Annotated in this window: 62 protein-coding genes and 1 riboswitch (2 of these 63 cut by a window edge); of the genes, 18 read left to right on the forward strand and 44 right to left on the reverse strand. The window is 66.8% G+C overall.

Annotated elements, in window-relative coordinates; all coding sequences use genetic code 11:
- A protein-coding gene (locus QQ25_RS27885; RefSeq protein WP_039325629.1) for a GTP-binding protein crosses the window boundary here: on the forward strand, window positions 1-953 show its 3' portion. Its footprint begins 178 nt before the window's first position; the window shows 953 of its 1,131 coding nt (coding positions 179-1,131); the start codon falls outside the window, past its left edge; the stop codon is at window positions 951-953.
- Here QQ25_RS27885 and aztD read toward each other — a convergent pair whose 3' ends face one another.
- Together aztD and QQ25_RS27895 are read right to left on the reverse strand one after the other, a co-directional pair.
- On the reverse strand, window positions 954-2,114 hold the full coding sequence (aztD, locus tag QQ25_RS27890; protein ID WP_039382298.1) for a zinc metallochaperone AztD: 1,161 nt from the start codon (window positions 2,112-2,114) through the stop codon (window positions 954-956).
- A gap of 28 nt (window positions 2,115-2,142) precedes the next feature.
- Window positions 2,143-3,258 carry a hypothetical protein gene (locus QQ25_RS27895; RefSeq protein ID WP_052236118.1) on the reverse strand — a complete coding sequence of 372 codons (1,116 nt, stop codon included), beginning with the start codon at window positions 3,256-3,258 and terminating at the stop codon, window positions 2,143-2,145.
- An 83-nt stretch (window positions 3,259-3,341) separates the two neighbouring features.
- Between QQ25_RS27895 and bluB the strand changes: the two genes are divergently transcribed.
- Together bluB and QQ25_RS27905 are read left to right on the forward strand one after the other, a co-directional pair.
- Window positions 3,342-4,001, forward strand: coding sequence for a 5,6-dimethylbenzimidazole synthase (gene bluB, locus QQ25_RS27900; RefSeq protein WP_039382300.1), 660 nt, complete (start codon window positions 3,342-3,344; stop codon window positions 3,999-4,001).
- 9 nt (window positions 4,002-4,010) lie between these two features.
- Window positions 4,011-4,772, forward strand: coding sequence for a LamB/YcsF family protein (locus QQ25_RS27905; protein ID WP_039382302.1), 762 nt, complete (start codon window positions 4,011-4,013; stop codon window positions 4,770-4,772).
- Between the two features lie 188 nt (window positions 4,773-4,960).
- On the opposite strand, the gene QQ25_RS27915 is transcribed toward QQ25_RS27905, so the two are convergent.
- From QQ25_RS27915 to QQ25_RS28015, 21 genes are read right to left on the reverse strand one after another with little or no spacing between them, the layout of a single operon-like run.
- Window positions 4,961-6,172 carry an MlaD family protein gene (locus QQ25_RS27915; RefSeq protein ID WP_039382306.1) on the reverse strand — a complete coding sequence of 404 codons (1,212 nt, stop codon included), beginning with the start codon at window positions 6,170-6,172 and terminating at the stop codon, window positions 4,961-4,963.
- Entirely contained in the window at window positions 6,169-7,293 is a 1,125-nt protein-coding gene (locus QQ25_RS27920; RefSeq protein ID WP_052236119.1) for an MlaD family protein, read from the reverse strand. Before QQ25_RS27920 ends, QQ25_RS27915 begins: the two co-directional genes overlap by 4 nt.
- Entirely contained in the window at window positions 7,290-8,405 is a 1,116-nt protein-coding gene (locus QQ25_RS27925; protein ID WP_039382307.1) for an MCE family protein, read from the reverse strand. The genes QQ25_RS27920 and QQ25_RS27925 overlap by 4 nt, the downstream gene beginning before the upstream one ends.
- A complete protein-coding gene (locus QQ25_RS27930) occupies window positions 8,402-9,412 on the reverse strand; it encodes an MlaD family protein (protein ID WP_039382310.1) in 1,011 nt (336 codons plus the stop codon). The genes QQ25_RS27925 and QQ25_RS27930 overlap by 4 nt, the downstream gene beginning before the upstream one ends.
- Entirely contained in the window at window positions 9,405-10,490 is a 1,086-nt protein-coding gene (locus QQ25_RS27935; protein ID WP_101906438.1) for an MlaD family protein, read from the reverse strand. Before QQ25_RS27935 ends, QQ25_RS27930 begins: the two co-directional genes overlap by 8 nt.
- 12 nt (window positions 10,491-10,502) lie before the next feature.
- A complete protein-coding gene (locus QQ25_RS27940; protein WP_082017740.1) occupies window positions 10,503-11,969 on the reverse strand; it encodes an MlaD family protein in 1,467 nt (488 codons plus the stop codon).
- An 11-nt stretch (window positions 11,970-11,980) separates the two neighbouring features.
- Window positions 11,981-12,793, reverse strand: a complete 813-nt coding sequence (locus tag QQ25_RS27945; RefSeq protein WP_039382313.1) for an MlaE family ABC transporter permease — start codon at window positions 12,791-12,793, stop codon at window positions 11,981-11,983.
- 1 nt (window position 12,794) lies between these two features.
- The gene (locus tag QQ25_RS27950) at window positions 12,795-13,631 is read right to left on the reverse strand and encodes an MlaE family ABC transporter permease (RefSeq protein ID WP_039382315.1); all 837 of its coding nucleotides are present in this window, start codon (window positions 13,629-13,631) and stop codon (window positions 12,795-12,797) included.
- Window positions 13,628-15,256 carry a fatty acyl-AMP ligase gene (locus tag QQ25_RS27955; RefSeq protein ID WP_039382317.1) on the reverse strand — a complete coding sequence of 543 codons (1,629 nt, stop codon included), beginning with the start codon at window positions 15,254-15,256 and terminating at the stop codon, window positions 13,628-13,630. Before QQ25_RS27955 ends, QQ25_RS27950 begins: the two co-directional genes overlap by 4 nt.
- Window positions 15,253-15,537 (reverse strand): acyl carrier protein, encoded by a 285-nt coding sequence (locus QQ25_RS27960; RefSeq protein WP_039382318.1) that lies wholly within the window; start codon window positions 15,535-15,537, stop codon window positions 15,253-15,255. Before QQ25_RS27960 ends, QQ25_RS27955 begins: the two co-directional genes overlap by 4 nt.
- 7 nt (window positions 15,538-15,544) lie before the next feature.
- Window positions 15,545-16,315: an ABC transporter permease gene (locus QQ25_RS27965; RefSeq protein WP_039382320.1), complete on the reverse strand. Its 771-nt coding sequence runs from the start codon at window positions 16,313-16,315 to the stop codon at window positions 15,545-15,547.
- Complete coding sequence (locus QQ25_RS27970) at window positions 16,312-17,259, reverse strand: ABC transporter ATP-binding protein (RefSeq protein WP_039382321.1); 948 nt, start codon at window positions 17,257-17,259, stop codon at window positions 16,312-16,314. Before QQ25_RS27970 ends, QQ25_RS27965 begins: the two co-directional genes overlap by 4 nt.
- A gap of 7 nt (window positions 17,260-17,266) precedes the next feature.
- Complete coding sequence (locus tag QQ25_RS27975; RefSeq protein WP_039382323.1) at window positions 17,267-18,019, reverse strand: hypothetical protein; 753 nt, start codon at window positions 18,017-18,019, stop codon at window positions 17,267-17,269.
- Complete coding sequence (locus QQ25_RS27980; protein WP_039382325.1) at window positions 18,016-18,522, reverse strand: Rv1443c family protein; 507 nt, start codon at window positions 18,520-18,522, stop codon at window positions 18,016-18,018. Before QQ25_RS27980 ends, QQ25_RS27975 begins: the two co-directional genes overlap by 4 nt.
- 12 nt (window positions 18,523-18,534) lie before the next feature.
- A complete protein-coding gene (locus QQ25_RS27985; protein ID WP_039382326.1) occupies window positions 18,535-19,194 on the reverse strand; it encodes a hypothetical protein in 660 nt (219 codons plus the stop codon).
- The gene (locus QQ25_RS27990; protein WP_039382328.1) at window positions 19,191-20,690 is read right to left on the reverse strand and encodes a pyridoxal phosphate-dependent decarboxylase family protein; all 1,500 of its coding nucleotides are present in this window, start codon (window positions 20,688-20,690) and stop codon (window positions 19,191-19,193) included. The genes QQ25_RS27985 and QQ25_RS27990 overlap by 4 nt, the downstream gene beginning before the upstream one ends.
- Entirely contained in the window at window positions 20,687-22,012 is a 1,326-nt protein-coding gene (locus QQ25_RS27995; RefSeq protein ID WP_039382330.1) for an aminotransferase class III-fold pyridoxal phosphate-dependent enzyme, read from the reverse strand. The genes QQ25_RS27990 and QQ25_RS27995 overlap by 4 nt, the downstream gene beginning before the upstream one ends.
- Window positions 22,012-23,073, reverse strand: a complete 1,062-nt coding sequence (locus tag QQ25_RS28000) for a fatty acid desaturase family protein (RefSeq protein ID WP_039382332.1) — start codon at window positions 23,071-23,073, stop codon at window positions 22,012-22,014. The genes QQ25_RS27995 and QQ25_RS28000 overlap by 1 nt, the downstream gene beginning before the upstream one ends.
- Window positions 23,070-24,050: an NAD-dependent epimerase/dehydratase family protein gene (locus QQ25_RS28005; protein WP_039382334.1), complete on the reverse strand. Its 981-nt coding sequence runs from the start codon at window positions 24,048-24,050 to the stop codon at window positions 23,070-23,072. The genes QQ25_RS28000 and QQ25_RS28005 overlap by 4 nt, the downstream gene beginning before the upstream one ends.
- Window positions 24,050-25,171, reverse strand: coding sequence for an N-acetyltransferase (locus tag QQ25_RS28010; RefSeq protein ID WP_409370983.1), 1,122 nt, complete (start codon window positions 25,169-25,171; stop codon window positions 24,050-24,052). The genes QQ25_RS28005 and QQ25_RS28010 overlap by 1 nt, the downstream gene beginning before the upstream one ends.
- Window positions 25,172-25,184: 13 nt before the next feature.
- Complete coding sequence (locus tag QQ25_RS28015; protein WP_039382338.1) at window positions 25,185-26,291, reverse strand: hypothetical protein; 1,107 nt, start codon at window positions 26,289-26,291, stop codon at window positions 25,185-25,187.
- A gap of 183 nt (window positions 26,292-26,474) precedes the next feature.
- Between QQ25_RS28015 and QQ25_RS28020 the strand changes: the two genes are divergently transcribed.
- Window positions 26,475-27,038, forward strand: a complete 564-nt coding sequence (locus tag QQ25_RS28020; protein ID WP_039382340.1) for an Rv1363c family protein — start codon at window positions 26,475-26,477, stop codon at window positions 27,036-27,038.
- Window positions 27,039-27,056: 18 nt separating this feature from the next.
- Window positions 27,057-27,578 carry an Rv1363c family protein gene (locus QQ25_RS28025; protein ID WP_082017714.1) on the forward strand — a complete coding sequence of 174 codons (522 nt, stop codon included), beginning with the start codon at window positions 27,057-27,059 and terminating at the stop codon, window positions 27,576-27,578.
- Window positions 27,579-27,919: 341 nt separating this feature from the next.
- Here the strand turns inward: QQ25_RS28025 and QQ25_RS28030 are convergent, their stop codons facing one another.
- Together QQ25_RS28030 and QQ25_RS28035 are read right to left on the reverse strand one after the other, a co-directional pair.
- Window positions 27,920-30,067 (reverse strand): heavy metal translocating P-type ATPase, encoded by a 2,148-nt coding sequence (locus QQ25_RS28030; RefSeq protein ID WP_052236122.1) that lies wholly within the window; start codon window positions 30,065-30,067, stop codon window positions 27,920-27,922.
- A 44-nt stretch (window positions 30,068-30,111) separates the two neighbouring features.
- Window positions 30,112-30,396, reverse strand: coding sequence for a DUF1490 family protein (locus QQ25_RS28035; protein ID WP_039382761.1), 285 nt, complete (start codon window positions 30,394-30,396; stop codon window positions 30,112-30,114).
- 79 nt (window positions 30,397-30,475) lie between these two features.
- On the opposite strand from QQ25_RS28035, the gene QQ25_RS28040 reads away from it, so the two are divergent.
- Both QQ25_RS28040 and QQ25_RS28045 read left to right on the forward strand, forming a co-directional pair.
- Window positions 30,476-31,486: a permease gene (locus QQ25_RS28040; protein WP_039382763.1), complete on the forward strand. Its 1,011-nt coding sequence runs from the start codon at window positions 30,476-30,478 to the stop codon at window positions 31,484-31,486.
- Window positions 31,483-32,211 (forward strand): TIGR03943 family putative permease subunit, encoded by a 729-nt coding sequence (locus tag QQ25_RS28045; RefSeq protein ID WP_039382341.1) that lies wholly within the window; start codon window positions 31,483-31,485, stop codon window positions 32,209-32,211. Before QQ25_RS28040 ends, QQ25_RS28045 begins: the two co-directional genes overlap by 4 nt.
- Window positions 32,212-32,214: 3 nt before the next feature.
- Here QQ25_RS28045 and QQ25_RS28050 read toward each other — a convergent pair whose 3' ends face one another.
- From QQ25_RS28050 to rpmB, 8 genes are all read right to left on the reverse strand, one after another.
- Window positions 32,215-32,874, reverse strand: coding sequence for a (2Fe-2S)-binding protein (locus QQ25_RS28050; RefSeq protein ID WP_039325636.1), 660 nt, complete (start codon window positions 32,872-32,874; stop codon window positions 32,215-32,217).
- Window positions 32,871-33,656, reverse strand: a complete 786-nt coding sequence (locus QQ25_RS28055; protein ID WP_039382343.1) for an ABC transporter ATP-binding protein — start codon at window positions 33,654-33,656, stop codon at window positions 32,871-32,873. The genes QQ25_RS28050 and QQ25_RS28055 overlap by 4 nt, the downstream gene beginning before the upstream one ends.
- A complete protein-coding gene (locus QQ25_RS28060; protein WP_039382344.1) occupies window positions 33,653-34,669 on the reverse strand; it encodes a FecCD family ABC transporter permease in 1,017 nt (338 codons plus the stop codon). The genes QQ25_RS28055 and QQ25_RS28060 overlap by 4 nt, the downstream gene beginning before the upstream one ends.
- Window positions 34,669-35,640, reverse strand: a complete 972-nt coding sequence (locus tag QQ25_RS28065; protein ID WP_039382765.1) for an ABC transporter substrate-binding protein — start codon at window positions 35,638-35,640, stop codon at window positions 34,669-34,671. The genes QQ25_RS28060 and QQ25_RS28065 overlap by 1 nt, the downstream gene beginning before the upstream one ends.
- A 43-nt stretch (window positions 35,641-35,683) precedes the next feature.
- Window positions 35,684-35,817: riboswitch (cobalamin riboswitch) on the reverse strand.
- Window positions 35,818-36,081: a 30S ribosomal protein S18 gene (rpsR, locus tag QQ25_RS28070; RefSeq protein WP_039382345.1), complete on the reverse strand. Its 264-nt coding sequence runs from the start codon at window positions 36,079-36,081 to the stop codon at window positions 35,818-35,820. It lies immediately after the preceding riboswitch.
- Entirely contained in the window at window positions 36,081-36,386 is a 306-nt protein-coding gene (rpsN, locus tag QQ25_RS28075; protein WP_039325641.1) for a 30S ribosomal protein S14, read from the reverse strand. The genes rpsR and rpsN overlap by 1 nt, the downstream gene beginning before the upstream one ends.
- Window positions 36,386-36,550, reverse strand: coding sequence for a 50S ribosomal protein L33 (rpmG, locus tag QQ25_RS28080; protein WP_029108302.1), 165 nt, complete (start codon window positions 36,548-36,550; stop codon window positions 36,386-36,388). Before rpmG ends, rpsN begins: the two co-directional genes overlap by 1 nt.
- A complete protein-coding gene (gene rpmB, locus QQ25_RS28085; RefSeq protein WP_039382346.1) occupies window positions 36,550-36,786 on the reverse strand; it encodes a 50S ribosomal protein L28 in 237 nt (78 codons plus the stop codon). Before rpmB ends, rpmG begins: the two co-directional genes overlap by 1 nt.
- A gap of 72 nt (window positions 36,787-36,858) precedes the next feature.
- On the opposite strand from rpmB, the gene mrf reads away from it, so the two are divergent.
- Genes mrf through QQ25_RS28100 form a run of 3 tightly spaced genes read left to right on the forward strand, consistent with a single transcriptional unit; the run spans window position 36,859 to window position 39,228 of the window.
- Entirely contained in the window at window positions 36,859-38,037 is a 1,179-nt protein-coding gene (mrf, locus tag QQ25_RS28090) for a ribosome hibernation factor-recruiting GTPase MRF (protein WP_039382767.1), read from the forward strand.
- On the forward strand, window positions 38,034-38,282 hold the full coding sequence (locus QQ25_RS28095; RefSeq protein WP_039382347.1) for a type B 50S ribosomal protein L31: 249 nt from the start codon (window positions 38,034-38,036) through the stop codon (window positions 38,280-38,282). Before mrf ends, QQ25_RS28095 begins: the two co-directional genes overlap by 4 nt.
- A 22-nt stretch (window positions 38,283-38,304) precedes the next feature.
- A complete protein-coding gene (locus QQ25_RS28100) occupies window positions 38,305-39,228 on the forward strand; it encodes an MBL fold metallo-hydrolase (RefSeq protein ID WP_039382350.1) in 924 nt (307 codons plus the stop codon).
- Here QQ25_RS28100 and QQ25_RS28105 read toward each other — a convergent pair.
- Window positions 39,221-40,195, reverse strand: coding sequence for a glycerophosphodiester phosphodiesterase family protein (locus QQ25_RS28105; RefSeq protein WP_039382351.1), 975 nt, complete (start codon window positions 40,193-40,195; stop codon window positions 39,221-39,223). The two genes, QQ25_RS28100 and QQ25_RS28105, sit on opposite strands and share 8 nt — an antisense overlap.
- Window positions 40,196-40,295: 100 nt before the next feature.
- Here QQ25_RS28105 and QQ25_RS28110 point away from each other — a divergent pair, with 100 nt between their 5' ends.
- Window positions 40,296-41,543: an SLC13 family permease gene (locus QQ25_RS28110; RefSeq protein ID WP_039382353.1), complete on the forward strand. Its 1,248-nt coding sequence runs from the start codon at window positions 40,296-40,298 to the stop codon at window positions 41,541-41,543.
- Here the strand turns inward: QQ25_RS28110 and QQ25_RS28115 are convergent.
- From QQ25_RS28115 to carD, 6 genes are read right to left on the reverse strand one after another with little or no spacing between them, the layout of a single operon-like run.
- On the reverse strand, window positions 41,530-42,150 hold the full coding sequence (locus QQ25_RS28115) for a GIY-YIG nuclease family protein (protein WP_039325653.1): 621 nt from the start codon (window positions 42,148-42,150) through the stop codon (window positions 41,530-41,532). The genes QQ25_RS28110 and QQ25_RS28115 overlap by 14 nt on opposite strands.
- Before the next feature lie 3 nt (window positions 42,151-42,153).
- Complete coding sequence (gene rlmB / locus QQ25_RS28120) at window positions 42,154-43,098, reverse strand: 23S rRNA (guanosine(2251)-2'-O)-methyltransferase RlmB (RefSeq protein WP_039325655.1); 945 nt, start codon at window positions 43,096-43,098, stop codon at window positions 42,154-42,156.
- Window positions 43,099-44,535: a cysteine--tRNA ligase gene (gene cysS / locus QQ25_RS28125; RefSeq protein WP_101906437.1), complete on the reverse strand. Its 1,437-nt coding sequence runs from the start codon at window positions 44,533-44,535 to the stop codon at window positions 43,099-43,101.
- 19 nt (window positions 44,536-44,554) lie between these two features.
- The gene (gene ispF, locus QQ25_RS28130) at window positions 44,555-45,031 is read right to left on the reverse strand and encodes a 2-C-methyl-D-erythritol 2,4-cyclodiphosphate synthase (RefSeq protein ID WP_039382355.1); all 477 of its coding nucleotides are present in this window, start codon (window positions 45,029-45,031) and stop codon (window positions 44,555-44,557) included.
- Window positions 45,028-45,696, reverse strand: coding sequence for a 2-C-methyl-D-erythritol 4-phosphate cytidylyltransferase (gene ispD / locus QQ25_RS28135; protein ID WP_039325659.1), 669 nt, complete (start codon window positions 45,694-45,696; stop codon window positions 45,028-45,030). Before ispD ends, ispF begins: the two co-directional genes overlap by 4 nt.
- A gap of 6 nt (window positions 45,697-45,702) precedes the next feature.
- Entirely contained in the window at window positions 45,703-46,191 is a 489-nt protein-coding gene (gene carD, locus QQ25_RS28140; RefSeq protein ID WP_003882506.1) for an RNA polymerase-binding transcription factor CarD, read from the reverse strand.
- A 297-nt stretch (window positions 46,192-46,488) separates the two neighbouring features.
- Here carD and QQ25_RS28145 point away from each other — a divergent pair, with 297 nt between their 5' ends.
- The 4 genes from QQ25_RS28145 (at window position 46,489) to disA (ending at window position 50,882) form a co-directional block, all read left to right on the forward strand.
- Window positions 46,489-47,076 carry a copper chaperone PCu(A)C domain-containing protein gene (locus QQ25_RS28145; protein WP_039325660.1) on the forward strand — a complete coding sequence of 196 codons (588 nt, stop codon included), beginning with the start codon at window positions 46,489-46,491 and terminating at the stop codon, window positions 47,074-47,076.
- Window positions 47,077-47,266: 190 nt separating this feature from the next.
- Window positions 47,267-48,184: an MBL fold metallo-hydrolase gene (locus QQ25_RS28150; protein ID WP_039325662.1), complete on the forward strand. Its 918-nt coding sequence runs from the start codon at window positions 47,267-47,269 to the stop codon at window positions 48,182-48,184.
- Window positions 48,185-48,323: 139 nt separating this feature from the next.
- Complete coding sequence (gene radA / locus QQ25_RS28155) at window positions 48,324-49,724, forward strand: DNA repair protein RadA (protein ID WP_039325663.1); 1,401 nt, start codon at window positions 48,324-48,326, stop codon at window positions 49,722-49,724.
- 39 nt (window positions 49,725-49,763) lie between these two features.
- Entirely contained in the window at window positions 49,764-50,882 is a 1,119-nt protein-coding gene (disA, locus tag QQ25_RS28160; protein WP_039382356.1) for a DNA integrity scanning diadenylate cyclase DisA, read from the forward strand.
- A gap of 3 nt (window positions 50,883-50,885) precedes the next feature.
- On the opposite strand, the gene QQ25_RS28165 is transcribed toward disA, so the two are convergent.
- Together QQ25_RS28165 and QQ25_RS28170 are read right to left on the reverse strand one after the other, a co-directional pair.
- A complete protein-coding gene (locus QQ25_RS28165) occupies window positions 50,886-51,656 on the reverse strand; it encodes a hypothetical protein (RefSeq protein ID WP_198530883.1) in 771 nt (256 codons plus the stop codon).
- A 75-nt stretch (window positions 51,657-51,731) separates the two neighbouring features.
- On the reverse strand, window positions 51,732-52,352 hold the full coding sequence (locus QQ25_RS28170) for a carbonic anhydrase (RefSeq protein WP_039325666.1): 621 nt from the start codon (window positions 52,350-52,352) through the stop codon (window positions 51,732-51,734).
- 25 nt (window positions 52,353-52,377) lie between these two features.
- Between QQ25_RS28170 and QQ25_RS28175 the strand changes: the two genes are divergently transcribed.
- Both QQ25_RS28175 and QQ25_RS28180 read left to right on the forward strand, forming a co-directional pair.
- The gene (locus tag QQ25_RS28175) at window positions 52,378-53,250 is read left to right on the forward strand and encodes an HhH-GPD family protein (RefSeq protein WP_039326943.1); all 873 of its coding nucleotides are present in this window, start codon (window positions 52,378-52,380) and stop codon (window positions 53,248-53,250) included.
- Between the two features lie 61 nt (window positions 53,251-53,311).
- Window positions 53,312-53,617 carry a hypothetical protein gene (locus QQ25_RS28180; RefSeq protein ID WP_234711995.1) on the forward strand — a complete coding sequence of 102 codons (306 nt, stop codon included), beginning with the start codon at window positions 53,312-53,314 and terminating at the stop codon, window positions 53,615-53,617.
- Between the two features lie 4 nt (window positions 53,618-53,621).
- On the opposite strand, the gene QQ25_RS28185 is transcribed toward QQ25_RS28180, so the two are convergent.
- Window positions 53,622-54,593, reverse strand: a complete 972-nt coding sequence (locus tag QQ25_RS28185; protein WP_039382358.1) for a GlxA family transcriptional regulator — start codon at window positions 54,591-54,593, stop codon at window positions 53,622-53,624.
- A 71-nt stretch (window positions 54,594-54,664) separates the two neighbouring features.
- Between QQ25_RS28185 and QQ25_RS28190 the strand changes: the two genes are divergently transcribed.
- Window positions 54,665-54,907, forward strand: coding sequence for a hypothetical protein (locus tag QQ25_RS28190; protein ID WP_039382359.1), 243 nt, complete (start codon window positions 54,665-54,667; stop codon window positions 54,905-54,907).
- Here the strand turns inward: QQ25_RS28190 and QQ25_RS28195 are convergent.
- On the reverse strand, window positions 54,890-55,612 hold the 3' portion of the coding sequence (locus tag QQ25_RS28195; protein ID WP_039382772.1) for an alpha/beta fold hydrolase. 39 nt of this gene lie beyond the right edge of the window; 723 of the gene's 762 nt are visible here — the last part of the coding sequence; its start codon lies off the right edge, out of view; it ends in the stop codon at window positions 54,890-54,892. The two genes, QQ25_RS28190 and QQ25_RS28195, sit on opposite strands and share 18 nt — an antisense overlap.

Here is a 55,612-nt window from a genome sequence, read left to right on the forward strand (position 1 = left end):
CCGAAGAGAAGCTCGTCGAGCTGACCAACGGCTGCATCTGCTGCACGCTTCGCGAGGACCTGGTGGAGGCGGTCGGCGCGCTGGCCCGGCAGAACCGGTTCGACCAGTTGGTGATCGAGTCGACGGGCATCTCCGAGCCCATGCCGGTCGCAGCCACCTTCAGCTGGGAATTCGAGGACGGCTTCAGCCTCGGCGCGCTGGCCCGGCTGGACACCCTGGTGACCGTCGTCGACGCGTCGACGTTCCTGGCCGAGTTGGCCAAGGGTGAGGCGCTGGCCGAGCGGGAGATGACGGCGGGTCCGGGTGATGCGCGCAGCGTGGCCGATCTCCTGGTGGACCAGGTGGAGTTCGCCGACGTCATCTTGCTCAACAAGACCGACCTGGTGACCCCGCAGCACCTCGGTGCTGTCGAGGCCGTCGTGCGTCGGCTCAACCCCTCTGCGCAACTGCTGCACACCACGCAGGGCGTGGTCGACCTCGGCGAGGTGCTGGGCACCGGCTTGTTCGATCCGGTCGCCGCGGCCGAAGCTCCGGGTTGGGACGAGGAGCTCGCGATGGGCCACACGCCCGAGACCGAGGAGTACGGCATCGGCTCGATGACGTTTCGCGCCGACCGGCCGTTTCACCCCCAACGCCTCGCCGAGGTGCTCGAGGATGTTCGAGGCCTGTTGCGCAGCAAGGGTTTCTGCTGGATCGCCAGCCGGCCGTCGATCGCGGCGATCTGGTCGCAGGCCGGCCCGAACCTGGTGTTCGAGCCGGCCCAGTTCTGGTCGGCCACCGAGATCCAGCCCGGTCAGGAAATCGTGTTCATCGGGATTCGCATCGACCGCGAGGCCGTCGACACCCTCCTGCGCAGTGCCCTGCTGACCGACGCCGAACTGGCCGAGGGCGAGCAGGCCTGGCAGCGGTATCCCGATCCACTACCGGCCTGGAGCGTCACCCACGCGCACTGACTAGTGCGCGTGACCCATCACGCCGCTCAGCTCGTTCGGGGCCTGATCCAGCGTCACCGATGCGCCCACCTCGCCGGATTCGACGTCAACCGTGTGAATCCGCTTGGTGGCGGGGTCAGTGACGAACACGTCGTGGCCGCGGGCGAACACACTCGGACGGGGCTGCTGCCAGTCGTCGGGTTCGGTCCACGGCTCGACCACGGCGATCGTCTTGATGGAGCGCCCGGACGCCGGATCGATGACATGGAGGTTGCCGTCGGTGCCCAGGACGAGCCCTTCGGCGTGTGGCCCACGCGCCAGTGATCGGAACGAGTAGCTGACCGACTGCGGGAGTGGCACCAGGCGCAGCTGATCGGTCGCGGTGTCGACGAGGGCGATCCGGTTGGGTCGTTCCAGCTCGGCGTCGGGATCGACCTTGTAGTCGCCCAGCGCCACCGGCGAGTCTTCGTGTCCGCGAACCGTTCCCACCCGGCCGTACGCGTCCGGCGCGGCGATCTTGGTGAAGGCACCGTCGGAGAAGGCCAATGCGCCGTTCTCGCAGCCGAATACGAGGGTGGATGAATCGACGACCGTTTCGCCGTGAATGCCGGGGCACTCGGTGTTGCGGGCAACCTCCCGGTCGGAGGCATCGAAGGCGACGGCACCACTGCGCTCGTCGGCATTGCCCTCGCTACGCACCCAACTGCCGTCGTCGAGCACCACTGCGACGCCGTGATGCGGCTGCGGCGCTTTCATGCCCCGGGTCCGGGGCACGGAGGCGGTGAGATTGTGCGGATCGAGCACGGTGATCTCGCCCGACCCGTCGGCGAACAGCACGGTGTGTTCGCCGTGGGCCACAACGTGACCCGGCTCATCGGCCATGAAGGTGGTATCGGTCAGCTTCCCGGCCGACGCGTCGAGCAACCGGAAACCCTCGCCGGTGGACACCAGGACGTGCGAATCGTCACCGGCCGGGTTGACCCGCAGGAAGCCGTCCAGCGGCACGTCGGTCTTGACCTGAAGGCTCTTGCCGTCCAGCACATACAGCCCGCCGTCGTAGGTGACCACCAGCGGATCGGGTATCGGCTCGCGCGCCGCCGGAGGCGTTTCACCACCGCCGCAACCGGTCAGTGCCGCCGCGAGCGCACCGACCAGGACGAGGACCTTCGATGGATTCGGCATTCTTCTCCTTCTTGCTTGTTGTGTGGAATCACCAGCCCGAGGCCGCCAAGAAATCCGGGATGACGTTCGTCTGGTGCGAGCGCTCGACCCGTAGGCCGTTCGAATAGTCGATTTCGTGTACGGCCTTCGCCGTCGCGTCGTTGACGTAGGCCCGCCCGGCGCCGACCTCGATCACCGGAGTGCCGACCGGGTCGGCCAGCAGCTCGAGGCGACCGACGCTCACGCCCGCCGCCATATCGAGCGCGTGCAGGACACCGTCGTGAGTCACGGCCAGCACAGTGTCGGCAGCGGCGGTGTTGGCGGCGACCACACCGGGCAGGCGCATCGACGCCCAACGGCGGCCGTTGAGCAACCACACCTCGTCACCGGCCACGGCCACCAGCGATTTGCCCTGCCTGCGATAAGAGAACGCCCCCAACGAGTCCCGGGGCCGAACCGCCCCGAAAGGGATGTTCTCGACCACCGGCTCCCCGCCACGCACGGAGACCTTCAATGCGCCGTCACGGCACCCGAGCACGACCGCCCGGCGCAGCGCCACAGCGTCGGTGATCGCCGGGCAGTCTCCGAGCACCGCGGTCTGTTCGGCAACGCTGCTGACCAGTCCCCGCTCGGCGACCGTCAACGTCTCCTCGCCCAACGGAACTGCAGCTGTTGCCTTTTCAGGCACCAGCGCGGCGGTGAGGGGTGTAACCTCACCGCGCGCGAAGGCGTCGCGATCCAGTGTTGCGACCGTGCCGTCGGCGTGGCGCGCAACAGTCACCGCGCCGTGGCCGCGCACCGCGGTGATCTGCCCGTCGATCCGGCCCACCACCGCAGGTGGCGACTCGTAGTAATGCGCGTGATCCCCGTGATCGAACGTCCAGGTCCCGCCATCGAGGATCGTCAGGCCCGCATCGCCGTGCAGGTAGGCATATCGACCGTCACCGCTCACGGCCTGCACGGGGCCGTACTGCCCCAGCGGGGTCTCGGCAGAGGTCGCGACATCGAGCACCGCGCCGGCACCGGCCTGTCGCTCCACCAGGACCAGTCGCGTCACCGGTCGCTCGGCCTCCCGGGGAGTGGCCACCTGCCGGGCATCCGGAGTGTCAGAGCACCCGGCGATCAGCAGGGCGACGAGCGCAATCACCAAGCCCCTGTTCAGCACCCCCAAACTCTTATCATTAATGACATTCATTTTCAATAAGATGGCGCGCCCGATACACCCGACGGCCCACCTAAGCTCGACCCGTGTCTGAGCACGCCTTCAACCCGGACGAGCGCCGCGCCGTCTACCGGGCCATCGCCGAACGTCGGGACATGCGCCGGTTCGTCCCCGGCAGCACGTTGCCACCCGAAGTCCTCGGCCGGCTGCTGCAGGCCGCCCACGCGGCGCCGAGCGTCGGCCTGATGCAGCCGTGGCGGTTCATCCGGATCACCGACGACGCGTTGCGCGGCAAGATCCACGCCCTGGTCGACCAGGAACGCATCCACACCGCCGACGCGCTCGGTGTCCGCGGTGGCGAATTCCTGGCCTTGAAAGTGGAGGGCGTCCTCGACTGCGCCGAACTGTTCGTCGTCGCCCTCGGCGAGAACCGCGACCGGCACATCTTCGGCCGACGCACCCTGCCCCAGATGGACCTGGCCTCGGTCTCGTGCGCCATCCAGAACATGTGGTTGGCCGCGCGCGCCGAAGGTCTCGGCATGGGCTGGGTGTCGATCTTCGAGCCGCTGCCGCTGGCCCGGTTGTTGGGCATGCCCGCCGACGCCGAGCCCGTGGCGATCTTGTGCCTGGGCCCGGTACCCGAGTTCCCGGACCGGCCGGTGCTGGAGATCGAGCACTGGACGGTCGGGCGCCCGCTGCCCGAATTCGTGGCGGAGAACGGCTGGCCGGCCGAGGCTTCGACTTAGGCTGGATGGATGGCTGCCTCCGTCGATCTCAATGCCGACCTCGGTGAGAGCTTCGGGGCGTGGAAACTCGGGGACGACGAGGCCATGCTTTCCCTCGTCACCAGCGCCAATGTGGCCTGCGGTTTTCACGCCGGGGACCCGGCACTGCTGCTGCGCACGTGCCGCGAGGCCGCGGCACGGGGCGTCCGGGTCGGCGCCCAGGTCAGTTACCGGGACCTGGCCGGGTTCGGCAGGCGCTTCATCGATGTCACCCCTGAGGATCTGACCGCCGAGGTGATCTATCAGATCGGCGCGCTCCAGGCCATCGCCCACGCCGCGGGCACCACGGTGACCTATGTGAAACCCCATGGGGCGCTGTACAACACGATCGTCAGCCACCCCGAGCAGGCCGCTGCCGTCGCAGCCGCAGTGGCAGCAGTGGACGCCGGCCTGCCGGTGCTCGGCCTGTCCGGTTCGGCGTTCTTCGAGGAGGCCGGAGCACTCGGGCTGCGCACCGTGGCCGAGGCCTTCGCCGACCGCGCCTACCAACCCAACGGCACCTTGGTGTCCCGGCGCGAACCCGGCGCGGTATTGCACGATGCCGCCGAGATCGCCGAACGAGTGGCGGGCATGGTATTGACGGGTCAGGTGACCGCCGTGGACGGATCCGTCATTCCCGTGACGGTGGAATCGGTTTGCGTACATGGTGATTCGCCGGGCGCTGTCGAGATCGCAGCGGCCGTCCGTGAGCGCCTGCTCGCCGAAGGGGTTCAGCTGTCACCCTTCAGCTAGCCTGACGTCACATATGTTATTGGTAATGATTACCATTTCCATATGCTTCGGGTCTCCCGCCTCCGCGACCGGCTGCAAGTCGCCGCGATGATCTGGTACGTCCGGCTCCTGCGGTCGATCGTGGTCGTCGCGGAGTGGTGGCCCAGCAACTGGCCGACCCGCTCCTCCCGGTCAAACCTCACGAGCGATCAGCGGGGCGGCTCGATCGGCAGAGTGGGCCCCCCGTAGGGGGTCGGGATCGTGTAGCGACCCACCGGCGTCGGATCAGCCGTGGTGGCCAAGTCAGCTCCGGCCGGAGGGCCTGCGGTGTCGTCGCCGGCCGGCCGCGGAGCATTGCGGGCACCGCGAACCAGCAGGCTCGGGTCGTCGTCGTGGCAGTACGTGTACAGGAACGGTTCGGGATAGTCGGCGGCCGAGGGTGGGCGGCGAGGTGTGCCGTAATCGCAGGCATACCGCGGATAGATGTCGGCGGTCACCCACAGTCCGTGCTCGTGCATCGTGCTGATGAAGGCCTCAAGCGCCGAACCGCGGTAGTCGGGGAAGAGCGCATTGAGCGCGGGCACCCGGACGTAGGACAGCCGCGCGACGGTGGCCAGATTTCCCAGCAGCTGCACCATGGTGTCCGAGTTGTCCGTGAACAGATTGTCGATCGCACCCAGCGTCGCCGGGGACTGGCCGAGGAGTTCCCGGTAGCCGTCCTGCATTCCGGCCACCCCTGCCAGCGTGTGACGCAGATTGGTTGCCGTGGCGGCGATTCCATTGTTGACATCCACTGCCGAGGACAGCACGATCCGGCTGTTCTTGATGATGCTCACCGTTTCGGGCAGCACCGAATCCAACGTCGACAGCAGGAACGTCCCGCCGTCGACGATCGCGGAGAGCTTCTCCGGCCCGGCCCCGGTCAGGCTCAGCTCCTCCTTGAGCCGCTCCAGCTTCTGCGGGTCCACTTGCGCCAGCACCCCATCGGCGTTCGCGAGCAGTTCGGCCATCGTGACCGGCACTCCGGTCCGGTCGCGGGCGATCACATCGCCGTCCGCCAGATATGGTCCGCCGTCGGATGCCGAGGCGAAGTCGACGTATTGTTCGCCGGCCGCCGACAGCGCAGAGACGCGGACCGTGCTGGACGCCGGAATGCGCACATCGTCCGATACCCGCAGGACTGCCTCGACACCACGCGGCGTGAACGCGAGCTCTTCGACCTTGCCCACCCGCACCCCGCGCATGGTCACATCCTGATTCGGCAGCAGCCCACCGGATTCCGAAAGCTGCACTGTCACTCGGTATGTCGCCGACAGCGGCCTGACGTGCAGCACGCCGACCATCAGGTAATAGACCGACACGACCAGCGTGAGTGCCAGAGCCGACAGGGCAGCCCACGCGCTGCGCCGGGTGCCGCTCACGGTTGGGGTCCTCTGCCGACCACCCGTTCCTGCAACCGCCAGAGCACGAACTTGATCGATCCGACGAGCTGGTGCCAATCGGCGCGTTTGGGACCGTGCAATCCGGGGTCCCCCGAGAATCCGGCGTCGGGAATGGATCCGAGGACGAGCCGGTCGATCCCGGCCGCCCCTGCCATCGATGTGCCCGCGGTCATCTTGATGAACGGCGCGTACAGCCGGTTCAGCGAGGCCAGGCTGGTCTGTGGATCCACCACGACGTCGTTGAACGCCCGCGCGATCGCGTCCGCGTCGGCGATCACGCTGCGGCCGCTGGAATCGGTTCCGGCGATGGACGGGAACTTGGCGAGGTTCTGCGAGATGTCACCCAGTGTGAGGACGAGGTCGGTCACCTGACCGGTGTTGTCGGCGAGCGTCTCGGTGGCCGGTGCCGCGGCGCCCAGGATCTCACCGACCTCTTGATTCTTGGTTTCCAGCAGCTCGGCCAGCCGCGTCGTCTCGGCCATCGCGGAATCAAGTTGTGCCGACCGGGCATTCACCGTGCCGAGCAGCCGATTCGACTTGGCAACCAGGTCACCGAAGGCTCGGCCATCGGGCCCGGCCGCCTTGCCCATGCCGTTGACGATGTTGGTCAGGTTGTGGACGGCTCCTCCGTTGACGAGGACCGCCGCCGAACTCAGCACCGACTCGACCGTTGCCGCCGCAGTCGTGGAGTCGAGTCCGATGCTGTCTCCGTCCCCGAGCTGACGCGTACCGGACCGCTCGGTGCGGGGTGCGACGATCGAAACGAACACATCGCCCAGCGGTGTGGCCGAACGGAGTTCAGCCGTGCTGCCCACCGGAAGCCGGACGTCGTCTCTGATACGCAACGTGGTGACCGCGGTGAAGTCACGCGCCTGCATATCCTCGACTTGTCCGATGTCGGCCCCACCGAGCTTGACCTTGGCGTGCTCGGGCAGGTTGAGCGCATTCGTGAACATCACGGTAAGCCGGTAACCACCCGAGCCGAGGCCCGCGGCGGGCAACGGCAGGTCGGCCAGCCCGTTCGTGGCACAGCCCGCGGTCAGCAGAACCGCCGACAGTGCGGCCAGCGTCCGGCGCAGACAACCCTGTGCCGCAATCATTTCTGCCCCATTGCGGCGAGACCGTCCAGCATGTTGGTCAGGCCGAAGTCGGGCCCGTAATCCTGCAGAGTGCCGGTGCTGCATCCGAGCTGGCGCAGACCCATCATGTTGCAGACCTCCTTGGCCATCTGGCTGTCGAACACCATGCGGTCGGCCAGGAAATGCGCACGGATGGCTCCGTTCCGTTGATCGATCGCGTTGTAGAGGTTGTCGGCCATCAGCGGGAGTACGTCGAAAAACTCCGCGAGCTCGCGTTGCCGATCGTGCAGAGTCTGCATGCTGGTGTCGCCATTGGCGATTCCCTGCTTGATCAGGTCCCGGTTCGCCAACAGGATCTCACCGGTCTTTGCGACGACCTCGTTGAGTTGCCTACCGGTGGTCCCCGACCCGAAGTCCTCCTGCGCCAGAACCTGGCTGAGTTGCCGCACGGTAGAGCCGAATTCGCGCAGTTCCGCGTCGTTGCCGGCCGCGGCGTCCAGCAGTGAACCGAGGTTGGTGATGATGGTGGTCACCTGTTGGCGAGTCCGGGCGCCGCCGTCGGAACTCAACCGCAGCGCACGCGACAGCTCGTCGAGGGCACCCCTGATCTGCTCGCCGTGCCCGGCGACCACGCCGTCCCCTGCGTTCTGCAGATCGGCGACGGGCCCACCGCCGGTCCCGTCACCCCGCAGCGACGTCGCCAGCTTGTCGAGCATCCCGAGGACCCGGTCGAACTCGACCGGGGTCTTCGTGCGATGCAGGCCGATGGTGTCGCCGTCGCGCAGCGTCGGTCCGCCGCGGTACGGGGGTGACAGCTCGATCTGGCGGTCGGTGAGGATCGAGGTGGACAGCGTCACCGCCTCGACGTCCGCGGGTATCGCGACAGCCTCATCGACAGTGAAGTCGACCTCGGCATAGCTGCCCTTCGGTGTCACCTTGGTGACCTGGCCCACCGGAATTCCCAGTACCGCCACCACATTTCCGACGTACAGGCCAGCCGCGCTGTCGAACTGGGCGGTGGCGGTGATGCTGCGGTCGGGGTGGGTGACCAGGTGCCGGGCCAGTCCGGCGACCGTCGTCACCGCGATGATCAGCACGGCGGCAATCATCAGGCGCTTGTGTCGGAAGATCATTTGCAGTCCTTGAGATACGGGATCATCCCGAACTGCTCGGCGCGCCCGCTGATGGCGCACATCCAGGAATCGATCAGGGCTCCCGCCGGCGCGTTGCCCTCGATCGCGTTGCCGAAGCCGGTGGCATTCGCGATCTGGCGGATCGGGACGGGCGCGATCTGCAACAGGTTCCGGAAGAGCGCATCCTGCTCCGCGAACTTTCCGCTCAGCTGCTCCATGGTGGACAGCACGTCGTCGAGTGCGGCGCGGTCGTTCACCGCGATGGTGTGCAGCGAGTCCACTACGGACCGCAGGGACTGCATCAGCGCATGGAATGCAGCCGAACGCGCCACGAATTCGCCCACCAGTTCCTGTCCCTGGCGGATGAAGGTGCCGATCTCGGACTGCTGGCGCCGCAGCATACTGGTGACGTGTTCGGTGTTCACCAGCAGGCCGCCCAGCTGGTCTCGTCGCTGCGCGATCACCGATGAGAGCGCGCGCACGTTGTCCATCGCCTGGGGTACCACCGCGGGTAGTCCGTCCAATTGCCGGCTCAGCACGTCGAGGGAAGCAGCGATCCGGTTGGCGTCGACCTGCTCGAAGGTTCTCGTCGAATCGGCAAGCGCGGCTTGCAGATCGTAGGGAACCTCGGTGTGGGCCAGGTCGATGGTCCGATCCTCGGGCACGCCGTCGCCGTCGGGGCGCAGGTCGAGATAGCGGGAGCCGAACAGTGTGGTCACCTTGATCGCGACGCGGGTGTCACGGCCCACCGGGACGTCGTCCCGCACTCGCATATCGGCCTCGACATGGTCCCCGGCGAGGCGGACGGCGGTGACCGTTCCCACCGGGATGCCGGCGACCGCCACGATGTCGTCGGCGCGCAGGGCCGCCGCCTGGAGGAATTTCGCTGTGTAGCGGTGATATCCGATGCCGGCCTCCTTGACGAGCAGCATCGCCGCGATCAGGCCTCCCACAGTGAGCACGGCCAGCAGTCCGAGCCAGGCCTTCCTGGCTACGCCGTCAGCCATTGGCCATGCTCCTGCACTTGGGGGTGTGCTTGGCGGTACCGCCCGGCGTCGCGGCATCGACGATGATCGGTACGACATCGTTGAGCCCCGGGAAGAACCCGTAGGCGTTGACGTCACACGCATAGGCGTTCATATAGGCCCCCTCTCCGAACACCCGCGACAGTCCCTTCAACAGCAGCGGGGTATTGAGCCCCGTGTAGGCGATCTGCGGTTCGATGTCGAGCATGTGCCGGGTGTAGCCGGGCTCGCGGTTGAGCATGTCCCGAATCGTCGGTTGCACGTCTTGGGAGATCCGCGCCAGATTGCCGGCCACCGCCGTCATCGTGCCCAGGGACGAAACCAGCGGTTCGCGACGGTTGTCGAATGCTGCCACCGCATTTCGCGCCGCGTCGATCGTGCGCTCGAAGTTTTCGTTCTGGCCGGCCAGATTGCCGACCACGCCGTCCATCCCGGCGATGACCCGGTCCAGGGTGCGATCCTGGCCCACGAAAGTCTCGGTGAGAACCGAGGTCTGGTCGACCAACTGGGTGATCGCGGCGGTGTCGCCCTGCAGAGATCCGACGACCGCGTTGGTGAGGTTGTTCACCTGCTCGGGGTCCAGGACCGCGAACAGCGGCTCATAGCCATTGAGCAGCGTGCCGATGTCGAAGGACGGCTCGGTGCGATCCACCCCGATGACGGCCCCGGCCGGAAGCGCGGTGGCTGGTCCTTCACGACCGCGGTCCAACGCGAGATATCGCTGTCCGACGATGTTCTGGTAGTTGACCGATGCGACCGTGCCTGTGGTGAGGCGGTGGCCGTCCTGCACGATGAACAACACCTTCGCGAGGGTGCCCTGCAACTCGATCGCCTGTACGCGACCGACCCGGACCCCGGCCACCCGAACGTCGTCGCCCTCACGCAATCCGAAGACGTCGGTGAACACCGCGGAATAGGACGTGGCGGGGCCGCTGACATCCCGCCGCAGCGTGACATAGACCAGCCACGTCAGCACGGTGGCCACCACCAGGAACAGGCACAACCCCAGCAGCGGGCCGCGGCGTCGTATCGACTCGGCCCCCGGGACAGTTCTGGACATCGGAATGTTCTCCTACGGCTTGGGTTTCGCTGCGGGCGGGGTTCGCGTGACTACCGTCCCGCGCGCGACGGGACCGAGGATCAGTTGAGTGGCCACCGTGGCGGGTTCATCGGTGATCTCACCCAACCGGTCGCGCTCGAGACCGCTGCCGACCGGGCCGACGTTGCCCCCGAACGAGGCGGGCGCCGCACTGCCGGGCACGGGCGGCGCCGGCGAGATACCAGGCGGGAGAGGCGGATACGGATCCGCCGGCGGCACCTGCGGGGCCAGCAGCGGTGGACCGACCGCAACCAGGTTGCCGTTCTCCCCGATGACTGTGCCCGGCGGTGGTGCCAGATCCGGTGGCGGCTGGTAGTTCTGCGGCATCAGGACTTCGGGGAGGTCGGCCCGCACGGGCACCTCGGGGGCCGTGAAGCAGCTCGGCCCGGACAGCGCCCCGTAGCGCGGACAATCGGCGCGGGTGTAGGTATAGGACGGCGTGAACGACAGGTTCACCCGGCCTCGCGCCGTATCGAGTTCGGAGTCCCAGACCTCGGCGAAGAAGGTGTCGGAGAACCTGGTCATCCGCTGGCTGATCGGCACGAAATGCCGAGCATTCTGCGCCAGCACACCGAGCACCGGCGTCAGATCGGTGGTGATGTGGACCAGCCGGTCGGTCTGATTGTCCAGTGACTCCACACTGGTAGCCGTGGTGCGCGTGGCCGCCGCCAGGAAATCCTCGAGGCTTCGCCGCTGTTCGACCAGGGCCCGCATCGGCTCCACTGCCTCGTGCAGCGCTCCCACGAGGTCCGGTGCCGTCGCCGACAGTCCGCGCGCGGCTTCGGACAACGCCGAAATCGTCGATGGCCCCTCATCGGTCGCGACAACGGCATTCAGCTCATCGATCAGCCGGTTGAGTTCGGATGCCGATGTGAGCAGTTGCCCGCGGCGGTTGTTGGTGGCTGCGGCGACGGCCGCGAGCACACCGATGGTGTGGTCGTCGCGTCCGCGCCCCGCTGCCGCGAGGATGTCACGCAGTTTGGTGAGGGTGGTCTGGAACAACACCGTCGGCAGGGTGGTGTCCTCGGTGATCCGTCCACCGTCGCGGATCGGGCCCGCCGAGCCGTTCGTCGTCTCGACCAATTGCAGCGAAGACACCGCGAAGGCATTGCTGGGTACCACTCGGGCCGCCACGCCGACCGGTATGCCCTGTGCATAGGCCGAATCCAGCCGGATGTGAACCTGACTGGGCTGTTCGGCGGTCCCGGGCGTGACGCTTTCCACCGCGCCGACGAGTACCCCACGGAACTTCACATCCGACCGGGCCGGCAGACCGTCGCCGATGTTCCGCAGCTCGGCCACCACGTGCAGGCTGCGGTCGAACATCCCGGTCGATTTGACCAGCAACACCGATGCCACCACACCGACCACGACCAGCGCCACGGTGCCACGCCGGATCAGCTGCCTGGCGGTGAAGTGGTTTCCGTCCAGATCGACCATGCTCGCCACCGTCAACCACCCAGCCTCGCACCGGAATTCACGCTCCACAGCGCCATCGTCAGCAGCATGTTGACGATGATCACCACCGTGATACTGGCCCGCATGGCGTGCCCCGCAGCGATGCCGACGCCCTCCGGACCACCGCCGGCACAGAATCCGTAGTAGCACTGCACCATTGCCGCGATCCAGACGAACACGACGGCCTTCACCATCGAGTACAGGATGTCGGTGCCGCTGATCAGCAATGTGAAGTAGTGCAGATAGGGCCCGAGCGATCCGCCGCTGATGAGGCCCACCATGACCTGGCACGACAGGTAGCAGATGCCCAGGCACGCCGCGTACAAGGGAATGATCGCGACCACCGAAGCCAGCAGGCGGGTGGTGACGAGGTACGGAATCGGCCTGATCGCAAGCGAGTTCATGGCGTCGATCTCCTCGGAGATCCGCATCGAGCCGATCTGCGTGGTGAACCGGCAGCCCGCCTGAACCGCGAACGCCAAAGCAGCCATGATCGGCGCCAGCTCGCGGGTAGTGACCAACGACGAGATGATCCCGGTTGCCGGACCGAGTCCGAGCAGATTCAGGAAGTCGTAACCCTCGACCGCGATCAGGGCCCCGGTGGTGATGCCGAGGACGAGGATCACCCCGGCAGTGCCGCCGCCCACGACGATCGATCCGTTGCCCCAGGTGATGTCAGAGACCAGTCGGAGGAACTCGCGCCGGTACCGGCGCAGGGCGAGCGGCGCACCCGCGAGGGCGTGGGCGGAGAATGCGACGAAGTGGCCGAAGTGCGCCACCGGCCGCGTCATCACGGGCTGGGTCATCTCACAATCCCGTCCGTGGGAAGAGCATGGTGTAGAGCTGGCTCACCGCGACATTCACGGTCATCAGGACCAGAACCGATTCCACGACCGCGGCGTTGACGGCGTTGGCGACACCGGCCGGCCCCTGCCCAGCGGCGAGCCCTTTCTGGCAGGACACCACCGCGACGATCGCGCCGTACACCGCCGACTTGAACAATGCGAGCAGCATGTCTCCCGTGGTGGCGAACGACGCGAACGTGGCGATGAAACTGCCGGGCGCACCGCCCTGTACGTAAACGTTGAACAGGTAGCTCGACAGGAAGCCGACGAAGCACACCATCCCGGTGAGCGCCATGCCGATGACGATCGCGGCCGCGAATCGGGGAACCACGAGCCTGCGGACCACCGAAACGCCCATTACCTCCATCGCGGCCGTCTCCTCGCGCATGGTCCGGCAGCCCAGATCCGCAGTCATCGCGGCGCCCACTGCCGCCGCCAGTAGCAGCGCAGAAACCAGCGAGGCGGCCTGTCGCACGACCGCCAGTCCGCTGGCAGCACCGGCGAGCGATGTCGCGCCGACCTGTCCTGCCAACAGCGCGAACTGGATCGACAAGGTGACCCCGATCGGCAGCGCCACCAGGACCGTCGGCATGACGGCCGCACCGGCCATGAAAGCCGCCTGCCGAACGAACTCGGCCCACTGAAATCGCCCGGTCACCAAGTCGAAGACGCAGAACCGGATCGTCTTCAACCCGAGTACCACCTGCTCGCCAACCGTGGCCAGCGCCGCTACCGGATGACGCCGCAGGTATCCCGCACCTACCTGGACAACACGGGAACTGTTGTCCCGCACAGTCATCTGACGAGTTCACGCTCCCCGGACCGTCCCAGCCGGGCCAACCGCGCCGTCGTCTCCAACCGTCGCAGCTTGCCCGACGAGGTCTTCGGCAGCCAACCGGCCGGGACCACGTGAACGGCCCTCGGGCTGATCCCTAGTTGTCGATAGATTCGATCGGCGATCTCGGCACGGATCCGCGCGGTCTCGGTGCCGTCGGCGTGCAATACCGACTCGGCCACCATCGAGAATCCCTCGCCCGCGGCCGCGGTGGAAAGGCGCACCGCGGCAACGCCACCCGAGCGCACACCGTCCACCCCGGCCACGCTTCGTTCGATGTCTTCGGGATGGACGTTTCGGCCCGAGATGATCAGGATGTCCTTCTTGCGGCCGCAGATGACGGGTTGGCCGTCGTCGGTCAGATAGCCGACGTCCCCGGTGCGGAACCATCCGTCGGCGTCTGTGACGGCCTCGATCCCCTCAGCGGTGCGGTATCCGCAGGTCACGTTCTCGCCGCGGATCTCCAGTTCACCGATGGCCGGGGATTCGACCACCGAGCCGTCCTCGGCCACCACGCGGACCTCACATCCCGGCAGCGGCCGCCCGAGTGCCACCCGCTGCTCGCACACGCGGTATTCGTCACCCGGGCGCACGAACGACACTCCCAGCGTCGCCTCGGCCATTCCGTAGGCCGGCACGATGGCGTGCTTGCGCAGGCCGAACCGGGCCCCCGCAGTGGTCAACCGGTCCAGCGTCGCGACATCGATCGCCTCGGCACCACTGAGCGCAAACCGCAGTGTCGAGAAGTCGTAGGCGCCATCGGCAGCCTTGCGAAGCCTGCGCGCCAGCACCGAGTAGGCGAAATTCGGTGCCGCGGTCATGGTTCCGCGATACCTGGTGATCAGCTCGGCCCACAGCAGCGGATCGCCGAGGAAGTCGACCGGCGTCACCTTGACGGTCTCGATGCCCAGACACATGGGCGTGATCAGGTAGCCCATCATCCCCATGTCGTGAAAGAGCGGAAGCCAGCTCACCACCACATCGGTCTCGGCGTCCGCACCTGAGGCGGCGGCCATCCCGACCAGGTTGGCCTCGATGTTGCGGTAGCTGATCGCGACGGCCTTGGGCCTGCCGGTGGATCCCGACGTCAGCTGCGCAAACGCGATCGCATCCTCGTCCGAATCCACGGTCTGACCCGGTGCCGCCTCGAGCAACTCGGTCAGCAGCAGAGTCCGCACGCCGGCGGCGGAAAGGGCTTCGCCGGCGGCGAGGAACGGGCTACCGACAACCACGGTCGTGGCACCGACCGCCGACAGCGTCGGCCCCAAGTCCGCCGCCCACGCCGAAATCTCGGTCCGATGGGTGGGATGGTGCAGCATGGTCACGACAGCACCCGACATCCAGATGCCCTGCACCAGTGGGGCGATCTCCCCGGGTGCGCCGGCCAGCACGGCCACCGCGTCTCCCGGCAGCACCCCCGCCTGCTGTAACCCACCCGCGACGGCGTGGCCGGACCGGTGCACCCGTGCCCAGGTCGCCGTCGTCAGCTGGTCGAGGCGCGATCGGCCGTCAGGGTCGACCGGTGCCGCGGTGAGACCTCGTGAAGTGATCTCGGCGCCGGCACGCAGTCTGGCCAGGATCCGGTTCACGGCTGTCCCGGCGGGTTGCCTGCCGTGCTCACCGCACCGGAGGCGGCGGGCCGGCGGTTCTCCACCAGTTCGACCAGGGCGCCGACGGTCTTGCACTCGAACACATCGTCTTTGTCGAGGACGACGCCGAATCGGTTCTTGATCTCGGATACCCCGAGGGCGAACGACAGTGAGTCGAAACCCAGGTCTCCGACCAGTTCTGAGAAATCGTTGACGTCTTCGGCGGGCAGCTCGAGCTCGTCGGTGATGAACTCGATGAGGAATTCCCGTACTTCTGACACGGCCTGACTACCTTCCGATCTTGCGGCGGATCACCATGTGGATGGGTATTTGGAGGACGGCGAACATGCCAACGGCGACAAGGCAACCCGTCACGACGGTCCCGGTGTCGAACTCGCCGTACATGATCGTCGACGCGGCCGCCACGATGTGTGAGAACGGGTTCAGGGTGATGCTGAACCGAAGCCAGTCCGACAGGAACACCGACGGCATGAGCGCCTGGCTGATGAACAGCACCGGGAGCGCAAGCGGCAGCATCGCCACCGGTGCCTGCGGGTTGAGCGTGCGCAGTGCCACCAGATAGAACAACGAACTGTAGGCCGCCGACCACAGGAACATCAGCACGACAAGGAATGCGGCAGTGAGGATCCCGGCCCGCAGCGGGGCATCGAGCAAAGCCAGCAGAGCGATCACGATGACCGCCGCGGGCAGGATCCGGAACATTTCGAATCCGAACTTGGCCGCCATGATCTGTCTGGTCGACACACCGTAGAGGCGGAGGCGGTCGGTGAAGCCGGACCTGATCTCGTCGATCAGGGTGCCCGCGCCGTACCCTGCGCCGAGCATCGGGATCAGCATGATGAGGCCCGGGGCGATATACGCGGTATAGGACGACAGTGGGAATCCGGGCAGATCGGCGACTCGCTGGAACATCGATCGCACGAAGATCACCAGGACCACGGGAAAGACGATCGGGAAGATGAAACCGAAGACCGGCTGCCTCAGGCCCACAACGACATAGCGGCGGAACAACCGCAGGGTGTTCGACAACGAGTTCATCGGGTGGCCTCCAGGAACGCATCACGCAACGAGGTCGACCGGACCTCGATGTCGGCCTCGCCCAGTCCGATCCGCTCCAGTTCGGCGCCGAGCCTGCCGAGCGCGAAGGCCGACGCCGACTCAAGCGTCGCCGTCAGCACGGTGTCGGTCGTGCGCTCCACGGGATATCCGGTGGTGGCCAATGCCTGCACCGACGCGTCGGGTATCGGCACGTCCGATGAGATCGCCGCGACGAATCCGTGGCTTCTGGTGAATTCCTGGGTCGATCCGGATGCGACCAATCTGCCGTCCTTGATGATTCCGACTTCGTCGGCCAGGGAGACCGCTTCGTCCATGTCATGGGTGGTCAGCACCACCGTGCGGCCCTGCGAGCGCAGGGAGCGGATGGCGTTCCACACCTCTTGCTTGCCCTCGATGTCGAGGCCGCTGGACGGCTCGTCGAGGAACAGCATCTTCGGGTCGTGGGCCACCGCCAGCGCCACGTCGACCCGGCGGCGCATGCCTCCCGACAGCGCGCCCACCTTTCGGGTGAGGTACTTGCCCAGCCCGAACTGCTCAACGAGTTCGTCTTCGCGCCTGCGCCTTTCGGATTTCGGCCAGCCGGCCATCGCCAGGCTCATGCGAATCTGTTCGATCGGCGACATCCAGAGGTCGAGTGCCACCTCCTGCAGCGCCACGCCGATCAGCGGCCGGAGCTCATCGGTTTCGGCCACGGGGATGCCGAGCACTTCCAGCCGGCCGCTCGTCGGTGCGAGCAGCGTCGTGGCCATGCGGATCGTGGTGGTCTTGCCTGCACCGTTTCGGCCGAGCAGGCAGTAGACCACCCCGCGGGGCACCGTCAGACTGAGTCCGTCGACGGCACTGGTCTGCGCACCCGGATACGACTTGGTGACGCCATCGGCGAGCAAAGCCGGTGACGGGTTGTCTTGTGTTTCTTCAGACATGGGTCGTTCAATCTCCGACTCTGGGAAGGACGTGGCGCTCCAGCTCTTCGGTCAGATGGATCCCCTGTGCGGTGAGGTCCACCTTGAGCTCGGTGTAGAGCGGAAAACTGCCGCCCTTGGGCGTGTCGTTGACCTGGTGGATGGTGCCGGTACTCACACCCGTCACGTTGAGATCGACCACGGTGCGGACCAATTCGACGGGCTTGCCGCGCCAGGTGCCTTTTCGACTGCCTGCTGGACGCACGCTGCCTGCGACCGTCGCACCGCCACCGCAGGACCCGGTCACCTCACGCGGTTCACCGGTGCCGGCCAAGTCGATTCCCCCGTTCACCGCGCATTGCAGCGACACACGTGAATCGAGCGGGTTGACGATCGTGATCGCGTCCAGGGTGGCGGCCGCGGCCTCGTCGGGCCCGGTGGACACCATGCCCGTCTCGTACGGGAATCGGTCACCGGTGTAGTACTGCTCGACTTGCATCTCGCCGCGCCGCGGCCCCGGGCCGATGGTCAGCACACCCGAGGTGGGCAACGACGTCGTCTCGTCGAGATAAGTGACCGAGCCCGAAATCTCCAACGGATACGTTCCGTAGGGAGAGTCGGGGCGGGATTCGGCCGCCGGTTCGGCCGCGGCATCGGGATACTTCAGCAGTGCGTAGGCGTGCCCGACGGGCTTTCCGGCCTCTTCGTTCACCGATGTACAGCCGGCCAGCAGCCCGGACCCGAGCACACACGCACCGGCGGCCGCGACGATCCGCTTCACAGCGACGCGCCCGCGCCGGTCAGGGTCCGGCTCAGTCGGCGGTGCCGGTGGCTGAAGAAGGCCGACAGTACCCGGCTCATCACCTTGCCCCAGCCCGGGATCAGGCCCATCGGCGCCTGCGGCGCCAGTGTGATCTCATCCGTGACGACCGTCTTGTCCCCCAACGGTTCCAAGGTGCGGTGATGAACCCAGATGCGCATCCCGGTCATGATCGATTCTTCGCGGAACATGCGGCCGGGATCGATCTTGGCGATGGTGATGTCGTCGAACCCGAACGGAACGACACCGAACAGCAGCAGGAAGCTCTTGCCGATCCGAGTCCCGGGGGTGACGTCGGCGATCGACTGTCCCCGGAACCGGCGCGGCATCGTCATCTTGAGATAGGGGCCCATCTCGTCGTTGATGCCCTCCTGGGTGGTCACCCGGTCCCACACCCGCTCGACGGGGCAGTCGATCTCGCTGACCTTGCGGAAGACGTGTTCTTGCGTGTGAATGGATCGCATGTCGGTGTTCCTCTAATTGCTTGACGGTAAAAGGGTTCGGCTGGCATCCGCGATGAACGACCCACTGATGTCGACGACGGCCGGAACGCTGTCGGCGCCGATATAGTCGGGCATGATCTCGCCGATCTGGTGGATATGCGTCGACAACAGCTGGCTGTACCACTCGAACAGCGGGACCACGAGCGCCACGGTGACGTAGTCGACACCGTCGGCCGCCAGGCTGCCGAAGAACGCCTGCCAGATCTGCTCGATCATGCCCACGCGCCGGCGCTTCTTGCACACCCCCTGGGTAGCGAGCTCGGCGATGCGCTCAGACGCGATGTCCTCGAAGAACGAATTCCACTCCGGGTACAGGAAGTTTCGCGCCGGCTGGCCGGGCGCCGCGTAGCTGCGGCCGTCGCGCAATGTGCTGAAGCTGTCCAGGCCGAGTTCGGTATCTGCCCGCAAGGCCCGTAGGACTCCGACCGGTTCGTCGGAATCCTCGCCGATCCCCACGAAGATCTCCGATGACCTTTCCCACTGCTGGTAGTGCACCATTTCGCCGGCCGCGATGTCCGACTCGCTCGCCCAACCGTTTTCCAGCCCGAAGATGGTGTATTCCACACCCTTCGCCCAGGCGAACCGATCATCGTCAGGGCGCACCCGGTCGACACGAAGAAGTTCTATGTTCATGCGTTGGTGAATTCCCTTCCGCAGGCATGGATCCGGTCGCCCTCGCCGCAGATTGCCGCGATCACGTCGGCAGCGGCCTCCGGACGTACCAGGGGATTGACGAAGGTGAGCTTGAGCGCCTGACTGCCGGCCGCCGTCGACCGGCCGATCACGGCGCGCCCCGAATCGGCCAGCGCGATCCGGATCTGCTGGTTCACGTCGTCGCATTCGGCGACGGACAGGTCGGCATGGTGCCAGCGCACCACGACGGTGTTGGTCGCGACGGGCGCCAAGAGAGCCAATCCCGGATGATCGGCAACCGCAGCTGCGGCCGCAGCTGCGGCCGCACAGGTGGCATCGATCATCTCGCCGACCCGCTGCCGCCCGAGTGCGCGCAGTGTGACGAACACCTTCAGGGCATCGAACCGGCGGGTGGTCTGCAACGACTTCCCGACCAGATTGACCACATCTTCGGCCGAATCCTGAAGCGGGTTCAGGTAATCGGCATGATCAGCCAGTATCTCGAATGATTCGCTCCGGCGTACCAGCAGCGCGCTACAGCTGATCGCCTGGAACAGGAGCTTGTGGAAGTCCACGGCCACCGAGTCGGCCATCTCGATCCCCCGGAGCAGGTGACGATGGGTGGCGCTGAACACCAGGCAGCCACCTGCGCAGGCGTCGACGTGGGTCCAGATGCCGTGTTCGCGCGCAATGGCGATCGCCTCCGGCAAGGGGTCGATGGCCCCGAAGTCCGTTGTGCCGGCGGTGAGTACGAGCGCCATGATCGGCGTGCCCGCCGCAGCCGCACGATCAATACAGTCGATCAGCCCGTCCATCCGCATCCGCCCGGCCGCATCGGTGGGCACCTCGACCACGGCGCCCGACAGGCCGAGGATCCGCAGCGCCTGCCGCACCGAGAAATGGGCCTGGCGGGTACACAACACGCGCCAGGAGCCGGCCTCGGCCGGCAGCCCCGCAGACAGGTCGGATCCGAAGCTGTCGCGAGCGAACAGGTCTCGGGCCATCATCAGCGCCTGCAGGTTGGATTGGGTTCCCCCGCTGGTGAACGTGCCGTCGGCGCCCTCGTCGTAGCCGAGCGTGGCGCACAGGTCGCTGACGACCTTCTGTTCGATCGCGGTGGCGGCCGGCGCCTGGTCGAAGGAATCCAACGACTGATTGAAGGAGCTGACCAGGATCTCGGCGGCCAGCGACGACAGCGTCGGAGGGCAGTGCAGATGTGCCAGATAACCGGGATGGGTCACGATCGCGGACTGTCCGGACAGCAAGCCGGCCGCCTCGCCCAACGCGCGTGGCAACCCGATCCCCTCTGCGGAGTCGAGTTCGAACGCCTCGACGACCTTGTTCAACTCTGCATAGCCGGCCACCAACCCCGGCCGGTCCGGATCACGCAATTCCGTACCGGCCCAGATGGCTGCCAGGGTCAACGCTTCGCGATAGCCGGTGAGTCCGGTAGCAGTGAGAAAGTCAGCGGCGAACGGATTCGTATCGGTTGTCACTGCGCCCCCATCAGGACGTCGTCGGTCGCATGCTTCCGACCCACTTGTCGCACAGCGGCTTCGAAGGCAGAGAGCGCAGCCGACATGTCGACCTCATCGATGGTCAGCGGCGGCAGGAAGCGCACCACGTTCCCGTACTGGCCCCCGGTTTCGACGATGAGTCCGTGCTGCAGACAGGCCAGTTGAATGAATCGAGCCCGTTCCGCGTCCGGCGCCGCCGCGCCGTGTTGTCGCGGCAGCATCGGATCGACGATCTCGGCTCCGAGCATCAGCCCAGCCCCCCGCACGTCACCCACGATGTCGGACTGCGCTGCGACGGACTTGAGTCCGTCGAGAAAAGCGGCGCCCGCCGTCTGGACACGGTCCGACAAATCTGTCTCGACAGCGAAGCGGATCACCGCACTCGCCGCGGCGAACGCCATCGCATTGCCGCGGAACGTTCCCGTGAAGGCGCCGGGCTCCCACACGTCATAGCGTTCCCGGACGACCAACACCGCGATGGGTAGTCCGGAACCGAGGCCTTTCGAGATCACCATCATGTCGGGCTCGATGTCGCAACGTTGAAATGCCCAGGCCGGGCCGGTCCGGAACATCCCGGCCTGCACCTCGTCGGCGATCAGCGGAACATCGAAATGGCTTGCCGTGTCCCGCAACGCGTTACCCCACCGGTATGGTGCCGGGATCACACCGCCCTCCCCCAGCACGAACTCCGCCAGGACGGAGGCCGGCGAGGTGATGCCGGAGTGAGGCCGGGAGAGGTTCTCGACCGCGGCCATCGCCAGATCGACACCACGCTCTCCGCCGACCCCGAACGGGCACCGGTAATCCTGCGGATAGGGCAGGAAGGTGGCCCGTGGAGCGAGCACCACCGGTTGACGGCGCAGTCCGCCACCGGAACTGGCCGCCCGCGCGGCCCGGGTGCAGCCGTGGAACCCGCCTTGGACACCGATGTGCTCACGGCCGCCGGTGGCGATCTCGGCGAGCATCAGCGCCGCTTCGATCGCACTGGCCCCGCTCGGCGAGCACAGGTGCACCCGGCCGTCACGTGCCAGGCCCGGCGGCAGGATGGTCAGCAAGTCCTCGACGAATCGTTGCCTGGTAGGGGTGTGGAAGTCGAGCGATTGCCACGGCTCTCCCGATTCGAGGGTCTTGATCACCGCCTCCCGGACAACGGGATGATTCCAGCCGAGGGACATCGCGCCCGCCGCAGCCAGACAGTCGATATACCAGCGTCCGTCGGCGTCACGCAGCCGGGAGCCGACCGCCTCGACGGGCCGGATCGGCAGCCGTCGCGAATAGGTCGCCGCGGCCGAATCTCGCATCACAGTGCCTCCCGTGGATGCGCGAGAAGCCTTCGCAGAGAGGCGGTCAGCGAACGATCCTCGGTGGTCCAGAAGCCGCCGTCACGCGGAATCGCCTCGGCCAGGCGACGGCGGGCCTTTCCGAGCTGGTGGTAGGGCAGCTTCGGAAACAGGTGGTGCACCGCGTGATAGCGGAGTCCGAGCGGCGCCCACAGCTCCCCGAGGATCGGCATAGATGGATGGTCGATCGAGTCGAGGACCTGCTCGGGAATCGTCATCCGCTCGTTGCGGCTCTCATACCGATGCGCAGCCAGCACCCGAATCCAATTGACGAACAGCACCGCCGCGACGATCACATAGGCCTCGGCGAGACGGTTCGGTGAATACACCCCGCCGACAAGCAGTGCCAGCATCGCCACCAGGTAGACGAAGCAGGCGAACTCCTGCACCAGCCAGGACCGTGGGGTACGGCCTTCGGGTAGCTTGCGGACGAAGTCGGCGTCGATCATCAGCGCCGACGCCCGGGTCAGGACGTAGGGCCGGATCCGCGGGACCAACCAGGAAAGCGGCGCCAACACGAGAAACCTCAGCACGAAGACGAGCGGGCCGAGCAACGCGGTGAACGGTAATGCGATCACCCGCCAGCGCGGTTCGGTCGCATAAGGGACGTACTCACCATCCTCGGCGGTGCCGTAGGTGCGGGACCCATGATGTTCCTGGTGGAACTCGTAGGTGAATTGCGGTACCAGCAACGGGATTCCGCACACCACATGCCACACCACCGAGAACCTGCGCAGCTCTTCTGGCGCATGGACGATCTCGTGGACGAACAGCACCGCGCGGTAGAAGGCCAGCGCCGCGAGCCCCATACAGCTGATCGCGATCGGCGAGAGCAAGTGGTCGGCCGGGCACAGCAGGAACGCGGCGTAGCCGATCACCACGCACGCGATGAGGTCGGCCCAGTAAATCCACCGGCGTCGCGCGGTCAGGTCGGCGATCAGCGACCGTGCTTCGGCCATCGAGATGCCGAGCGCGTCTTTGGAACCCGACCCGGCCGCTTTCTGGCGGATATCAGTGGTCATCGGGCGAACTCCGTGATCAATTCGACGGCGGACATTCTCGATATGCCGAGCTCTCGCTCGGCCTTGCCGGAGGCGTAGTACACGTGGCGACCCATCAACTCGACGTTCTCGGGTACCAGCGCATCGTCGTGCCGGGCGCTGCCGATCAGGTCACGCATCACGCGGTTCCCAGCTCCGACGGTGCGGAACAGGCCCATGGGCAGGGTCCGGACAGAGTGGCTGCGGCCGACGGCTTCGACGAGCAATTCCGCGATCCGCCGGTAGGTGAGGTTGGCGCTGTAGAGGATGTACCGCTCCCCGGATCCGCCCTTGACCATGGCTGCGGTGGCTCCGGCGACGAAGTCCCGGGCGGCGCACACCGCAGTCCCACCGGGAGGGACGCCGCGCAGCAGCCCCCGCCGGGCGGCGGTCAGCAGCCCTTGCCAGGATCGCGGCGGACCGAATGCCGGCGCGAAAACCGCTGCGGGATTCACCACCACGACGTCGAGACCTCGTTCGCCGAAGTCGAGCATTACGCGTTCGCCGGCCCGCTTGGTGGCGGCGTAAACGTTGTCGAGCACCGAATCCCGAACATCGAACCGCTCGTCAGCCACCACGCCGTCGGGCGGATAGCCGATGGCGGCCGTCGACGACACATGCACGACGCGCTGGACTCCGTGGTGCAGCGCACTCCGTGCCACGTGATAGGAACCCAGCACGTTGGCATTCCAGATGGAATGGGCCAGACGGGAATTCGGAGACGCAATGCCGGCGAGGTGATACACATACGACATGCCGCGCATGGCTGCATCGACACTGGCCTCGTCGGTGATATCGGCCCGGACCACCTCAACCCCACGGCCCAAACCCCCCGGTTGGGCCGCACGGTCGTCAGGTCCGGTCATGACGGTGACTCCTTCACCGTTACGAACCAGCTCGGCCACCAGCTCACTGCCGAGGTACCCGGCGCCCCCGGTGACAAGGATTCGGCCGGCCATCACAGTGCCTTCTGGTAAACGCGGTGCCGCTTGTCCGGCTCGGTCTTCATCTGCGCGGCCAGGGAATTCGACCACACGTTGTCTTCGTGTACCCAGGTGGTCGCCACCGACGAATATCCGCTGCCGGTACTGGCCCTGACGATCTCGCCGGCCAGGATGCGGCCGATTCCCGCCCCGAACTGGGTTTCGACGGCACCGATGAGGACGACGACGGCGGTGTCGATCCCGCGGATCCGTCCCCCGCGCTTGGCCGCCATGCGCAGCAACATCGACGGGGTGAGCCGGCCGGATTGCCCGGAGATCTCATTCACGTCGGGCAGCATCAACAAGAACCCGATGGGAGTTCCGGCCGCCTCGACGATGCGAACGATGCGGGGATCGATCAATGGCCGCATCTCCGCAGCCATCCCGGCGAACACCGCCTTGCTGAGCGGGACGTTCTCTGGATGGCGGGCGAAGGAATCGTTGTAGAGGACCCGTAGCGTTTCCAGCTCGTTGCTGAAATCCTTCATCCGAACGGACCGCACCGTGGCGCCCTGCGCGTCCATCACCGCGTCGGCACGTTTGACGAGGCGCTGCTGAACTGTGCTGCCTGACCCGGTATTCCAGCGATACGAAGCACTGTCGAACTTCTTTTGGTACCCGGCAGACTCGACGAGCGGCAGGTAATACGGCGGGTTGTACGGCTGCATCAGGGTCGGCGGGGTGTCGTAGCCCTCGGCGAGCAGCCCTACTTCCTCCCGCGTCGAATAGCTGTAGGGTCCGATCATCTTGTCCATGCCACGACGACGGGCCCAGTTCTCCGCAGTTTCCAGCAACGCGCAGGCCACAACCTCGTCAGGTGCGCTCTCGAAATGCCCGAAGAACCCACAGTCGCCGTACCGCTTGACGTACTCGGAGTCGACACTGGCCGAGATCCGCCCGACCGGCGTTTCACCTTGGTAGGCAACGAAGTTGGCAACCTCGACCTCGCGGTACAGCGGATTCTTACGGACGTCCATCTTCGCCCGCATGACCCGGCGCAGCATCGGCCTCCACCGAGCATCGCCGCAGTAGAGGTGCCACGGGAGGTCCACGAACCGTCTGGCTTCCGCGGGCGAGGCGACCTCACGGACGTCCAGCGATGTCTTCAGGTCACTTGGCACGAACGATTCCCAAGTCGTAGGCCAGTTCCGGATTGCCCTTGCTCTTCCATAGCGCGCCGTCCATGTAGAAGTGGTGCAACACGAACATCAGTGGCACGGCGAAGATGACGGTGTCCAGCTGTCCGGCGAGGATGCCCAGCAACGCCAGCCCCGCCACATAGAACGGAAGTGCCTTGCGCGTCGACAGCCGGGCCAGCAACAGCTTCTTCTCGCTGGGGTCGGTCGATGCCGCGAACCGGGTGTTGTTCCTGGTCCAGTTGATCAGGTGGTACTGCAGGCTGTGGGTGGTCGTCGCAATCAAGATGAGGGCGAACAGGTCCGAGACCAGCAGGTAGGACAGGTTGTACGACAGCGTCGCGATAATGAACGTGGCTATCGCCATGGTGGGTAGGGGGGTCTGCCCGTCCCGGCGCAGTTTGACCTGCTCGGCAATCGCCAAGGCGAGCAACACCGCGGCGACCGCGTACGCGACGCCGATGAGCGCGCTGGGAATCGGCGGCACCGGGACACTGAGGTTCGAGAACGGTAGCCGGTGGCCGAACACTTCGTACTCCGAGAAGTGCAGCCCGTGGCTTGCCCGGTACAGAACCGGTGCCAGACAGGCCGCGTACAGCGCGTACTTCAGCCGGTTCCGCGGACCCTTGTACCCGTTCTTCGCCGCGTAGATGTTCATGATGCCGAAGTGCTGCTTGAGGACATGGAAGACCTGCCAGTACGCCCAGATCGCCAACAGCGGCACCAGCCAACCACCGAACCAGAGCACCCCAACGATCGTGGCGACCACGGCGAAGCTCAGCACGTAGTGCAACCGGTATCGTGACCGCTCCCGTGGGTCGAGCCATACCCGCACTGTTGTGGTCAGCACATGCGGGAGGTCAGAGAGCAGCGAAAACGCGACCGCCCCAACCAGAAACACGCCCTTGTGACTTTCGGCCGCGAACAGGATCGCTGACAGCAGCGCACCCAGGCCGAACACGAAGTAGATGTCGACTCGACGACTGACGAACCAGCCGGGCTGGTGCTCGCCGTCTTTCAGCCGCGGTTGTCGAGTGCCCGCGGCAGTACCGGCCGTCCCGACTGGCGCTCCAGCGGCCATCCCAACCCCTCCTTGAGACCCAAAAGCCTGTTGTTGTTGAAAATGGTTATCGTTATCGACATAACGTAGGGTGAGCGCCAGCCTCTGTCAACGCCGGTTTCACCGGAGTTGCCGAAATGTGGCGGCCGCCACAGAGGCGCGGTAAAGGCCTGCCCGCAAACAAGATTCGACAAGGAATACGCCGTGACGGCAATCGACGACGCAACTGCCCAGGAGGCGGCCGCCGACCGCGACACCAACTATGAGATCGAGGGCAGCCCCGCCGTGGGTCGTCTCGGCCGGTTGGCCGTGGCAGGCGGCGCAGTCGTCCTCTTCGCCGCCGCAGTGGTAGCGGCAATACTGGGCTCGCAGGTGTGGCACCACCGGCAAGTCGATACGGCCGGCGAGCAGGCCAGGTCGACGGCGACCGCCTACGCCGAAACGCTGACAAGTATCGACAGCAGCAAGGTCGACGAGAACTTCACCCGCATCCTCGACGGCGCCACCGGCGAGTTCAAGGACATGTACACCAGATCGAGCGTGCAACTCCGCCAACTTCTCATCGACAACAAGGCGACAGCACATGGAACCGTGGTCGATTCGGCGATCAAGTCCAAGTCGCTCGATGAAGTCATAGTCCTGGTCATGGTCGATCAGACGGTGACCAACAGCGCCCGACCGGATCCCCGAATTGACCGCAGCCGGATGAAACTCACCATGAAGAACGTCGACGGTCGCTGGCTCGCCGCCAAAGTCGAGCTCCCGTAGGACCGGACAGGAGCAAGCATGCCGGAGCAGAACATCGAAGACACCGCCAGCAGCGCTCGGAGGCGGCCACACCGGGCATTGAAGCCAACCGCCGGCTTGATGGCCATTGCCATACTCACCGGCGCGGCAATCGTCGGTTGGCAGTGGAAGCAGCAGCGCGACACCGACATCGCCGCGCGCCAAGGCCTGGGTGCGGCGCAACGATTCATCGGCGTGCTGACCAACATCGACGGCAACAAGCTCGATGAGAACTTCGCCTCGGCGGCGGAAGGCTCGACGGGCGAGTTCAAGGACACCTACGCGCAGTCCAGCGCGCAGCTGCGTCGACTATTGGCCGAGAACAAGGCGACAGCGCACGGCATGGTGGTCGAATCCGCCGTTAGATCGGCCTCGCCCGACTCCGTCGAAGTGCTGTTGTTCGTCGATCAGTCGGTGAGCAACGCGGCGCACCCGGAGCCGCGGCTGGACCGCAGCAGGATCAGGATGACCATGAGCAAGGTCGAGGGGCGTTGGCTGGCAAGTAAAGTCGAGCTCCCGTGAGCCGCGGCCAAGCTCACACAAACGAACCGTTCGTTGTCGCCTTGTGCGTGTGTTGCTCCTCGTCCGGTCCCCGGTCTGCGCTGGTGCACATACTGAGAAACGTCGTACGCCAGTGCCCACACGGCGTTCTGGTGAGTACGCAGTGCTTGCTCGGAGAGTTCACCTGCGCGAGCAGGCGTGCCAATCTCAACCCGGTACTTGTGCTGCAGCCCTGCTCGACAGACCGGGTTCCCAGCGCACCCGCGATCTGGATCGGACCCATCGCCGCCGACGCCGACGCTCAACGCGCGTGCGAGTGGATCGCCGCCGGTCAGTGGGATTCCGCGAGCCTTCCCCCGCACCTACGAGCCGACGTAAACCTCGTCCGGGTGAGTTCTCGAAACTGAGCTCTGATCGAGCTCATAGCGGATCAGCCGGGCACTGTTGGCCACCACGGCCACCGACGACGCGTTGTGCAGGACCGCGGCGAGAACCGGAGAGAGCACACCGACGGCGCCGACGACGAGACCGATGGCGTTCACCGCGATCGACATCGCGTAGTTCTGCTGTATCACATCCACCGCCCGACCGCCCAGAGCCCGCACGTCGAGCAGTCGCCGCAAGTCATCACTGGCCAGCGCCACGTCGGCGGTCTCGACCGCCACGTCGGTGCCGCCGAGCCCCATGGCGATGCCGATATCCGATGCGGCGAGGGCCGGCGCATCGTTGACGCCGTCGCCGATGACCGCGACGGTGTACCCCTCGCTGTGCAATTCACGCACTACCGTGAGCTTGTCCTCGGGCATCACCTCGGCGCGCCATTCGGTGATCCCGAGATCCTCGGCGACGGCAGCGGCGGCATCGGGATGGTCGCCGGTGAGCATCACCATGCGGCGGACACCGGTGGCCCGTAATGCCTGCAACACTTCGATGGCCTCGGGCCGAACTTCATCGCGCAAACCGATGAGGCCGACCAGTTTTCCGTCGACGGCCAGTAGCAGAGGCGTCTCAGCACTCCGGCGGAGCTTGTCCACCCACTCCGAGGCACGTTTGGTCACCCGGACCTTTTCCTGGGCCAACAGAGAAGGACTGCCGAGCAGCAGCGTTCTCCCGTCGGCCCGGGTACGCATACCCAGCCCGACGAGTACCTCGCACTCCTCGTGTGGAGGTATCTCGATATGACGCTCCTTGGTCGACCGCAGCACTGCGGCGGCAAGGGGATGGCGCGCGTGGATCTCCGAGCTGGCCGCATACGCCAGGACCTGCTCGGGCTCCCAGTCCTTGTGGAAGGCAACCACATTGGTGACGATGGGGCGACCGATGGTCAGCGTCCCGGTCTTGTCGAACACGACGGCGTCCACGCGGCCGGCTTCCTCGAGATGCGAACCGCCCTTGATCAGGATCCCGCGCCGGGCACCGTTTCCGATGGCCGCGCTGATGGCAGTCGGTGTCGCCAGCCCCACCGCACAGGGGCAGGCAACCAACAACATCGTCATCGCGCGACGCACATCCCTGGTGACCACCAGTGTCAGCGCCGACAGCAGGAACGAGGCAGGGACGAAGCGCCGGGAGAACGTCTCGCCGACCGTTTGAATCGGTGCACGGTGATATTGGGCTTCCTCGACTCGGCTGATGATTCGGCCGATCGTGGTGTGGCGTCCGACTGCCTCGGCGGTGATCACCAACTTCCCGCGGACCACAACCGAACCCGCGTACACCTTGGCGCCGGTTGTGACGGCGACGGGGAGGTTCTCACCGGTGATCGCCGACTGGTCGACGATGGCCTCGCCGTCGCTCACCACACCATCGACCGCGATCGCGACCTGCTCGTGCACCACGACCTCATCACCGACTCGGAGCCCGTCCACGGGAACCTCGATCTCGGTGCCGTCGGCCAGGCGCAGCCACACCGTGTCCTGCGTGCCCTGTAACAGGTTGGCGATCGCCCGGCGGGTCCGTCGCAGCGTGAGATCCTGCAGATATTCACCGATGTTGAGCAGCCACAAGACGGTCAGCGCTACGACGTTCTCCCTCAGTACGAGGCTGGCCACGGTGGCGGCCGAGACGAGAACGTCGGTGCCCGCGGTCCGGTTTCCGGTCAGCGTGCGCAGCGCACCTCGCAGGAACGGATAGCCGGTGAAGATCGTGGCTCCCGTCGCGAACATTCGACTGGTCGGCCCGAGCAACGGCGGCCTGGCGAAGGCATAGCGACGCACACCCAGCAGCGCCAGGGCGAGAGCGCCGATGGCCATCCGCAGAATGTCGGCGTTGTGGATGTCGGCCGAACGCGGTGTGCGGACCGGCACCAGGTGTCGCGCCACCTCGGCCGCTGTCGATATCGCCGCCATCACCGCGGCACGGTCGCAACGCCTCGGCGAATACCACACCACGACCGAGGCTGTCCGCGGGTAGGCATGAACAGCCCGCACGCCCGGCACCTGGTCGACGGCATCCTCTATCGCGACGGCGCGCAGCGCATCACCCCGGAACCACGGCGCGTGCACGCGCATCCTGCCTGCGGCGTCGGATACGACCTCTGACGTGCCCACAGCAGTCAGTGATCGTGGGAATGCCCGGCGTCGGAAACGGCGGGCGGCGGCACTTCCTCACCGATCCGTTCCCTCGCCTCGGCCATCACATCGGCGACTTTCAGCCGGGCCGACTCAGCGCTCACTTCGGCTTTGCGGGCGCCGCGCAAAGCCCACGTGGTCGTGGTCACCGCGGCTTCCCGAATCGGCGCCTTAGCCACCGCCTTACGTAAGCCGTCGTACGCCGCCGCCCCGACCGCGGCCGTGGCGACCGTTGTCGCTGCCTTCGCCAGCAAGCCATGCCACACCATCTGCACAGCCTAGCCCCACCGGTTGAAAACGATAGTCATTTGCATGCCACACAGCTGAGCACCAACCATGGCTGGCATCATGTCCGCCGTGGCCACAACTTCGGCAGCACTGCGGTGGCGGCCGAGTTCCATGCAGGTTCTCGTGGCCGGGGTCATTGCGCTGGCCCTGGCAGGTACCACGCTGCAATCGTTTGTCGAGGGCACCCCCGATGTGGCGACGGCGGCCACGGTGTTCTGCGGCGTGTTCGTCCAGGCGTTGCCGTTTCTGGCGCTCGGCGTGGTGATCAGCGGGCTGATCGCGGTTTTCGTGACGCCCGATCGGCTGACCCGCTGGCTTCCCCGGCGTAGGAGCGCGGCAATCCTGGCCGCCGGCATCGGTGGGGCGGCGCTGCCCGGTTGCGAATGTGGTTCAGTGCCGGTGGCGCGCAGGCTTTTCGGCGACGACACCCAGGACGGCACGGTGGGTGCGGCGGCGCTGACCTTCATGCTCGCGGCTCCGGCCATCAATCCCGTCGTGCTGGTGGCCACCGCGGTCGCGTTCCCCGGCCATCCGCAGATGGTGGCCGCCAGGTGTGCGGCATCACTGCTCACTGCCCTGATCATGGGTGCGCTCTGGGCCCGGTTCGGCAGCCCGGAGTGGATCACCCGGCGCTTGCCGAAGCCGCACCACGGCGAGGGATCACGGTGGGCCGTCTTCACCGAAGCGGCACGTCACGACTTCCTTTCGGCGGCCTCGTATCTGGTCGTGGGCGCGGCGGCCGCCGCCGCCCTGCACGTGCTGGTTCCGCCCTGGGTGTACGAGCACCTCGCGGGGCAGATCGTGCTTGGGGTGATCACCATGGCCGCACTGGCGGTGGTGCTGGCGTTGTGTTCGGAAGCGGACGCCTTTGTCGCGGCCAGCCTGACCATGCTGCCGTTGCTGCCGCGGCTGGTGTTCCTGGTGGTCGGGCCGGCCGTCGACCTCAAGCTGTTCGCGATGCAGGCCGGCATGTTCGGCCGCGCGTTCGCAGTCCGGTTCGCGCCCACCACCTTCGTGGTCGCCACCCTGGTGGCCACCGGTGTCGGGCTGCTGATCCTGGGGCCACAATGAGCCGCGAAACCGAGAACGCGCTGCTGCTGCTGATCGGGGTCAGCACTACGATCATCACCATCACCGGGGCCTACACCCGCTACGTCAAGCCGGGACTACTGCCGTACCTGGCCGCTACCGCGGTGTTGCTCATCGTTCTCGCCCTCGCCGCGATCGTGCGCGATATCCGCCACGGCCGCAGCGAATATGAAGACGAGGATGACACGCACGGGGCTCACGATCATCCGCACTCCCGCGGCGTCGCGTGGCTGTTGCTCATCCCGATCGCACTGCTGGCCTTCGTCGTACCGCCGGCCATTCGGCCCGACGCCGCATCGGTGACCGCGGTGTCCACCGATGTGCTGCGCCGTCCGTTTCCGCCCCTGCCCGACGGCACTGCTCCGGAGATCTCCCTGCCCGATGCACTGATCCGGATGGCTCAGGACTCCGCCGGCACCCTGGACAACCGCACGATCACCATCACCGGGTTCACCATGCGCGAGGGTGACCGCACCGATCTGGCCCGGGTGGTGATCATCTGTTGCGCGGCCGACGCTCAGCTGGCCCGCATTCACCTCTCCGGGCCGGCGGCGGCTCAGGTAACCGGCTACCCGGACAACACCTGGATCAAGGTGGTGGGCACAATCCCTGCGGGACAAAGCGATTCGAGCCGGAGCACCATCCCGACGATGGCCGCCCACAGTGTCACCCGCACCGATCCTCCAGCGCATCCGTACGCCTACTGAGGCCTATGCGCGTGGTCGCGTGAGTGCGCAATCACCACAGTTCGATCCGCCGGGCACCCGGTAGTACAGGCAACAGCTACGCCGACGGAACGTGAGGCCGGTCAGGTCGCCCGTCCCGGCGAGTTCTCCGGTGACCAAGAGGGCTTCGGTGACCGCGACGATATCGTCGTCCAATTCCGGACGCCGTTGGGCCAAATCGTGCCCGGCTGCCACCAGCGCGGCCGCGGCGTTGCCGTAGAGCAACCGCGGCGCCATCTTGACCCGGAACCCGGCGGCCAGCGGCTCGAGGTGCTCGGTGATCACCCTTCGGTACAGCTGCTGTGCCAGTGGGCCGTCGACGGGTGCGCCTACCGGGACAGGCAATCGGAGATCGGTACGGGAGGTATGACGCTGGAGGTCAGTCAGATCGGGCAGCACCCCGTATCGCAGCGCACAGGCCAACAGCGGCGACCACAACCGCGAGGCATGACTGAACTGCACCAGGGATGCACCGATACGCAGATCCGCCGTGTCGTATCGCGCGGCAGTGGCGGCGACGAGGTCAGCGCAGCCCTGGTCATAGCAGTGTCGTACCGGAATCCAGTCGGCCGGATCGTCACCGACGGTCAGAGCGAAGAAGCCCCCGTACGAAGCGATTTCGCGGAGTTGGTCGCCGATGTTCACGGCCTGACCCCGACCTTGGGTGGCACTGTGATCTGAGGCCTGCCGGTATCGGCGTCCGGAGTGATCCGTGCGGTGACCCCATACACGTCGGACAGCAACCCCTCGGTGAGGACGTCGGCCGGCGCGCCAAGGGCCACCAGCCGTCCACCGTCGAGCACACAGATCCGATCACAGTAAGCCCCAGCCAGATTCAGGTCGTGCAGCGCGGCGACCACCGTCGCACCGGTCTCCCGCAGCAGCTGCAGGGCCTCGTGTTGATGGCGCAGATCGAGGTGGTTGGTGGGTTCGTCGAGCACGATCACGTCGGTGCGCTGCGCCAGCGCCCGGGCGATCAGCACACGTTGTTTCTGCCCTCCCGACAACCGGCCGTAACCGACCCCGCTCAGTGCCGCGATGTCCAGCGCCGACAATGCCGCACCGATGATCTCGCGGTCCTCCGCGTTGTCGGCCTCGAAGGATCGCTTGTACGGGGTGCGTCCCATCGCCACCATGTCGAATACCGTCAGCTCGAAATCGCCTATGGTTTCCTGCAATACCGCCGCGACCCGGCGTGCGGCCTGCTTACCCGGCAGCTTCCACACATCGGCACCGTCGACCAGCACCCGCCCGGCACTCGGCCGCTGCGCCCGATACAACGTGCGCAGCAGAGTGGTCTTGCCCGCCCCATTCGGACCCACGACGGCCAGCACCTCCCCCGGCGCCACCGACACCGAGACGTCGGCGACCAACGGTGTACCGCGCACCGAAACCGAGACCGCCTCGAATGACACTGCCGCTGTCACGTCACGACCTTTCGCCGCATGAGCCACAGGAAGAACGGTCCTCCGACGAGCGCGGTCAGAATCCCCACCGGCAGTTCCTCCGGCGCGGCCACCGTCCGGGCCACGATGTCGCACAACACCAAAAACGCCGCACCCAACAAGGCGGCAGCGGGCAGGGCCCGGCGATGATCTGCACCGACCAGCAGGCGCACCACGTGCGGCATGATCAGCCCGACGAACCCGATGGTGCCGCTGACCGCGACCATCGCACCGACCATGAGTGCCACGACGACGAACATTCCGGCGCGGAACCGGTGTACGTCCAGTCCGAGTGACGCAGCCGCTTCTTCGCCGGTGTAGAGCAAGTTCAGCGGCCGGGTGAAGGCCAGCAGCACCACCACGCCGAGCAACACCGCCGCCGCGGGCACCCACACCATCCCCCAGGTGGCACCACCGAGACCGCCGAGCATCCACCGCACGGCCGCCTGCGTCTTGTGCGGATCGTCGGAGGTGACGACCAGCAGGCTGGCCACCGCGGACAACACTTCAGCCACCGCCACGCCGGCCAGGATCAACCGCACCGTGGTCATCCTGCCGCCCGAGCGGGCCAGGAAATACACCGCGACGAGTGCGAGGAAGGCTCCGAGAAAGGCCGCCAGCGGCACGGTGAACATCTGCAAGGCGCCCGCGCCGAACACCAGAATCACCACGGCGCCGACGGATGCCCCCGAGGAGACCCCGAGCAGCATGGGATCGGCGAGCGGATTGCGCACCACCGCCTGCAGCGCCATCCCGCAGGCCGCCAGGCCGGCCCCGACCACCGCGCCCAGCACGACCCGGGGCAGCCGGGCATCGATCACGATGGATTCCCTTACCGCGGGCCAACTCTGCTCGATCAGGCCTGGATGCATCGCGTGCACCACGATGGCCCACACCTGCCCAGGCGGAATGGACACCGAACCGATCGCCACTCCGGCGGTCATCGCCATCAGCAGCAGCCCGGCCAGCGCCGCGAGGGTGAACCGGTAGGACATCACACAAACCGGTCGGGGTGCAGCTGCCGGGCCAGGGCATCCACTGCCCGGCCCACCCGTACCCCGACCACCACCGAGGACAACGGGAGCACCGCGAACCGTTGCTGCTCGATCGCCGGAACATGCTGCAGCAGCGGATGTTCGGTCAGGAAGCGCTTCTTGTCGGCGACCGGCTGGTCTCCGTAGTCGTAGATCAGGATGACCTCGGGCGCACGTTCGGCGAATTGTTCGAAGGACACGTCGCCCCACACCTTCGGGACGTCGGCGAACACGTTGACGCCACCGGCAGCCTCGATCATCCGGTTGCCGATGCCCTTGCCGCCAGAGGTGAACACCGTCGCCTCACCGCTGTCGTACACCGCGACCCGCATCGGCCGCGCCCCGCGCACCTTCGCCTCGGACTGTGCCAACTCGCGATGCAGCTTCTCGATCTGCGCGCCGGCCCGATCGCTGATTCCGAAAATCGTTCCGAGATTTCGCAGTTCGTCGTCAACAGTGGACATGGTGACGGGCTCGGACCGGCAATCTTCGATGTTGAGATAGGTGTGCACCCCGGCGCCGGTCAGGCGTTCCCTGCCGCGGCCCTCCTTTTCGTCGAACGCGCTTTCCCAACCGCCGTACACGAAATCGGGTTCGACGGCCAGCAGAGACTCGTAGGAGGGGTACTCGTCGGCCAGCACCGGAACCCTGTCGTAGGCGGCCTGGTATTCGGGCAGGATCCGGTCGTCGAGGTAGGACGTGCCGACCATGGAGTCCTGCAGGCCCAGCGCGAGCAGCGTCTCGATCGCGTGTTGATTGAGCGCGACGGCACGCGTCGGCGGCCGGTCGTAGGTGGTGCTGACGCCGCAATTGTCCACGGTCACCGGAAATCCCGGCGGGGCGTTACCCGCGGCCTGGGGGGCCTGCGTCGTGCCGCACCCCGATACCAGTAATGCCGACACCAACGCGGCGACCAAACGACGAGTAGCCATGGGCGTACCCATCCTCTCCGGGGAGATCCGCCCCAGTACGTGCGAGGTGGCGACTGCGGTGCGTATCTGGCTCTCGACGGTCGGAAGATGCCGACCCATCGATCACAGTGGCGGGACCGCGCCGGATTCACACCGGCTTCCACGATCCGCAGTCGCCCTATCGCCGTCGATGGTAAATCAAGCCGGGCCGACGAAGGGCAGCAGCGCCATCTCCCTGGCGTTCTTGATCGCCGTGGCGACCTGACGCTGCTGCTGTGGGGTGAGCCCGGTGACGCGCCGGGACCGGATCTTGCCCCGCTCGCTGATGAAGGTGCGCAGCAGGTGGACGTCCTTGTAGTCGACGTCGGTCACCCCGAGCGCAGTCAGCTGGTTGCGCCTGGGTTTCTTCAGGTCTTTTTCCAGAGGCCGTTTCTTGGTGTTCAGGGGAGTCTTCTTGGCCATCACCAGCTCGACTTCCGTACGCCCGGCAGTTCACCGCGGTGCGCCAGTTCGCGCACTCGGACCCGCGACAACCCGAACTTGCGCAGGTGCCCGCGCGGGCGGCCGTCGACCGCGTCGCGATTGCGCAGCCGCACCGGGCTCGAATCACGGGGCAGGCGTTGCAGCGCCGTGACCGCCGCGGCCCGCTGCTCCCGCGAGGTCGCCGGATTCCGGATGGCCTCCTTGAGCTCGGCCCGACGTTCGGCGTAGCGCTCCACGAGTTTCCGGCGCTGCTCGTTCTTGACGATCTTGGATCGCTTGGCCATCAGCGCTCCTCACGAAAGTCGACGTGACGACGGACGACCGGGTCGTACTTGCGCAGCACGATCCGGTCCGGGTCGTTGCGGCGGTTCTTGCGGGTGACGTAGGTGTAGCCCGTCCCGGCGGTCGATTTGAGCTTCACGATCGGCCGAATATCGGTGCTGGCCATCAGATCTTCTCCCCTTGGCTGCGCAGGCGGGCCACGACGGCCTCGATGCCGTCACGGTCGATCACTTTGATTCCCTTGGCGCTGACCCGAAGTCGGATGCGGCGTCCTTCAGTGGGCAGGTAGTAGGTCTTGGTCTGGATGTTGGGGTTCCAGCGGCGGCGACTGCGCTTGTGCGAGTGCGACACCGTGTTGCCGAACCCGGGCGAGCGCCCGGTGACTTGGCAGTGGGCAGACATCGGTCTCCTTCGGATGGGATAGCCTCACGATAATGATAATCGTTTTCAACAACAAACGTGCTGGGAGGTGCGGTGCGAACCCCTGTGGTGCTGATCGCCGGTCAAGGTGACAGCGACGGCGTAGCAGAAGAACTGGGCCGCAGGCCCGGAACCGTGCTGGTACGCCATGCCTTTGACGGCCAGGTGGTCGTGCGGACCGTGTCCGATGGCGGCGGGACATCCGAACTGCCACTCGAGCTGGCCCACGGTTGCGTGTCCTGCACGGTCCGCGACGATCTGCTGATCCTGCTACGGCGTCTGCACCGACGCGGCGACGTCGAGCGCATCGTCGTGCAGTTGATGCCCTGGCTGGAGGCCGAGCCGGTGTGCTGGGCCATCAACACCATCCGGGTGCACGTCGGGCCCGGTTACATCGACGGACCCGCCGCCCGTGACGTCACCATCGACGCGGTGATCGCATGCCTGGACGCGACGGTCTGGCTGCAACAGTCCGTCGGCGACGAGGAACTCCCCGACGGACGCACCGTCGCCCAGGTGGTCGTCGGTCAGGCCGAGTTCGCCGACATGCTGGTGCTCAACGAGCCCGAGGCCACCACGCTCGCGGTGCTGCGCCGGCTCGCTCCCCGCGCCCGCATCACCGTGGGCCCCGACCGGGTCGAGCTCGGCCTGGCCCATCTGGAACCGAACAGCCGGCGCGGACGCACCGCGACACCGCACGATCCACTGCTGGCCGGCGAACCACCGCTGGAAGCCGATGACGAGGTGATCATCGTCGAATTCGCCGCGCGCAGGCCGTTTCACCCACTGCGCCTGCACGACGCCGTCGACCTGCTGCTCGACGGCGTGGTGCGCACCCGCGGCCGGGCCTGGCTGGCCAACCGACCGGCCGACGTCATGTGGATCGAATCCGCGGGCGGCGGAATGCATTTCAGCAACGCCGGGAAATGGCTGGCAGCAATGGATTCCACCGAGCGCGCCTACACCGACCCTGAGCGCATCGCCATGGCCGCGATCGACTGGCACCACCAATTCGGTGATCGCCACGTCTCGCTGACGGTCCTGGTCTGCGGCGCCAGGCCCGGTGAGGTCATCGACGCCCTGCGCGGCGCGCTGCTCACCGACGACGAGCTGGCGCGGCCCGAGGAATGGGCCGATTACCCCGACCCGTTCGGGGATTGGCACGAAGAACCCTGTCAGCCCGGAATCGACGAACCGGCTACATCCGCACATCAGGAAGGGGAATCCCAGTGAAATCCGACATCCACCCCGACTATCACCCCGTGGTGTTCCAGGACGCCTCGACCGGCACCCAGTTCCTCACCCGGTCGACGGCAACCAGCGAGCGCACCATCGAGTGGCCCACGCCGGACGGGACCCGGACCTACCCGCTGATCGTCGTCGACGTCACCAGCGATTCCCACCCGTTCTGGACCGGCTCGGCACGGCACATCGACTCCGCCGGGCAGGTGGAGAAGTTCCGCCGTCGCTACGGCTGACCGCCAGCTCTAGGGTGGGCCCATGCGGCTCAAGCCCGGCAGACCCGACCTGACCCCCTATGCGCGGTTCTTCGACACGACGCCGGCCACCCCGCAATCCCCGGTCACGGTCACCTGGGCCGGGGTCACCACGCTGCTGGTTGACGACGGCTCCTCGGCCGTCCTCACCGATGGATTCTTCTCCCGGCCCGCGCTGCCGAACGTGGTCCTCGGCAAGCTGGCGCCGTCACTGCCCCGCATCGACGGCTGCCTGGCTCGCCTCGGCATCGACAAGCTCGACGCCGTCCTGCCCGTCCACACCCACTTCGACCACGCCATGGACTCGGCGGTGGTGGCCGAGCGCACCGGCGCCCGACTGGTCGGCGGCACCTCGACCGCCCAGGTCGGTGCCGGGGGCGGGTTGGAGCCCGATCGGATCGTCACCGTCACGTCGGGCGAAGCCGTCACCCTGGGTGCCTATGACGTCACGCTGTTCGAATCCGAGCACTGCCCACCGGACCGGTTCCCCGGCGTCATCACCGCGCCCGTCGTACCGCCGGTGAAAGTCTCGGCATACAAGTGCGGTGAGGCCTGGTCGACCCTGGTGCACCACCGGCCCAGCGGCCGCCGCCTGCTGATCGTCGGCAGCGCCGGCGCGGTGCCGGGCGCACTGGCCGGCCAGCACGCCGAGGTGGTGTACCTCGGTATCGGCCAACTCGGGCTGCAGTCCGAGCAGTATTTCGAGAGCTATTGGGCCGAAACCGTGCTCACGGTCGGGGCACGCCGGGTGGTGCTGATCCACTGGGACGACTTCTTCCGCCCCCTGCACAAACCGTTGCGCGCATTGCCGTTCGCCGGTGACGACCTCGATGTCTCGATGAGCGTGCTGACCCGGCTGGCCGAACGCGACGGCGTCAGCCTGCATCTGCCCACGCTGTGGGAGCAGGCCGATCCGTGGATCAGCTGAGCTGAAACGACGGCGGCAGCGGCAGGCCAAGCTCTGCCAGCACGTCGCGCAGGCGCGTCGGGTAGTCGGTGATGAGGCCGTCGACCCCGGCGGAGATAAGCGCCCGCATGGCCTCGGGGTCGTTGACGGACCACGGAGTCACCTTCAGGCCGTTCGCATGCGCACGTTGCACGAATCCCCGGTCCACCCACTGGTATTGGGGTGAAAGAACTGTGGCGCCCACTGACATCGCGCCGGCGATCGGATCGTCCTCGACGGCCGGATCGACCCCGCCCAGCCACGGCGACCGGGGTACCCAGGTTGTGTCATCCCACAGCGCCACCCTCGGTATCGACGGCTCGGCCTGCTGCACCAATGGCATTGTGCGCCAGTCGAAACTCTGGATATCCACCTTGTCCACCTTGCCGGCCGCACGCACGACGCCGAGAATCACGTCGACGAACTCCTGTGGCGTGGCCGATGATTCGGGCTTGTCGGCCTCGATCTTCGTCTCGATGTTGAAGCGGACGTCGGCATGGCAGGCATCGGTCAGCTCGAACACTTCCGGCAGCACGGCAATCCTGTTGTCGCGCACCACCTCAGCATCGGGAAACCCGCTCAGCAACTTGCCGCAATCGAGGGTGCGGATCTGCTCCAGCGTCAGATCGTGGACCAGCTTCCCGACGTACGGGTACATCGGATCACCCGGGAACGCCGGGGCTGTGTCGGCACACTTGGTCTCGTCGATCCTTGGGTCATGCCACACCAGAGGTTGGCTGTCCTTGGTGAGCACGATGTCGAGCTCGAGTGTGCTCACCCCCAACTCCAACGACTTCCCGAAGGCCCGCAGAGACTCCTCAGTAGTCTCGCCACGCCCGCCGCGGTGCGACTGCAGGTCGAATCCGGTGGGCGCCGCAACAGCCGGCGGGACCGACTGGAACACGGCGGCCAGAGCGAGCAACAAGACCATCGGAGCGGCCAGACGCATGGTGACCAACGCTATCGGGCAGGCCGAGTACGGTCAGGTCCGCGTGGCCTGACCGCGCGAATCGTCATCGAATGTTCGACTGGCCGAAAGGAACCGCGCCGTGATTCTGGCCCTGGCGCTGCTGGCCGTCGTGCTGGTGTTCGCGCTGGCGCGGCCCGAGGGCTGGCCCGAGGCGGTCGTGGCGATCCCGGCGGCCGGGCTGCTCATCGCGGTTGGAGTCATCTCAACCGACGACGCTCTGGCCGAGGTGAATCGTCTGCTGCCCGTGGTGGGCTTCCTGGCGGCCGTTCTGGTGCTGGCCCACCTGTGTGACGACGAGGGACTGTTCCACGCTGCGGGCACGTTGATGGCCCGCGCGAGCAGGGGCGATTCCCGGCGGCTGCTGACTCGCGTGTTCCTGATCGGCGCGACGACGACCGCCGTGCTGAGCCTGGACGCCACCGTCGTGCTGTTGACGCCCGTCGTGCTGGCCACGGCCCGCACACTGGCGATACCGCCTAGACCGCATGCCTACGCCAGCGCACATCTGGCCAACTCCGCGTCGCTGATGTTCCCGGTGTCGAATCTGACGAACCTGTTGGCCTTCGCGGTGGCCGGACTGTCCTTTACCGAGTTCAGTGCGCTGATGGCGTTGCCCTGGCTGGCCGCCATCGGCGTCGAATTCGTCGTATTACGTTGGCTTTTCCGCCACGAACTGGCCCGCCCGGCCTCCGAGGTGACACCGCCGCCTGCCGAGGTTCCGGTGTTCGTGCTCGTGGTGCTGGGTTTGACGCTTGCGGCTTTCGTCGTCACCTCGGTGTTCGACGTGTCGCCGGCCTGGGCGGCACTGGCCGGGGCGGTGGTGCTCGGTGTGCGCAGTCTGGCTCAACGCCGCAGCACGGTCGGTGGAATCCTGCGCGCCGTCAATGTGCCGTTCCTGGTATTCGTGCTGTGCCTCGGTGTGGTGGTGGACGCAGTTGTCCACCCGGCCAACCAGGTTGGCCTCGGCGACGTCATGCGCGGAGTGCTTCCGGGCGGCGATTCGCTGCTCGCGCTGCTGGGCTTCGCCGCGGTGGCGGCCGTGCTGGCCAATCTGGTCAACAACCTGCCCGCGGTGCTGGTCCTGCTGCCAATGGTGGCCGGCTACGGACCGGCCGCGGTGCTGGCGGTGCTGATCGGGGTCAACGTCGGCCCCAACCTCACCTATGTCGGCTCGCTGTCAAACTTGCTGTGGCGCAATGTGGTTCACCGCGACGGCCTGCCGGCGAAGTTCACCGAGTTCACCCGTGTCGGGCTGGCCACGGTGCCACTGACCCTGCTGGCCGCCGTACTCGGGTTGTGGATCAGCCTGCGATTCACCACTCTTTGAGCACGCGCAGCTTGTTCGCATTGTTCATCGCCGCACGCCGCAGCCGCTTCAGCTCGGGATAGAACGCGTTGCCCTTGTTGGCCTCCTGGCCGTTGAGCGGCAGGTCGAACGCGGCGATCAGTTTGTCCTCCACGAACCACGGCTCGGGGTGAACCATCCATGACACCAAGGCATTCTCGGCCATCCACTGCGTCAGAACGGATTCTCCGCCGGCAAAAGTTCGCTTGTCGCCGGAGCCTATCCGGCGCAATTTGAAGCCGAGCTCGTCGGCGAGCAGGATTCCCAGCGTCTTGCGCAACGTCGAGCCCTCAGCGGTGGCGTTGGCCGCGCCGTAGTGGTACTTCACCCGCTTGCGCAGATTCTGGGTACTGGGCGGCTTCCCGCTCGTCGGCGGGCGCGTCGGGCTGATCCCGACGTAGAGAAGCGTCAACCCATCCCGTTGCCGGCACCCCGAGACGTCGATCCCGCCGGGCACCGTCCGGAACCACCAACCGTAGGCGCCAGGCTCCTCGGGAACGGGGCAGGGATCGCTGAATACTTCCTCACGGGTGAACGGCCGGGCGGCAACGAGGTCCGCGGGGCTGCTGGCGCTTCGCCCTTTGAACATCGGCTACAGATTCCGGCGCTGGCGCGCGATCTCGGCCAGCACCACACCGGCGGCCACCGAAGCGTTCAACGATTCCGTCGGTCCGGCCATCGGGATCGACACCACCGCATCGCAAGTCTCCCGCACCAGCCGGGACAGGCCCTTGCCCTCGGAGCCGACCACCACGACCATCGGTCCGCTGCCCTCGAGCTCGTCGAGCGAGGTGTCGCCGCCGGCATCCAGGCCGACCACCTGCAGGCCGGCGTCGGCCCAACTCTTGAGTGTCCGAGTCAGATTCGTCGCCCGTGCCACCGGCGTGCGAGCCGCTGCGCCGGCACTGGTACGCCAGGCCACGGCGGTGACCGAGGCCGAACGGCGCTGCGGGATCAGCACGCCGTGCCCGCCGAACGCCGCCACCGAGCGCACGATCGCGCCCAGGTTGCGCGGGTCGGAGATGTTGTCCAGGGCCACCATCAGTGGGGGCTCCCCGGAATCCCGGGCCGTCTTCAACAGATCGTCGGGGTGGGCGTAGTTGTACGGCGGCACCTGCAGGGCCAGGCCCTGGTGCAACGAATTCGAGCTCATGCGGTCCAGATCGTGACGCTGCACCTCCAGAATCGAGATGCCGCGGTCAGCGGCTATCTGGACGGATTCGGTGAGCCGCTCATCTGCCTCGGTGCCCAGCGCCACATACAGCGCAGTGGCAGGAACCTTGGCCCGCAGACACTCCACGACGGGGTTGCGGCCCAGCACCAACTCGGTGTCGTCGGTCTTCTTGTGCCGGCCCTGCGCCTGGCGCGCCGCCTTCGCGGCCTTCTTGGCCGCAGGATGATGCGGGCGCTGGTCCGCACGCGGTGTGGCCCCCCGGCCTTCCAGCCCGCGGCGACGCACGCCGCCGGACCCCACGGTCGGCCCCTTCTTGGTGCCCGCCTTGCGCACTGCGCCGCGCCGCTGCGAATTCCCGGCCATCTATGCTCCGTTCCCGTCCACCAGTGCCCATTGTGGACCGTCGGCGGTGTCGGTGACCTCGATGCCGGCCGCCTTGAGCCGATCCCGGATGGCGTCGGCCGCCGCCCAGTCCCGATTGGCCCGGGCCTCGGCCCGGCCCGCCAGTGCCCACTGCACCAGTTCGTCGACGGCAGCCAGCGCGGCCGAAGTCTCGTCGCGGGATTCCCAGCGCTCGTCGAGCGGATCGCAACCCAGGATTCCCATCATCGCCCGGATCGAGGTCGCCTGCGTCATCGCGCCCTCGTGATCACCGGCGTCCAGCGCACGGTTGCCCTCGGCACGTGCGGCATGTACCTCGGCCAGTGCGATCGGCACCGCGAGGTCGTCGTTCAGGGCGGCCGCGAACTTCGGCGTCCAGTCGCCCACGGCCACGGCGCCGACGCGGTTGCGCACCCGGTGCAGGAAGTCCTCGATGCCGCTGTAGGCCTTCACCGCGTCCTGCAGCGCATTCTCGGAGAACTCCAGCATCGACCGATAATGCGCGCTGCCCAGGTAGTAGCGCAGCTCGGCAGCCCGAACCCGTTGCAGCACAGCCGGAATCGAGAGCACGTTGCCCAGCGACTTGCTCATCTTCTCGCCGCCCATGGTGACCCAGCCATTGTGCAGCCAGTACCGGGCGAAGCCGTCGCCCGCGGCCCGCGCCTGGGCGATCTCGTTCTCATGATGCGGGAAGACCAGGTCCATACCGCCGGCGTGGATGTCGAATTCCGCGCCCAGATAGGCCTCGCACATCGCGACGCACTCGGTATGCCAGCCGGGGCGGCCCCGGCCCCACGGCGTCGGCCACGACGGCTCGTCCGGCTTGGCGCCCTTCCACAACGTGAAATCGCGCTGATCGCGTTTACCCGTGGCCGCGCCCTCGCCCTGATGCACATCGTCGATCCGGTGCCCGGACAGCGCACCGTAATCGGACAGGCTCAGCACGTCGAAGTAGACGTCCCCGCCGGCGGCATAGGCGTGGCCCCGCTCGATCAACCGGTCGATGAGCTCGACCATCTGGGTGATGTGGCCGGTGGCCCGGGGCTCGGCGGACGGCGGCAGCACGCCCAACGCGTCGTAGGCGGCGCTGAACGCCCGCTCGTACGTCGCGGCCCACTCCCACCACGGCCGGCCCGCGTCGGCGGCCTTGTTGAGGATCTTGTCGTCGATGTCGGTGACGTTGCGGATGAACGCAACGTCGTATCCATTGGCGGTCAGCCAGCGGCGCAGCACATCGAACGCGACTCCGCTACGGACATGACCGATGTGCGGCAACCCCTGGACGGTGGCACCGCACAGGTAGATCGAAGCGTGCCCCGGCCGCAGCGGTACAAAGTCTCGTACGGCACCCGCCATGGTGTCGTACAGCCGCAGGCCGGTCTCTGACGCCGGCCCGACAGCTTGAGCGCGATCGGTCACGACGTGCCAGCTTACCGGGCTATTCGGCGGTAACTAGCAACGCCGTCGCAATCGCGGCCAATCCTTCACCCCGACCGGTCAGCCCGAGCCCGTCGGTGGTGGTGGCAGATACCGATACCGGGGCCCCGATCAGCTCCGAGAGCAGCCACTGTGCCTCGTCCCGGCGCGGGCCGATCTTCGGCCGGTTTCCGATCACCTGCACCGTGGCATTGCCGATCTCGAATCCCGCCGCCTGCACCAGTTCCCGGACGTGACGCAGCATGTCCGCGCCGGTGACGCCACGCCATTCCGGCCGATCGGTGCCGAAGACGGCGCCGAGGTCACCGAGGCCGGCCGCGCTGAGCAGCGCATCGCACAACGCGTGAGAGGCGACGTCACCATCGGAATGACCGGCGCAGCCGTCGGCGTCTTCGAATTCCAAGCACAGCAGCCAACAAGGCCGCCCGGACTCGATCGGATGGACATCGGTACCGAGGCCGACCCTGGGAATCTTCACGTGGCACGCCCCATGACAGCCTCGGCGAGCAACAGGTCCAGCGGCGTGGTGATCTTGAAGGCCAGCGGGTCGCCGTCGACGATCTGCACGGGCGTGCCGATCTGCTCGACGAGTGAGGCGTCATCGGTGACCGCGCCGGCACCCGCGCGCTGGTAGGCGCGGCGCAAAACGTCCGTGCGGAACCCCTGCGGGGTCTGCACGGCTCGTAGACCGGCCCGTTCGGGTGTCCCGAGCACCGCACCGTTGGCGTCGACCGCCTTGATGGTGTCGGCCAGCGGAAGCCCGGGGACGACGGCGGCATGGCCCTCGGCCAGCGCCGCAACCACCCGGGCGATCAGCGTCGGAGGGGTCAATGCCCGGGCGGCATCGTGCACAAGGATGAAATCGGGGTCACCGGCGGCTGAAAGAGCCAGCCCTACCGATTCGGTGCGATCGGATCCACCGGCCACGATCTGCGCGCGCCCACCGAACACCATCATGGCTTCATCGGTGAGCGCGGGCGGTACCGCGACCACGACCTTGTCGATCACCCCCGAGGACAGCAGCCCGTCAAGGGCATGCTCCAACAGGGGTTTGCCCCTCAAATTGACGAATGCTTTGGGTCTGTCCGCGCCTAGCCGCTCACCAGAGCCGGCGGCCGGTACGACCGCGACAGTTGTTGCCACGACGCGTCAGGACGCGGCAGCCAGTACCTCGTCGAGGATGGTCTCGGCCTTGGCGTCATCGGTGTTCTCGGCCAGCGCGAGCTCGCCGACCAGAATCTGCCGGGCCTTGGCCAGCATTCGCTTCTCACCAGCGGACAAGCCGCGTTCCTGATCCCGACGCCACAGATCCCGGACTACCTCGGCAACCTTGTTCACATCACCGGAGGCCAGCTTCTCGAGATTGGCCTTGTAGCGGCGCGACCAGTTGGTCGGCTCTTCGGTGTGCGGAGCACGCAACACCTGGAAAACCTTGTCGAGGCCTTCCTGGCCCACGACGTCGCGAACTCCGACGTACTCGGCGTTGTCTGCGGGCACTCGAACGGTCAGATCCCCTTGGGAAACCTTCAGTACGAGATATTCCTTCTGCTCGCCCTTGATGGTCCGGGTTTCGATCGCCTCGATCAACGCAGCACCGTGGTGTGGATAGACGACGGTGTCTCCGACCTTAAAAATCATCTGATTCGAGCCCCTTTCGCTACTCCATGCTAACACGGGCCCAGATCACATGCGCACCAACTGCGCAGGTCAGGGGCACTACAGGTGAAGAACAGGGGTTGACATGGTGACGAAAGCGTGCAACCACACCGTTGGCCGACGGCCCCAAATGAGTGCCCCCGCAAAGCGGTTGCGGGCCTGAACCACCCGTCACCGAGCACCCTTCGAGCCCTTCTGCCACGCCCTCGCATTCCGTCCGTCGAAGCCACCTACTACTGTGCATAGTCGAAGTACGCCGACCCAGCTCAGGAGGCTTGAGTGAACCGCTTCGCAATGCGTGCCTCGGCCGGTCTGGCCGCATGTGGCCTGACCGCAGCCGTTCTCACCGGCTGCAGCGCCGGGCAGGTCTCCCAGACGGCGACCCAGGAGCCCGCCGTCAACGGCGTCAACGCACAGGCCGGCGCGATCTCGCTGCGCAACGTGCACCTGCGCGCACCGCAGCAAAAGGACTACGTCGAGCCCGGCTCCGAAGCCGAGCTGCTGTTCGTCGCAACCAACGGATCCACCGAGGCGCCCAACAAGCTGCTCTCGATCAAGACCACCGTCGGCGATGTGGCACTGAGCGGCGACCCGACCATCCCGGCCGGCGGCGTCCTCGTGGTGGGCGAACCCGACGGACAGACGAAGCCGCTGGAGCAGGCCGAGGCCGCCGAGGCCGTGACCGCCAAGGTCAGCTTGACCAAGCCGGTCACCAACGGGCTGCTGTACGACTTCACGTTCAAGTTCGAGAACGGCGAGACCACGGTGGCCGTGCCGATCTCGGCAGGCGAGGCGCCCCGGCGCGACAAGTCCGGCGAGGAGCCCGCCGAGGGCGCCGAGGCCGGCGGCGCGGGCGGCCATCACTAGTCCCGAGGGCTACCCCTGAGGTTGCGAAACCCGTCGCGGATCACCGCGACGGGTTTTGTGCTGTGTCGTCGCGCTGACCCTCGCGTCATTCTCCGAGCCCCTGATTGATAAAAACGGCACCCGCTGTGCGTTCTCACAAGAAGGCAGGCGATTCCGCCTGTCGTCGACAAGGCAATCAGGAGAAGAACGCATGAGCGTGGACAACATTGCGCGCCAAGGGGCATCGGGGCTCGACGAGTCTTTGCCGTCGCACTATGCGCTGAAGGTCGGCACGATCGAAGTGCTGGTGATCAGCGATGGCGTGCTGTCGATGCCATCCCCGATGTTGGCGACCAACGCCGACCCTGCCGTCCGTGCCTCCTGGCTGGACGACATGTTCCTGCCGCCGGACGAGCTTGCCTTGCCTTTGAATCAGGTCGTGGTGCGTAGCGGCGATCGCACCATTCTCATCGACGCCGGGGCCGGCCTCGCCCACGAGGACTTCACACCACGGGCCGGGCGGTGGGCCAAGCGGCTACAGGCTGCCGGCATCGATCTCGCCTCGGTGACCGACGTGGTGCTCACCCATATGCACTTCGATCACGTCGGCGGCCTGCTCATCGACGGGGTGAAGGACCGGCTACGTGCGGACCTTCGGATCCACGCGGCCGCAGCCGAGGCCGAGTTCTGGGAATCGCCCGACTTCTCCCATACCGCCGTGACCGCGCCGGTTCAGGACGCGATGCGGTGGTCCGCTACGAAGTTCCTCGACCAGTACCGCGATCAGTTGAGTCCGTTCGAGACGGAGTACGAGGTGGCCCCCGGGGTACTCGTCCAACGCACCGGCGGCCACACCCCCGGACACAGCGTGGTCCGGCTGGCGTCGGGCGGCGAAGGGTTGACGTTCGCCGGCGACGCCGTGCTACAGGCCGGATTCGACCACCCAGACTGGTTCAACGGCTTCGAACACGATCCCGCGGAGGCTGCCCGCGTCAGGGTCGACCTCCTACGGGAGCTGGCATCGACTCGCGAGGCGCTGGTAGCCACCCATCTGCCGTTCCCGTCCGTCTGCCACGTGGCGGTCGCCGGCGACGCCTTTCGCGCCGTGCCGGCTGTCTGGAATTACTGACGGTCACGCCATTACGTTGCGGGGGGCTGCCGAATCGGGTTCTGACGGCGGTGGCCCACCGACAAGCCGAAGCACAGACTCATCGCCGCCGCAGTGCGCCTGATCAGGAATTGTCGGAACCGTCCGTTAATGTCACGGCGTGGCCGCTTCGAAAGTACGTTCGCAATACCGCTGCTCGGAGTGTCAGCACGCCACCCCCAAATGGGTCGGCCGCTGCGCCAATTGCGGCACCTGGGGCACGGTCGACGAAGTAGCCGTGCTCACCCTTCCCGGTGGCAGGGCGGGCAGCTCGGTCCGCCGCTCGGTGGCGCCCACCTCACCCGCGGTGCCGATCACCTCGATCGACCCGGGCATCACCCGCCACTACGCAACCGGGGTCAGCGAACTGGACCGCGTCCTGGGCGGCGGCCTGGTCGCCGGTTCGGTCACGCTGCTGGCCGGGGATCCCGGCGTCGGCAAGTCCACCCTGCTCCTCGAGGTCGCCAACCGCTGGGCGCACACCGGCCGCCGCGCGCTGTACCTCTCCGGTGAGGAATCCGCCGGACAGATCCGGCTGCGCGCCGAACGGACGGGCTGTACGCACGACAACGTCTATCTGGCAGGCGAATCCGATCTGCAGATCGCCCTCGGCCACATCGAGGAGGTCAAACCCAGTCTCGTGGTGGTCGATTCGGTTCAGACCATGTCCACCACCGAGGCCGACGGGGTGACCGGCGGGGTGACCCAGGTGCGTGCGGTGACGACCGCGCTGACGGGCTACGCCAAGACCGCCGTCGGAGACCCGGCAGTCGCCATGATCCTGGTCGGGCATGTGACCAAGGACGGTGCCATCGCGGGGCCGCGTTCCCTCGAGCATCTTGTCGACGTGGTGCTGCACTTCGAGGGTGATCACGCGTCGAGCCTTCGCATGGTGCGCGGAGTCAAGAACCGCTTCGGTGCCGCCGACGAAGTGGGTTGTTTTCAGATGCACGACAACGGAATCGAGTGTGTCAGCGATCCGTCGGGACTGTTCCTGGACCAGCGTCCGGCGGCGGTACCCGGCACCGCCATCACGGTCACTCTCGACGGCAAGCGCCCGATGATCGGCGAGGTGCAGGCGCTGCATGCCCAGCCCATCGGGCCGCCCCGGCGCGCGGTCAGTGGCATCGACTCGGCCCGCGCGGCGATGATCGGCGCGGTGCTCCAGACCCGGTGCGGCCTGCCCATCGGCACCAACGATCTGTACCTGTCCACCGTCGGCGGCATGCGGCTGACTGACCCGTCTTCAGATCTGGCCGTGGCGGTGGCCATCGCCTCGGCCTATCTGGACATCGCGTTGCCCATGAACGCCGTGGTTATCGGCGAGGTGGGACTCGTCGGCGATCTGCGACGCGTCACCGGCATGGACCGCAGGCTGGCCGAGGCCGCCCGGTTGGGGTTCAACGTCGCCGTGGTGGCTCCGGGGGTCACCAGCGCGCCTCCAGGCCTGCGCGTCATCACCGTGGATCACATCGGGGCGGCATTGCGGGCACTGAAGGACATCGCGATTGCCAGCAATTGAGAACATCACGGACAATAGCGGCCGACCCAAGGAGAAGTGATGGCCGTGAACTCCGGCGCCAGGACCAGCCGCACCGTCGTGCATCTGGCTCGGCCGACGCTACGAGAGACCCTCGGCCGGTTGGCCCCCGGTACCCCGCTGCGCGACGGCCTGGAGCGCATCCTGCGCGGCAGGACGGGCGCGCTGATCGTGCTCGGCTACGACGACAGCGTGGAAACCATCTGCGACGGCGGGTTTGCCCTGGACGTCCGCTATGCCCCCACCCGGCTGCGTGAGCTGTCGAAGATGGACGGCGCGGTGGTCCTGTCCAGCGACGGCAGTCGCATCGTGCGGGCCAACGTGCAGTTGGTGCCGGATCCATCGATCCCGACCGACGAGTCCGGGACCCGCCACCGCTCGGCCGAGCGCACCGCGATCCAAACCGGCTATCCGGTGATCTCGGTGAGCCACTCCATGAGCATCGTGACGGTCTACGTCGCCGGCGAGCGGCACGTGGTACCCGATTCGGCGACCATCCTGTCGCGGGCCAACCAGACCATCGCGACCCTGGAGCGCTACAAGGGTCGCCTCGACGAGGTCAGCAAGCAGCTGTCCACCGCCGAGATCGAAGACTTCGTGACGCTGCGCGACGTCATGACCGTGGTGCAGCGGCTGGAAATGGTGCGCCGGATCAGCCTCGAGATCGACGCCGACGTGGTCGAACTCGGCACCGACGGACGCCAGCTCAAACTGCAACTCGACGAGCTCGTGGGCGACAACGAGGCCGCACGCGAACTGATCGTCCGCGATTACCACGCCCTGCCCGACCCGCCCACCGCCGCCCAGGTGCATTCGACGCTGGATGAGCTCGATGCCCTCACCGACAACGAGTTGCTCGACTTCACCACGCTGGCAAGGGTTTTCGGATACCCGTCGACATCGGAGGCACAGGACTCGGCCATGAGTTCACGCGGCTACCGCGCCATGGCGGGGATACCGCGACTGCAGTTCGCCCATGTCGACCTGCTGGTGCGCTCATTCGGCTCACTGCAGGGGTTGCTGGCCGCCAGCGCGGACGATCTGCAGTCGGTGGAGGGCATCGGGTCGATGTGGGCTCGGCACATTCGTGAGGGCCTGTCCCTGCTGGCCGAGTCGACGATCGCCGACCGGCTGGCCTGACCGTCAGTTGCCCGGTGTGGGCACCTCAGCCGCCGGTGCGCCCTCGGCGGGCGGCCCGGGCTGCTGCGGATTGCCCTGGGCCAGGATGAACGGCACGGGCGCCGATCTGAGATTGCCGAGTTGCACCATCAAGTTGTAGGTGCCGGGTCCGATCGGCTGACGCGGCATCGGGCACTGCGGCGCCGACCCCATGCCGGTCCAGGTCACCTCGGTGGTCACCTGCTCACCCGGGTTGAAGGTCTTCACCAGGGTCTCGTTGGACGGCGCGCAGTCCAGGTTGGACCAGAGCCGGTTGTTGTCCAGCGAGTACACGTACGCGGCCAGCACCGCGGCGCCCACGTCCCGCTTGCAGGCCACCAGGCCGATGTTGGTCACGACCATGGTGAACTTCGGCTGGTCTCCCACGACGTACTCGGGCTGGCTGGTGATGCCCTTGACCGCGAGCGTGGAGTCCGGGCAGTCGTCGCCCTCTTTGAGCAACGGCGGCGGCGTGACGGCGGCGGTCGGAGTGGCCGTCGGCGGCGGCGCATGCTGGGCCGGCGGAACCACCGGGGTCTTGACCTCAGGGTTCTCGCCCGGTAGCGGCGTCGGCGGGGCGGCCGTGGCGGACGCCCCGTCGGCGGATTTGGTCTCGGCTCCGGAGCTGCTGGTCATGATGACCGCGACGATCGCGGCGATGATCCCCACGACGACCACCGCGATTCCGATGGCCAGCGCGCGGCGCCGCCAGTAAATCTGCGAGGGCAGTGGCCCATGAGGTTCGAGATCCAACACGGCTTTCACGGTAAGCCCAGGTCATGCCCAGTTGCCCGAGGCGACCCGGCGTGTCGGGAGCCGCCGGCAATATTCTCAGACTTCGCCGATGTTGCCCAGGTGGCTGCGCAGTTCCACGTGACCGTCAGACAGGTGGTAGGTGGCGCCGACGATCGCCTGGGTTCCCGCGGCGAGGCCATTGGAGATGGCGGCCGACCGCATCTGCAGCTGGTTGACCGTCTCCTTGACGTGGTAGGCCTCGAACTCGTCGACCCGGGTCAGACCGGAATGCCGTCCCATCAGGATCGACGGCGTCACCCGCTCGACGATGTCGCGCACGTAACCCCCGGGCATCTCGCCCTCGTCGAGGGCATTGATGGCGGCCTTGACCGCGCCACAGCTGTCGTGACCCAGGACCACGATCAGCGGCACGTTCAGGATCGACACCGCGTATTCGATCGACCCCAGCACCGCGTTGTCGAGGACGTGGCCCGCGGTACGCACCACGAACATGTCGCCCAGACCCTGGTCGAAAAGCAGCTCGGCGGCGACACGGCTGTCACCGCAACCGAACACCACGGCGGTGGGCTTCTGGCCGTGCGCCAGGCTGGCACGACGTGCGACGTCCTGGCTCGGATGCTGCGGTTCGCCGGCCACAAAGCGGGCGTTACCGTCCTTGAGTGCCTTCCAAGCGGATACGGGATTCGAATTGGGCATATCAGCCATTTTGCATGAGATGCCGATGACCATCGACGCGGAGCAGCTCGTCAGCTGGTACAGAGACGCCCAGCGGGACCTGCCGTGGCGCCGACAAGGGGTCACCGCCTGGCAGATCCTGGTCAGCGAATTCATGTTGCAGCAAACACCGGTGGCCCGGGTCGAACCGATCTGGACGGCCTGGATCGACCGGTGGCCCACCCCGTCTGCGACGGCGGCCGCCGGGTCGGCCGAGGTGCTCCGGGCCTGGGGCAAGCTGGGGTACCCGCGGCGGGCCAAACGTCTGCACGAATGCGCGGTGGTGATCGCAGGCGAATACGGCGACGAGGTGCCCACCGACGTCGAAACCCTGCTGACCCTGCCGGGCGTCGGCGCCTACACCGCGCGAGCCGTGGCCTGCTTCGCCTATTCGGCCGGCGTTCCGGTGGTCGACACCAACGTGCGCCGGGTGGTCACCAGGGTCTTGCGTGGACAGGCCGATGCGCCCGCCCGCGCCCGCGACCTCGACGATGTGGCTGCGCTGCTGCCTGACGATGCCACCGCACCGACCTTTTCGGCCGCCCTGATGGAGCTGGGCGCGGTGGTGTGCACGGCCCGCGCGCCGAAGTGTGGCTGCTGTCCACTGAGCCACTGCCGTTGGCGGTCGGCCGGGTATCCGGAGGGCGCGACGACCCGAAAGGTGCAGCGCTACGCCGGAACTGATCGGCAGGTGCGTGGCAAGCTGCTGGATGTGCTGCGCGACAGCAGCTCTCCGGTCACCCGTGCGCAACTGGACGTGGCGTGGCTCACCGATACCGCGCAACGGGATCGTGCACTGGACTCACTACTGGTCGACGGCCTGGTCGAGCAAACTCTCGATGGCCGGTTCGCACTCGCCGGGGAAGGCGAAATTACATGAGATCGGCATGAATCCGTTCCGCAGCACACCATTTCGGCTGCGCATCACATAGAACGGATTCATGTCAAGCAAATTCTCGATGATTTTTGCGTGCACAGCAATTGGCCTGGGTCTGGGTGTCGGCCTGGCGGCGCCGGCCGGCGCCGCACCCTCGGGCGCCGGATCGGCTGCCGATGCCGTCCGCGATCTGCAGAGCCGCGGCTATCACGTGCAGGTCAACTCCAATGCCAATACGGCTCTGTCGAATTGCCGGGTGACGGGAGTGCACGGGCTGGCCGATTCCAACATCGACGAGGACGGCTACCGGATCGATCCGTCCCGGCACACCACGGTCTACGTCAACGTGGCGTGCCAGCCCGACGGCTGACGCGTCACGCCGTGACGGCGTCTTCCTGTGCACCGCAGGCGAACTGGCGTCGATAGTCCGAAGGCGTCAGTCCGATCACTCGGCGGAAGTGATGGCGCAGCAGTGTTGCGGTACCGAACCCGGTCTGCCCCGCGACACGGTCGATGTCCAGGTCGGATTCCTCAAGCAGCCGGCGCGCGTACAACACCCGCTGATCGGTGATCCACTGCATCGGCGTGGTGCCGGTCTCCTCGACGAACCGGCGGGCGAAGGTGCGCGTCGACATGGCGGATCGCCTGGCCAGCGTGGTCACCGTGTGCGGCTTGTCGAGATTGGCGATGATCCAATCCAGATGCGGGGCAAAGCCTTCCGAACATCGGACCGGAATCGGCTGGTCGATGAACTGGCGTTGGCCGCCATCGCGCTGCGGTGGGACCACCATGCGTCTGGCGATCTTGTTGGTGACCTCACTGCCCAGTTCGCGGCGGACCAGGTGCAGGCAGGCGTCGATACCCGCGGCCGTGCCCGCGCTGGTGATCAGATTGCCGTCGTCGACGAACAGGACGTTGCGATCCACCTTTGCGGTGGGGTACTTCCGCGCCAGCGCGTCGGCGTGCATCCAGTGCGTGGTGCACGGCCGCCCGTCCAACAAACCGGCCGCACCCGCCAGGAACGCCCCGGAGCACACGGTCAGGATGATCGAGCCGGCATCGGCGGCGGCTCGCACGGCGTCCAACGCCTCGGGCAGGTAGTCGGCGGTGCCGATCGCCGGGATCGCCACCAGATCGGCGCCACGCAGCGCGTCGAGGCCGTGCTCGGGCGTCAGCGTCGCCCCGACCGATGTCCGCACCGGACGGCCGGGCTCGGGGCCACAGACCTTGAAGTCGAAGTTGGGCACGCCGTCGGCGGACCGGTCGATCCCGAACACCTCACAGATGACCCCGAACTCGAAAACGGCGAGACCATCGAGCACCAGAGTTGAGACGCTTTTCAGCATGGCAGTATTTTATCGTAAGGTGTCAGCGCTGCCACTGTTGGCGGGATATCTACCTGGCAACAATTACTGCCATGACTGTTGCACTCGCTCTGATCATTCTGATCTCACCCTTCGCGGTCGCCGCGGCAGTGAGCTGGGCGGCACGACGCAGCAACGTCCTGAGGTTCCGCCTCGATCTGTTCGAGCTGCCGTTCAGTGTCAACCACCCGGACTACGACACCTACCGGGCAGGCCACGATCTCGACGCGATACGCAGCCGCTTCGAGCACCAGCCGAGCTGGCCCAGCGCGGGTGTCCTAGGCGAGCGTCGTTAGGAACCCCGTCACCGCTTCGCGGTACACCTCGGGGGCGTCGTCGTGGATCAGATGACCGGCGCCTGGAACGTGCAGATACCTTGCGTCCTGCGCGATGTCGGCCATCTCACGCATCTGCCCCGGCGGCGCCACCGAATTGCCCGCCTCGATCAACAGCGTCGGAACCCGGACGTCCCGCCACTGCCGCCAGTAGTCCCGTGTCCCCCATTGGGCGGCGATGTCCAGCCACCACTGCGGGTAACCGTGCAGCCGCCATCCGGTGGCCGTCCGGTCGAACGCCTCCAGGAAATACCGGCCCGCGACCGGCCCGAATTCGTCGTAAACCTCCTGTGCCGAGCCGAATTCGACCGGCAGGGCATGCACCCACGGCTCCCAGGGCCCGGTGGTGCGTCCACGGAAATCGGGGGCCATGTCCTCGACCACCACCGCGGCGGCCAGTTCCGGCCGGGCCGCGGCCAGGCACCAGGAATGCAGCGCACCCATGGAGTGGCCGACCAACATGACCGGGCGGCCGAGCGCCGCCACGGCGTCACCGAGATCGTCGACGAAACGTTCGGTGCTGATCGGGTACGGGTCGACCACATCGCGCCCCCGGTGCCATGGAGCGTCGTAGGTATAGACCTCGCCCAACCCGGTCAGCCACGGCAATTGACGGGACCAGGTACTGCCCCGACCCATCAGGCCGTGCACCAGGACGATGGGCAC

Source organism: Mycolicibacterium setense (assembly GCF_000805385.1).
Classification (GTDB): domain Bacteria; phylum Actinomycetota; class Actinomycetes; order Mycobacteriales; family Mycobacteriaceae; genus Mycobacterium; species Mycobacterium setense.

Excerpts from the sequence above, each read along its gene's own strand:
- QQ25_RS28105 (WP_039382351.1), bottom strand. The coding sequence starts at position 40,195 with ATGCGTCTGGCCGCTCCGATGGTCTTGTTGCTCGCTCTGGCCGCCGTG.
- QQ25_RS27995 (WP_039382330.1), bottom strand. The coding sequence starts at position 22,012 with ATGCGAGATTCGGCCGCGGCGACCTATTCGCGACGGCTGCCGATCCGG.
- QQ25_RS28150 (WP_039325662.1), top strand. The coding sequence starts at position 47,267 with ATGAGCGTGGACAACATTGCGCGCCAAGGGGCATCGGGGCTCGACGAG.
- QQ25_RS28180 (WP_234711995.1), top strand. The coding sequence starts at position 53,312 with ATGTCAAGCAAATTCTCGATGATTTTTGCGTGCACAGCAATTGGCCTG.
- QQ25_RS27985 (WP_039382326.1), bottom strand. The coding sequence starts at position 19,194 with ATGAACATAGAACTTCTTCGTGTCGACCGGGTGCGCCCTGACGATGAT.
- rpsR (WP_039382345.1), bottom strand. The coding sequence starts at position 36,081 with ATGGCCAAGAAGACTCCCCTGAACACCAAGAAACGGCCTCTGGAAAAA.
- QQ25_RS28100 (WP_039382350.1), top strand. The coding sequence starts at position 38,305 with ATGCGGCTCAAGCCCGGCAGACCCGACCTGACCCCCTATGCGCGGTTC.
- QQ25_RS28015 (WP_039382338.1), bottom strand. The coding sequence starts at position 26,291 with ATGGCCGCTGGAGCGCCAGTCGGGACGGCCGGTACTGCCGCGGGCACT.
- rpsN (WP_039325641.1), bottom strand. The coding sequence starts at position 36,386 with ATGGCCAAGCGATCCAAGATCGTCAAGAACGAGCAGCGCCGGAAACTC.
- QQ25_RS28000 (WP_039382332.1), bottom strand. The coding sequence starts at position 23,073 with ATGACCACTGATATCCGCCAGAAAGCGGCCGGGTCGGGTTCCAAAGAC.
- QQ25_RS28115 (WP_039325653.1), bottom strand. The coding sequence starts at position 42,150 with ATGTTCAAAGGGCGAAGCGCCAGCAGCCCCGCGGACCTCGTTGCCGCC.
- QQ25_RS27935 (WP_101906438.1), bottom strand. The coding sequence starts at position 10,490 with ATGTCCAGAACTGTCCCGGGGGCCGAGTCGATACGACGCCGCGGCCCG.
- QQ25_RS28060 (WP_039382344.1), bottom strand. The coding sequence starts at position 34,669 with ATGTCCTACCGGTTCACCCTCGCGGCGCTGGCCGGGCTGCTGCTGATG.
- QQ25_RS28025 (WP_082017714.1), top strand. The coding sequence starts at position 27,057 with ATGCCGGAGCAGAACATCGAAGACACCGCCAGCAGCGCTCGGAGGCGG.
- QQ25_RS27950 (WP_039382315.1), bottom strand. The coding sequence starts at position 13,631 with ATGACTGTGCGGGACAACAGTTCCCGTGTTGTCCAGGTAGGTGCGGGA.
- rpmB (WP_039382346.1), bottom strand. The coding sequence starts at position 36,786 with ATGTCTGCCCACTGCCAAGTCACCGGGCGCTCGCCCGGGTTCGGCAAC.
- QQ25_RS27940 (WP_082017740.1), bottom strand. The coding sequence starts at position 11,969 with ATGGTCGATCTGGACGGAAACCACTTCACCGCCAGGCAGCTGATCCGG.
- QQ25_RS27930 (WP_039382310.1), bottom strand. The coding sequence starts at position 9,412 with ATGGCTGACGGCGTAGCCAGGAAGGCCTGGCTCGGACTGCTGGCCGTG.
- aztD (WP_039382298.1), bottom strand. The coding sequence starts at position 2,114 with ATGCCGAATCCATCGAAGGTCCTCGTCCTGGTCGGTGCGCTCGCGGCG.
- QQ25_RS28030 (WP_052236122.1), bottom strand. The coding sequence starts at position 30,067 with ATGCGCGTGCACGCGCCGTGGTTCCGGGGTGATGCGCTGCGCGCCGTC.
- QQ25_RS27980 (WP_039382325.1), bottom strand. The coding sequence starts at position 18,522 with ATGCGATCCATTCACACGCAAGAACACGTCTTCCGCAAGGTCAGCGAG.
- rlmB (WP_039325655.1), bottom strand. The coding sequence starts at position 43,098 with ATGGCCGGGAATTCGCAGCGGCGCGGCGCAGTGCGCAAGGCGGGCACC.
- QQ25_RS27925 (WP_039382307.1), bottom strand. The coding sequence starts at position 8,405 with ATGATCTTCCGACACAAGCGCCTGATGATTGCCGCCGTGCTGATCATC.
- QQ25_RS28040 (WP_039382763.1), top strand. The coding sequence starts at position 30,476 with ATGTCCGCCGTGGCCACAACTTCGGCAGCACTGCGGTGGCGGCCGAGT.
- QQ25_RS28175 (WP_039326943.1), top strand. The coding sequence starts at position 52,378 with ATGACCATCGACGCGGAGCAGCTCGTCAGCTGGTACAGAGACGCCCAG.
- QQ25_RS27945 (WP_039382313.1), bottom strand. The coding sequence starts at position 12,793 with ATGACCCAGCCCGTGATGACGCGGCCGGTGGCGCACTTCGGCCACTTC.
- QQ25_RS28005 (WP_039382334.1), bottom strand. The coding sequence starts at position 24,050 with ATGGCCGGCCGAATCCTTGTCACCGGGGGCGCCGGGTACCTCGGCAGT.
- carD (WP_003882506.1), bottom strand. The coding sequence starts at position 46,191 with ATGATTTTTAAGGTCGGAGACACCGTCGTCTATCCACACCACGGTGCT.
- QQ25_RS28190 (WP_039382359.1), top strand. The coding sequence starts at position 54,665 with ATGACTGTTGCACTCGCTCTGATCATTCTGATCTCACCCTTCGCGGTC.
- QQ25_RS27920 (WP_052236119.1), bottom strand. The coding sequence starts at position 7,293 with ATGATTGCGGCACAGGGTTGTCTGCGCCGGACGCTGGCCGCACTGTCG.
- disA (WP_039382356.1), top strand. The coding sequence starts at position 49,764 with ATGGCCGTGAACTCCGGCGCCAGGACCAGCCGCACCGTCGTGCATCTG.
- QQ25_RS28045 (WP_039382341.1), top strand. The coding sequence starts at position 31,483 with ATGAGCCGCGAAACCGAGAACGCGCTGCTGCTGCTGATCGGGGTCAGC.
- QQ25_RS28170 (WP_039325666.1), bottom strand. The coding sequence starts at position 52,352 with ATGCCCAATTCGAATCCCGTATCCGCTTGGAAGGCACTCAAGGACGGT.
- rpmG (WP_029108302.1), bottom strand. The coding sequence starts at position 36,550 with ATGGCCAGCACCGATATTCGGCCGATCGTGAAGCTCAAATCGACCGCC.
- QQ25_RS27970 (WP_039382321.1), bottom strand. The coding sequence starts at position 17,259 with ATGTCTGAAGAAACACAAGACAACCCGTCACCGGCTTTGCTCGCCGAT.
- QQ25_RS28065 (WP_039382765.1), bottom strand. The coding sequence starts at position 35,640 with ATGGCTACTCGTCGTTTGGTCGCCGCGTTGGTGTCGGCATTACTGGTA.
- QQ25_RS28185 (WP_039382358.1), bottom strand. The coding sequence starts at position 54,593 with ATGCTGAAAAGCGTCTCAACTCTGGTGCTCGATGGTCTCGCCGTTTTC.
- QQ25_RS27905 (WP_039382302.1), top strand. The coding sequence starts at position 4,011 with ATGGCTGCCTCCGTCGATCTCAATGCCGACCTCGGTGAGAGCTTCGGG.
- QQ25_RS27965 (WP_039382320.1), bottom strand. The coding sequence starts at position 16,315 with ATGAACTCGTTGTCGAACACCCTGCGGTTGTTCCGCCGCTATGTCGTT.
- QQ25_RS28035 (WP_039382761.1), bottom strand. The coding sequence starts at position 30,396 with ATGGTGTGGCATGGCTTGCTGGCGAAGGCAGCGACAACGGTCGCCACG.